At 67.1% G+C, this 57,671-nt stretch carries 38 protein-coding genes (2 of these 38 cut by a window edge); 31 read left to right on the top strand and 7 right to left on the bottom strand.

Features of this window, described 5'->3' with window-relative positions; genetic code table 11:
* From AC5RWA_RS12835 to AC5RWA_RS12845, 3 genes are all read right to left on the bottom strand, one after another.
* Positions 1-1,411: the 5' portion of a DUF885 domain-containing protein gene (locus tag AC5RWA_RS12835; RefSeq protein WP_494057910.1), read on the bottom strand. The gene continues 275 nt to the left of window position 1, outside the view; only the first 1,411 of its 1,686 coding nucleotides appear in the window; it begins with the start codon at positions 1,409-1,411; the stop codon falls past the left edge of the window.
* Positions 1,412-1,480: 69 nt separating this feature from the next.
* Positions 1,481-1,729 (bottom strand): acyl-CoA carboxylase subunit epsilon, encoded by a 249-nt coding sequence (locus AC5RWA_RS12840; RefSeq protein WP_494057911.1) that lies wholly within the window; start codon positions 1,727-1,729, stop codon positions 1,481-1,483.
* Positions 1,726-3,309 (bottom strand): acyl-CoA carboxylase subunit beta, encoded by a 1,584-nt coding sequence (locus AC5RWA_RS12845; protein WP_079595614.1) that lies wholly within the window; start codon positions 3,307-3,309, stop codon positions 1,726-1,728. The genes AC5RWA_RS12840 and AC5RWA_RS12845 overlap by 4 nt, the downstream gene beginning before the upstream one ends.
* 226 nt (positions 3,310-3,535) lie before the next feature.
* Here AC5RWA_RS12845 and AC5RWA_RS12850 point away from each other — a divergent pair, with 226 nt between their 5' ends.
* From AC5RWA_RS12850 to AC5RWA_RS12945, 20 genes are all read left to right on the top strand, one after another.
* Positions 3,536-4,423: an SDR family oxidoreductase gene (locus AC5RWA_RS12850; protein WP_494057912.1), complete on the top strand. Its 888-nt coding sequence runs from the start codon at positions 3,536-3,538 to the stop codon at positions 4,421-4,423.
* Positions 4,424-4,504: 81 nt separating this feature from the next.
* Positions 4,505-5,413: a biotin--[acetyl-CoA-carboxylase] ligase gene (locus AC5RWA_RS12855; protein ID WP_494057913.1), complete on the top strand. Its 909-nt coding sequence runs from the start codon at positions 4,505-4,507 to the stop codon at positions 5,411-5,413.
* Positions 5,406-6,005 (top strand): PH domain-containing protein, encoded by a 600-nt coding sequence (locus AC5RWA_RS12860; protein WP_494057914.1) that lies wholly within the window; start codon positions 5,406-5,408, stop codon positions 6,003-6,005. The genes AC5RWA_RS12855 and AC5RWA_RS12860 overlap by 8 nt, the downstream gene beginning before the upstream one ends.
* Positions 5,995-7,119: an adenylate/guanylate cyclase domain-containing protein gene (locus tag AC5RWA_RS12865; protein ID WP_494057915.1), complete on the top strand. Its 1,125-nt coding sequence runs from the start codon at positions 5,995-5,997 to the stop codon at positions 7,117-7,119. The genes AC5RWA_RS12860 and AC5RWA_RS12865 overlap by 11 nt, the downstream gene beginning before the upstream one ends.
* A gap of 114 nt (positions 7,120-7,233) precedes the next feature.
* The gene (locus tag AC5RWA_RS12870; RefSeq protein ID WP_494057916.1) at positions 7,234-13,404 is read left to right on the top strand and encodes an Ig-like domain-containing protein; all 6,171 of its coding nucleotides are present in this window, start codon (positions 7,234-7,236) and stop codon (positions 13,402-13,404) included.
* A gap of 163 nt (positions 13,405-13,567) precedes the next feature.
* Positions 13,568-19,672 carry an Ig-like domain-containing protein gene (locus AC5RWA_RS12875; protein WP_494057917.1) on the top strand — a complete coding sequence of 2,035 codons (6,105 nt, stop codon included), beginning with the start codon at positions 13,568-13,570 and terminating at the stop codon, positions 19,670-19,672.
* 55 nt (positions 19,673-19,727) lie between these two features.
* Positions 19,728-20,699: an AAA family ATPase gene (locus AC5RWA_RS12880; RefSeq protein ID WP_494057918.1), complete on the top strand. Its 972-nt coding sequence runs from the start codon at positions 19,728-19,730 to the stop codon at positions 20,697-20,699.
* Between the two features lie 53 nt (positions 20,700-20,752).
* On the top strand, positions 20,753-22,084 hold the full coding sequence (locus tag AC5RWA_RS12885) for a DUF58 domain-containing protein (RefSeq protein ID WP_494057919.1): 1,332 nt from the start codon (positions 20,753-20,755) through the stop codon (positions 22,082-22,084).
* Entirely contained in the window at positions 22,081-24,735 is a 2,655-nt protein-coding gene (locus AC5RWA_RS12890) for a transglutaminase-like domain-containing protein (RefSeq protein ID WP_494057920.1), read from the top strand. The genes AC5RWA_RS12885 and AC5RWA_RS12890 overlap by 4 nt, the downstream gene beginning before the upstream one ends.
* Positions 24,732-26,297: an RDD family protein gene (locus AC5RWA_RS12895; protein ID WP_494057921.1), complete on the top strand. Its 1,566-nt coding sequence runs from the start codon at positions 24,732-24,734 to the stop codon at positions 26,295-26,297. The genes AC5RWA_RS12890 and AC5RWA_RS12895 overlap by 4 nt, the downstream gene beginning before the upstream one ends.
* A complete protein-coding gene (locus tag AC5RWA_RS12900) occupies positions 26,294-27,319 on the top strand; it encodes a PP2C family protein-serine/threonine phosphatase (RefSeq protein WP_494057922.1) in 1,026 nt (341 codons plus the stop codon). The genes AC5RWA_RS12895 and AC5RWA_RS12900 overlap by 4 nt, the downstream gene beginning before the upstream one ends.
* Positions 27,306-29,282 carry an FHA domain-containing protein gene (locus AC5RWA_RS12905; protein ID WP_494057923.1) on the top strand — a complete coding sequence of 659 codons (1,977 nt, stop codon included), beginning with the start codon at positions 27,306-27,308 and terminating at the stop codon, positions 29,280-29,282. The genes AC5RWA_RS12900 and AC5RWA_RS12905 overlap by 14 nt, the downstream gene beginning before the upstream one ends.
* Positions 29,279-31,042 carry a serine/threonine-protein kinase gene (locus tag AC5RWA_RS12910; RefSeq protein ID WP_494057924.1) on the top strand — a complete coding sequence of 588 codons (1,764 nt, stop codon included), beginning with the start codon at positions 29,279-29,281 and terminating at the stop codon, positions 31,040-31,042. Before AC5RWA_RS12905 ends, AC5RWA_RS12910 begins: the two co-directional genes overlap by 4 nt.
* Positions 31,043-31,087: 45 nt before the next feature.
* Positions 31,088-31,792 carry a hypothetical protein gene (locus AC5RWA_RS12915; RefSeq protein ID WP_494057925.1) on the top strand — a complete coding sequence of 235 codons (705 nt, stop codon included), beginning with the start codon at positions 31,088-31,090 and terminating at the stop codon, positions 31,790-31,792.
* Positions 31,789-36,234 (top strand): type VII secretion EssC family protein, encoded by a 4,446-nt coding sequence (locus tag AC5RWA_RS12920; RefSeq protein WP_494057926.1) that lies wholly within the window; start codon positions 31,789-31,791, stop codon positions 36,232-36,234. Before AC5RWA_RS12915 ends, AC5RWA_RS12920 begins: the two co-directional genes overlap by 4 nt.
* Positions 36,235-36,355: 121 nt before the next feature.
* On the top strand, positions 36,356-36,967 hold the full coding sequence (locus AC5RWA_RS12925) for a hypothetical protein (RefSeq protein WP_494057927.1): 612 nt from the start codon (positions 36,356-36,358) through the stop codon (positions 36,965-36,967).
* A 36-nt stretch (positions 36,968-37,003) separates the two neighbouring features.
* The gene (gene ligA / locus AC5RWA_RS12930; RefSeq protein ID WP_494057928.1) at positions 37,004-39,280 is read left to right on the top strand and encodes an NAD-dependent DNA ligase LigA; all 2,277 of its coding nucleotides are present in this window, start codon (positions 37,004-37,006) and stop codon (positions 39,278-39,280) included.
* Positions 39,277-40,116, top strand: a complete 840-nt coding sequence (locus AC5RWA_RS12935) for an inositol monophosphatase family protein (RefSeq protein ID WP_494057929.1) — start codon at positions 39,277-39,279, stop codon at positions 40,114-40,116. Before ligA ends, AC5RWA_RS12935 begins: the two co-directional genes overlap by 4 nt.
* 81 nt (positions 40,117-40,197) lie before the next feature.
* Positions 40,198-40,701, top strand: coding sequence for a GNAT family N-acetyltransferase (locus tag AC5RWA_RS12940; protein ID WP_079595595.1), 504 nt, complete (start codon positions 40,198-40,200; stop codon positions 40,699-40,701).
* Positions 40,702-40,748: 47 nt separating this feature from the next.
* The gene (locus AC5RWA_RS12945) at positions 40,749-41,132 is read left to right on the top strand and encodes a RidA family protein (protein WP_079595594.1); all 384 of its coding nucleotides are present in this window, start codon (positions 40,749-40,751) and stop codon (positions 41,130-41,132) included.
* 12 nt (positions 41,133-41,144) lie between these two features.
* Here the strand turns inward: AC5RWA_RS12945 and AC5RWA_RS12950 are convergent, their stop codons facing one another.
* Both AC5RWA_RS12950 and AC5RWA_RS12955 read right to left on the bottom strand, forming a co-directional pair.
* Complete coding sequence (locus AC5RWA_RS12950; protein WP_079595593.1) at positions 41,145-41,810, bottom strand: response regulator; 666 nt, start codon at positions 41,808-41,810, stop codon at positions 41,145-41,147.
* Entirely contained in the window at positions 41,803-43,536 is a 1,734-nt protein-coding gene (locus AC5RWA_RS12955; RefSeq protein WP_494057930.1) for a sensor histidine kinase, read from the bottom strand. Before AC5RWA_RS12955 ends, AC5RWA_RS12950 begins: the two co-directional genes overlap by 8 nt.
* A 202-nt stretch (positions 43,537-43,738) precedes the next feature.
* Between AC5RWA_RS12955 and AC5RWA_RS12960 the strand changes: the two genes are divergently transcribed.
* From AC5RWA_RS12960 to AC5RWA_RS12980, 5 genes are all read left to right on the top strand, one after another.
* The gene (locus AC5RWA_RS12960; RefSeq protein WP_115525514.1) at positions 43,739-45,199 is read left to right on the top strand and encodes a CitMHS family transporter; all 1,461 of its coding nucleotides are present in this window, start codon (positions 43,739-43,741) and stop codon (positions 45,197-45,199) included.
* A gap of 146 nt (positions 45,200-45,345) precedes the next feature.
* On the top strand, positions 45,346-45,642 hold the full coding sequence (gatC, locus tag AC5RWA_RS12965) for an Asp-tRNA(Asn)/Glu-tRNA(Gln) amidotransferase subunit GatC (RefSeq protein WP_079595590.1): 297 nt from the start codon (positions 45,346-45,348) through the stop codon (positions 45,640-45,642).
* 2 nt (positions 45,643-45,644) lie between these two features.
* Positions 45,645-47,201, top strand: a complete 1,557-nt coding sequence (gene gatA / locus AC5RWA_RS12970; protein WP_494057931.1) for an Asp-tRNA(Asn)/Glu-tRNA(Gln) amidotransferase subunit GatA — start codon at positions 45,645-45,647, stop codon at positions 47,199-47,201.
* Positions 47,201-48,709 carry an Asp-tRNA(Asn)/Glu-tRNA(Gln) amidotransferase subunit GatB gene (gene gatB, locus AC5RWA_RS12975; RefSeq protein ID WP_115525516.1) on the top strand — a complete coding sequence of 503 codons (1,509 nt, stop codon included), beginning with the start codon at positions 47,201-47,203 and terminating at the stop codon, positions 48,707-48,709. Before gatA ends, gatB begins: the two co-directional genes overlap by 1 nt.
* A 185-nt stretch (positions 48,710-48,894) precedes the next feature.
* The gene (locus AC5RWA_RS12980; RefSeq protein WP_494057932.1) at positions 48,895-49,587 is read left to right on the top strand and encodes a hypothetical protein; all 693 of its coding nucleotides are present in this window, start codon (positions 48,895-48,897) and stop codon (positions 49,585-49,587) included.
* A gap of 57 nt (positions 49,588-49,644) precedes the next feature.
* On the opposite strand, the gene AC5RWA_RS12985 is transcribed toward AC5RWA_RS12980, so the two are convergent.
* Positions 49,645-50,556 carry a LysR family transcriptional regulator gene (locus AC5RWA_RS12985; protein WP_494057933.1) on the bottom strand — a complete coding sequence of 304 codons (912 nt, stop codon included), beginning with the start codon at positions 50,554-50,556 and terminating at the stop codon, positions 49,645-49,647.
* A gap of 134 nt (positions 50,557-50,690) precedes the next feature.
* On the opposite strand from AC5RWA_RS12985, the gene tdh reads away from it, so the two are divergent.
* The 6 genes from tdh (at position 50,691) to AC5RWA_RS13015 (ending at position 57,213) form a co-directional block, all read left to right on the top strand.
* Positions 50,691-51,737: an L-threonine 3-dehydrogenase gene (tdh, locus tag AC5RWA_RS12990; RefSeq protein WP_079595586.1), complete on the top strand. Its 1,047-nt coding sequence runs from the start codon at positions 50,691-50,693 to the stop codon at positions 51,735-51,737.
* 8 nt (positions 51,738-51,745) lie between these two features.
* Positions 51,746-52,945, top strand: a complete 1,200-nt coding sequence (locus AC5RWA_RS12995; RefSeq protein WP_494057934.1) for a glycine C-acetyltransferase — start codon at positions 51,746-51,748, stop codon at positions 52,943-52,945.
* Positions 52,946-53,056: 111 nt separating this feature from the next.
* A complete protein-coding gene (locus tag AC5RWA_RS13000; protein ID WP_494057935.1) occupies positions 53,057-54,172 on the top strand; it encodes an NAD(P)/FAD-dependent oxidoreductase in 1,116 nt (371 codons plus the stop codon).
* Between the two features lie 11 nt (positions 54,173-54,183).
* Positions 54,184-55,395, top strand: a complete 1,212-nt coding sequence (hutI, locus tag AC5RWA_RS13005; protein WP_494057936.1) for an imidazolonepropionase — start codon at positions 54,184-54,186, stop codon at positions 55,393-55,395.
* A 95-nt stretch (positions 55,396-55,490) separates the two neighbouring features.
* On the top strand, positions 55,491-56,279 hold the full coding sequence (locus AC5RWA_RS13010) for a DeoR/GlpR family DNA-binding transcription regulator (protein WP_494057937.1): 789 nt from the start codon (positions 55,491-55,493) through the stop codon (positions 56,277-56,279).
* A 154-nt stretch (positions 56,280-56,433) separates the two neighbouring features.
* On the top strand, positions 56,434-57,213 hold the full coding sequence (locus tag AC5RWA_RS13015) for a CPBP family intramembrane glutamic endopeptidase (protein ID WP_494057938.1): 780 nt from the start codon (positions 56,434-56,436) through the stop codon (positions 57,211-57,213).
* Positions 57,214-57,292: 79 nt separating this feature from the next.
* Here the strand turns inward: AC5RWA_RS13015 and AC5RWA_RS13020 are convergent, their stop codons facing one another.
* A protein-coding gene (locus tag AC5RWA_RS13020) for an HNH endonuclease signature motif containing protein (protein ID WP_494057939.1) crosses the window boundary here: on the bottom strand, positions 57,293-57,671 show its end. It continues 1,130 nt past the right edge of the window; only the last 379 of its 1,509 coding nucleotides appear in the window; its start codon lies beyond the right edge, outside the window; its stop codon occupies positions 57,293-57,295.

Here is a 57,671-nt window from a genome sequence, read left to right on the forward strand (position 1 = left end):
CCGGAACCGTGAGTTCCAGGTGGACGCCGATATCGAACACCACGCGTGCTGCCCGCATCCGCTGCATGTCCAGCATGCCCATGTGGTCTCCGGGGTCGTTCAGGTAGCCCAGTTCCTGCATCAGTTTCTCGGCGTAGAGTGCCCAGCCTTCGCCGTGGCCGGAGGTCCAGCACACGTTCCGCCGCCACTTGTTGAGCAGTTCCCGACGGTAGGTGGCGGTGGCTACCTGGAGGTGGTGGCCCGGGACCCCCTCGTGGTAGACGGTGGTGGTTTCGGCCCAGGTGGTGAAGGTGTCCTCGCCTGCGGGAACGGACCACCACATGCGGCCCGGCCGGCTGAAGTCATCCGACGGTCCCGTGTAATAGATGCCGCCCTCGTCGGTGGGGGCGATCAGGCACTCCAGCTTCTTCATGACGTCCGGGATGTCGAAATGCACGCCCGCGAGTTCGGACACAGCTTTGTCGGAAAGTTCCTGCATCCATTCCCGCAGCGCCCCGGTCCCCTTCAGCTGCCGGGCCGGATCGTTGTTGAGGATGTCCTTTGCCTCGGCGATGCTGGCGCCGGCTTTGATGGTGGAGGCCACCTTTTCCTGTTCGGCGATGAGGCGGTCCAGCTCTTCCACGCCCCAGGCGTAGGTCTCCTCCAGGTCCACCGTGGCCCCGAGGAAGGCGCGGGAGGCGAGTGCGTAGCGGGCGCGTCCGACGGCGTCCTTTTCGGGGGCGGCGGGGAGGAGTTCTGTCCGGAGGAACTCAGCAAGGTCGGTGTAGGCACGGCGGGCGGCGACAGCGCCGGCGTCGAGCTTTTGCCGGACGCCTCCGGACAACGGACCCTCCGGGGTGGCGGCTCCGGCGGCCAGCTTCGCGAAAAAGCCGTCTCCGGCTGCGTACTTTGTGGCCTGCTCGATGACGATGTTGACCTGGCGTGCGGCTGCCACCCGGCCGGAATCACGGGCCTGCCGGAGGGACTCGATGTAGCCGGCCACGGCACCGGGCACGTTGTGGGCTCGGCCCGCTATGTGTTCCCAGTCCTGTTCGGTGGCCGTGGGCATGAGGTCGAAGATTGCCCTGATGTCCTGGGCGGGGGAGGCAATGTTGTTCAGGTCGGCATATTCCCAGCCGGAGGCATGGATCAGCAGCTGCAGGCCCAGCCGTTCCTGCATCGCGTCCAGGGTGACGGCATCCACGTCGTCCTCGGGCGCCAGGCCCTCAAGGTCGGTGAGTGCCTTCCGGGCCACTTCGGCGAACTCTGCGATGCCTGCCGGCGAGAAATCCTGGTACTCGGTTTCGTGTCCCGGTACGCCCAGGGTGGTGGCGAATGACGGGTTCAGCCGGATGAGGGTATCGGTGTACTCGTCAGCGACGGCGTCAATGCGGGTCTTCGGGCGGGCGGCAGGAGCGGTGTCGGTAGTCACCTCCCGAGACTAGCCGCGCTCTGCAGGTTCCGAAAGGAGGCGCGGGCTACGTCTCGGAGGGGGTGGGGATCAGCCCTGGCTGCGCTTCCAGGCGCCGGGGCCGGGTGTGGGAGCGAGCCGCAGCTGCTGCCGGCGCACCCAGTGGCGGACCGTCGGGGTGCTGGCCGGGGCAGGTGCCGAGCCGCCCAGGGACAGTACGACGGCGGTCAGGGCCGCCAGTTCCTCGGCGCTCGGCTGTCCTTTGACAACAGAGAGCAGCGGAGCGGCAGGCGGTTCAGGGGTTTCGACAGGCTCAACCACCGGGTTCTCCCTATTCACAGCGGGATGTTTCCGTGCTTCTTGGTGGGGAGGCTGGCCCGCTTGTCGCGGAGTGCGCGCAGCCCCTTGATGATCTGGATCCTCGTGTCCGAGGGTGCGATGACGGCGTCAACGTAGCCCAGCTCGGCCGCCTGGTAGGGGTTGAGGAGTTCCTCTTCGTACTGGCGGATAACCTCGGCGCGCCGGGCCTCGACGTCACCCCCCGCTTCCGCCACGGCCGCGAGGTCCCGGCGGTACAGGATATTGACGGCGCCCTGGGCGCCCATGACGCCGATCTGGGCCGTTGGCCAGGCCAGGTTCAGGTCGGCACCCAGCTTCTTGGAACCCATCACGATGTAGGCGCCGCCGTAGGCCTTGCGGGTGATCACCGTCAGCTTGGGAACGGTGGCCTCGGCATAGGCGTAGAGGAGTTTCGCTCCGCGGCGGATAATGCCCTGGAACTCCTGGTCCTTGCCGGGCAGGAAGCCCGGGACGTCCACCAGGGTGATGATGGGGATGTTGAAGGCGTCGCAGTGGCGGACAAAACGGGCAGCCTTCTCCGAGGCCGCGATGTCCAGCGTGCCGGCGAACTGCAACGGCTGGTTTGCCACGATGCCCACCGTGTGGCCTTCCACCCGGCCGTAGCCGATCATGACGTTGGGCGCGTACAGCGCCTGCATCTCCAGGAAGTGCCCGTCATCCACGATCTGCTCAACAACGCTGCGCATGTCGTAGGGCTGGTTGGCGGAATCGGGGACCAGCGTGTCCAGGGCGAGGTCGTCGTCGTCGATCTCCAGCTCCTGCTGGTGCTCCTGCACGGGGGCTTCAGAGAGGTTGTTGGAGGGCAGGAAGTCCAGCAGCTCACGCACGAATTCGATGGCGTCCGCTTCGTCCTGTGCAAGATAGGTGGATGTGCCGGTGGTGGCATTGTGCTGGCGCGCTCCGCCCAGGGTCTCCATGTCCACGTCCTCGCCTGTGACGGTCTTGATTACGTCGGGGCCGGTAATGAACATGTGCGAGGTCTTGTCCACCATCACCACGTAGTCGGTGAGTGCGGGGGAGTAGGCCGCGCCGCCCGCGGAAGGCCCCATGATCAGGGAAATCTGGGGGACCACGCCGGAAGCGTGGACGTTGTTGCGGAAGATGTCCGCGAACATTGCCAGCGATGCGACGCCTTCCTGGATGCGGGCGCCGCCGCCGTCCAGGATTCCCACCACCGGGCAGCCGTTGCGCAGTGCGAATTCCTGGACCTTGACGATCTTTTCCCCGTTGACCTGGCTGAGGGAGCCGCCGTAGACCGAAAAGTCCTGGCTGTAGACAGCCACCAGCCGGCCGTCCACCGTTCCGTAGCCGGATACCAGGCCGTCACCGAGGGGCTTCTTCTTGTCCATGCCGAACGCGGTGGAGCGGTGTACCGCGAGGGCGTCGAATTCCACAAACGAGTCTTCATCCAGCAGGAGGCCAATGCGTTCCCGTGCGGTGTTCTTGCCGCGCGCGTGCTGCTTTTCGATCGCTTCGGGGCCGGAGGGCTGCTCGGCACGGGCCTGGCGGTCACGGAAATCGGCAATCTTTCCCGCGGTCGTGGTCAGATCGTGGCTCATCAAGTGTCTCCGGCTCTGTTGCAGATTGGTTCTGTGGCGCTCTGGTTGCTGGCGGGCTGAGTCATGCCGGAGCTTAAGTAGCTTCCACACAAAGGACGAACCCTGTTGGCAAGTCTAGTGACGGTTTGGGCGCCCGCAGCTGTAGGGAACCTACAATTTTCTGCCGTGCCGCCACCCGCACCTGCTATGTTACTCATGAGTAACTTACTTGGGTTAGAGTGATTGCATGACTTCAAGCAATGACGCTTTGCACGCCCCCGGGAGCCCGTACCGGGCCGCAGGTTCGCTGCACGGGAAGACCATCCTTATCTCCGGTGGAAGCCGCGGCATCGGACTGGCCATTGCCCGGCGCGCCGCCCGGGACGGCGCAAACATCGTCCTGATGGCCAAGACGGGGGAGCCGCACCCCAAGCTCGCCGGAACTGTCCATACGGCTGCCCGGGAGCTTGTGGATGCCGGCGGCCAGGCCCTGCCCCTGGTGGGTGACGTGCGCCGGGACGAGGACGTGGCCCGCGCTGTGGCGGCCGCGGTGGAACACTTTGGCGGCATCGACGCCGTCATCAACAATGCGTCCGCCATTGACCTGTCCCGGACCGACGACGTGGACATGAAAAAGTACGACCTCATGCAGGACATCAACGTGCGCGGCACGTTCCTGCTGTCCAAGCTTGCGCTGCCCGCACTCCGCGCCTCCGGGCGGGGGCACATCCTCACCCTCTCACCGCCCTTGAACCTCGATCCATACTGGGCCGGCAAGCACCTTGCCTACACCATGGCCAAGTACGGCATGAGCCTGACCACCCTTGGGCTCGCCGAGGAACTGAAGGCGGACGGGATCAGCGTCAACTCGCTGTGGCCGTGCACCCTGATCGACACGGCGGCCATCCGCAATATGCCTCATGGCGAGGTAATGGTCCAGGCGGCCCGCGGACCGCAGATCATGGCCGATGCCGCCCACGCCATCCTCACCGGCAGCAACTTTGTGCCCGGCGGGGCAGTGACCGGGAATTTCTACACCGATGAGCAGGTCCTGGCGGCAGCAGGAGTGACGGATTTCCGTCCTTACAGCCTGGGCGCGCCCGAGGACGGGCTGGTTCCGGACATCTTCCTGTAGGGCGGCGGGCGGCACGCCGCGCCGGGCAATCGGGGGCAGGTCAACTCCGCCGGGGAAGGATTAGCTCGCTAGGATTTAGGCATGGATGACGCACGCACCCCCGGCACCCCTCTGGACCGAGGGGACCTGGACGACCAGCGTTTCCTGGCCTCGGCAGGCATTTCCCGGCTCGAGGTGGTGGATTCCACCGGATCCACCAACGCGGACCTCCTCCGCGCCGTCACGGTGGAGCCGCAGGCCTGGCCGGACCTGTCGGTCCTTACCGCCGAGTACCAGACGGCCGCGCGCGGCCGCCTGGACAGGCACTGGGAAGCGCCGCCGCTGAGCTCGGTTTCCGTCTCGGTGGTCCTGCGGCCCGTGAATGCCGAAGGCAGGCCGCTGCCCACCCAGAGCTACTCCTGGCTTTCACTGATTGCTGCCCTGGCGCTGCGCGAAACCCTCCTGGAGACTGCCGGCCTTCCGGCCGAACTCAAATGGCCCAATGACGTCCTGGTGCGCGGCAGGAAGATCGCCGGCATCCTGGCGCAGCTTGGGCCCATGGTGGACGGCACCGTGCCCCCGGTCATCCTGGGCACCGGCCTGAACGTCACGCTGCGCGAAGGCGAACTGACGGTCCCCACGGCCACCTCCGTGGTGCTGGAGGGTGCGCGTACGGCAGACCGTACCCTGCTGCTGAAAAGCTACCTTTCACGCTTCGCTGTGCTCTACCGCAGCTTCTGCAACGCCGACGGCGATCCGGCAGCGGGAATGGCCGGCGGACCCTCCCTGCACAAACGGGTGGAAGCGGTCATGGTGACACTCGGCAAGCAGGTCCGCGCCCAGCTTCCCGGCGACCATGAAATCATCGGCCACGCCTCCAGGCTTGACGAGTACGGGTCGCTGCTGGTGATGGACCGGGACTCCCGGGAGCACGTGGTGACCGCCGGGGACGTCGTGCACCTGCGCCCCTGGACGTCCCCCGAGGACCCCGGCCAAGGCGGTTATGCGTAAAGACCTCGTTCCGGGCGAACAGGTGATTGTCACCACACGCCCGCAGCCGAGGAAGCTGGCAGGAGCCGCGCTCGCCTTCATCGTGTCGCCCGCGCTGGCGGCGTACGCTTCGGCCTGGATCCTTCGGGGAGAGGCGCGCCGCCATGTACCTTTCCTCACAGCACAATGGACGCCGTGGCTGGTGGCTGCCTGCATTGCCGCGGCTGCCTGGGTCTGGCTCGGCTTCTGCCTGCCCAAGCTGCTGCGCTGGCACGGCACGCGGTACACCCTCACCAGCCGAAGGATGGTGGCCAGATACGGCAGGTTGAAACGGCGGGACCAGCAGGTCAACCTGGCGTCGGTGCGCAACCTGACCGTCCACGAGTCGGTACTGCAACGCCTCCTGCGCTCCGGGAATATATCCTTGGAAACCGGGCACCAGGGCGTGGTGACATTCCAGGACGTGCCCGAGGTTGCCACATTCCGGGATTTCATCCTCGATGCCATCGAGGAATTGCCGGAGGAACGTGATGCCCAGCCGGGCGGCACAACGCACTACCCCGCCGAAGCTTTGCCGTGGGAAATGAGAGAAGGTGGACGGGATGAACGATGAGGACCAGCAGGAACGCGTCGAATCCATCGCGCCCGCACCCGCGGCGGACCCCCACCCTGCCACCGGCACCATGTCCGCGGAGCGGCTGGCGATGAAGGCGCTGGAAAGCCGGCTGCTCGGCGGGGAACGCAAGCTCCGCCGTCGTGAGGTGGCCGCCGGCGCCGGGCTGTCGCTCCTGTCCGCACGCAAGCTGTGGCGTGCCCTGGGCTTCCCCAACTTTGGCGATGAGGATGTCGCCTTTACCGAACGCGACCAGGCGGCCCTTTCCACCGTGGTGGACCTGGTCCGGTCCGGCAAGCTCACGGAGGAAGCGGCGATCTCCGTCACGCGCTCCATCGGCCAGATGACGGACCGCATGGTGGTCTGGCAGATCGAGGCCCTCGTGGAGGACATGGTCCACGAGCAGGGCGTCACGGACGCCGTGGCGCGCAAGCGCCTGGTCAACGAACTGCCCGCCCTGGTTGATGCCCTAGAAGAGGTTCTTGTCTACTCCTGGCGGCGGCAACTCAACGCCGGAGTCCAGCGGCTCGCCGTCCGTGCCGAAGCGGGCCTGCAGGCCAGCGAAGAGGGCCGTGAGGGCGATGAGGATGACGCGCCGCTGCCGCTGGCGCGCGCCGTGGGCTTCGCCGACCTGGTGTCCTACACCAGCCTGTCCCGCCGCATGAACGAAAAGACGCTGGCGCGCCTGGTCCAGCGCTTCGAAAACAAGTGCGCCGAAATCATTTCCGTCGGCGGCGGGCGCCTGGTCAAGACGGTCGGTGACGAAGTCCTTTACATTGCCGAAACTCCGGCTGCCGGTGCCGAAATCTCCCTCGCCCTGGCCCAGGCTTTCACGGAGGATGAAATCCTGCCGGAAGCCCGGGTGGCAATGGTGTGGGGCAGGATCCTGTCCCGACTGGGGGACATCTACGGCCCCACCGTGAACCTCGCGGCCCGGCTTACCACCCTTGCTGATCCCGGAACGGTGCTGGTGGACTCAATGACCGCCTCCGCCCTTGAGCAGGATGAGCGCTTTGTTCTGATGCCCCAGCCGCCGGAAAACGTCCGGGGCTTCGGCGAAATCCGGCCCGTCAGGCTCGCCCGCGGCCTTGGCAAAGGGCTCGTCCTGGATTAGGGCCGCGTTTCCGCACAGTTTATCCATTTGTTGGTCTTACGGGCTATATTAGGTGTGCCCGGCCGCCGCACGGCCGGAAGCCGGCGCCGGAAAATACTTGGGGGAAGCTTTTCCATGAAACTTCGCGGACATAGTCGCGCGCAAAACGCCGCGCCAGCCGCACCGTTCCGCACCTCGTTCCTGCGGTCCCGGCTCCTTACCTCAGCAATTTTCGGCCTCGCGCTCACTGTCCTGGTGGTTGGCGCCATCGTCTATCCGGGGTTCAAGACCACTGAGGTGGAGTTGAACGATGGTGGTGTGTGGGTGGTCTCGAAGTCCAAGAATGCGGTGGGGCGGCTGAATTATCCGTCGCGTGTCCTGGATGGTGCGGTGACGCCGGCGTCCACGACGTTCGACATTTTGCAGGACGCGGGGGAGGTGTTTGTGGATGATGAGTCTGGTTCGACGTTGAACCAGGTGTCGCCGGCGAACATGCGCCTGGGTGGGGATAAGCAGTTGCCGGGGGCGGCTGATGTGAGTTTCGGCTCAGAGGTGATCTCGGTGACGGATGCGGCCTCGGGCAAGGTGTGGGCGGTGTCGCCGTCGACGGTGAATGGTTTTGATGAGGAGGCTACCGAGCCGGTGCTGGTGGGCTCCGAGGGCACCGTGTCGGCTGTGGGGGAGGATGACCGGATTTACTCGGCGGATCCGGAGTCGGGTGTGGTGACGGTGACCGGTGTTGATGCCAACGGTGAGGTCACGTCCTCGGAGTCCGAGACGTGGGGCGAGTTGAAGGGCGCGGGCGACCTGCAGATCACGGTGGTGGGGGACCAGCCGGTGGTTCTTGATGCGGCTGCGGGAGAGTTGTTCCTGCCCGGCGGGAAGCGACTGCAGCTGGACAACGCCCGCGAGGCGAAGCTGCAGCAGGGCGGTCCGGCCAGCGACTTTGTGGCAGTTTCCACGCAGAAGGCGCTGCTGAAGCAGCCGCTGGATGGCGGCACGGCCAAAACGGTGACGTTCGACGGCGAGGGTGTCCCGGCTGCGCCGGTGCAGTTGGGCGGGTGTGTGCACGCGGCGTGGTCAGGGGCGAACAAGTACGTCCGGGACTGTGTGGATGATGCTGCTGACAAGAACGTGGATGTGCCCAAGGCCAGTGCGTCGCCGTCGTATGTTTTCCGGGTGAACCGGGACCTGGTGGTCCTGAACGATGTGAACTCGGGCAACGTGTGGCTGGTCAACCAGAACATGCAGCTCGTCAACAACTGGGACGACGTCATTCCACCCAAGGAAACGTCGGACGACGCGGACAAGGACTCCGCCGACGAAGTCCAGCAGACCGTCCTGCCCGACCGCACCAAACCCAACAGCCCGCCCTCGGCAAAACCGGATGCCTTTGGTGTCCGGGCCGGCAAGACCACCATCCTGCCCGTGCTGGACAATGATACGGATCCGGACGGCGACATCCTCACCCTGCGACCGCCCGCCGAGGTTAAGTCCGGAACCCTTTCCACCATCTACGGCGACACCGGCTTCCAGGTCGCGGTGCCCGCCGACAAGACCGGAACAGACTCCTTCCAGTACACAGTGGACGACGGGCGCGGACTGTCAGGAACTGCCGACGTGGCACTGCGCATTGTTCCTGCCGGCGAAAATTCAGCGCCGCAGCAGAAACCCAACCGCGAAACCACGCTGGTGCTCCAGCAGGGCAAGGCGCTCACCCAGAACATCCTCCCCAACTGGATTGACCCCGACGGCGACGACCTCTTCGCGGAATCCGTGACCAGCCCGGACCCACTGGACCAGGTCCGGATCAGGCCCGACGGCCAGCTCACCTTCCAGGACTCGGGAACAGCCCCCGGCCGCAAAGTCCTCACCGTCCGCATTTCCGACGGAAAAGCCACGGCCGAGGGACGGATTGCCGTTGACGTCCGCGCGCCGGGCGCACTGCCGCCCCTGGCCAACGCCGACCACGTCATCGCCGTGGCCGGCGCCGACACCGTGATCGCCCCGCTCAAGAACGACGTTGATCCGCAGGGCGGATCCCTGCGCCTGGCGCAGGCTACAACGGATGAGCAGTCAACAGCCACCATCGGGGCCGACCAGCAGACCTTCACCTTCAACTCCGAGGTGCTGGGGGCACACTACGTCTCCTACCTGGTGACCAACGGGCCGGCCAGCGCCCAGCAGTTGGTCCGCGTCGACGTCGTTACAGGCAACGATGAGGGCGCACCGGTGGCGGTGCGCGACATCGCCCTGCTTCCCACCGGCGGCAGCGTGCTGGTGGATGTGCTGGGGAACGACTCCGACCCGTCGGGCGGCGTGCTGGTAGTCCAGTCCGTCACCGCGGACTCCGGCCTGCCGGTCAGCGTCTCCGTCCTGGACCATTCGGTGGTCCGCATGACGGATATCCGTGCCGAAGGCCAGCTGACCATGAAGTACACCATTTCCAATGGCCGCGCGTCCGCAGTGGGCGAGATCGCGGTGCTGCTGGTCCCGGCCCCCGCCAAACTCCAGCCGCCGCAGGCCAAGCCGGACGAGGCCACCGTACGCGCCGGGGACGTGGTGACCATCCCGGTCCTGGGTAATGACACTGACCCCAACGGCGGGAAACTGGCACTGGTTCCCGAACTTGCCCAGCAGCCCGATGCCGCGGACGGGCGGATGTTCGTATCCGGGGACACGCTGCGGTTCATTGCCGGCGAGACCCCCAAAACCGTCTACGCCATCTACAAGGTGCGGAATGACACCGGCCAGGTGGACTCGCAGCAGGTCACCATCCGGATCCAGGCCCGCGACGACGAACGCAACTCCCGCCCCGAGCCGCGGAACCTGACGGCCCGGGTTGTCTCCGGGATGACCGTGAAGATCCCGGTACCGCTGGACGGGATAGACGCGAACGGCGACTCCGTTCAGCTGATCGGCATCGACAAGGCCGCCGCGATGGGTACGGCCACCGTCAAGGACGGCTACCTCGAATTCACCGCCGCCGGCGACGCCGCAGGCACCGATACCTTCACCTACCGGGTCCGCGACCGCATCGGAGCCGAAAACACGGGAACCGTGATTGTGGGCATCGCCCCGCCGGAAGCCAACAACCAGAACCCCATCGCCGTGGAAGACTCCATCGATGTCCGGCCCGGGCGCAAAGTTGCGGTGGACGCGCTGGCCAACGACTCCGACCCCGACGGCGACCCCATCGCCCTGCTGGCCGGCTCGTTCGAGGCACTGCCCGAGCTCCAGGCGGAAGCCACCGAGGACTCCAAGGTACTCTTCACAGCCCCGTCGACTGCCGGGAACGCCGGCATCGGCTACCAAATCCAGGATGACAAGAAGGCAGGGGCCGGGGCTGCCATCCGGATCCGGATCAGTCCCGACGCCGAGCTCAAGCGTCCGGCCGCGAAGGATGACAGGGTTACGCCCTCGGAAACCCTCGGCAAGGCCGCTGTCGACGTCCCGGTCCTCAAGAACGACTCCGATGCCGACGGCGTCGCCGCGGACCTGAAGATCAGCCTCCCGGACGGTAACCCGAACGCGCGGGACGGGGGCTCCGGCAACGTGGTGGTGACCCTCACGCCGGAGGACCAGCTGATTCCCTATACCGTCACGGATGTTGACGGCCTGAGTTCGACCGCCGTTATATGGATCCCCGGACAGGGAGCCCAATACCCCAGCCTGTCGAGGACCGACGTCGTCGAAGTGATGGCCGGCAAGGACGTCACCCTCGAACTCAGCGACTACGTCCGGGTGCGCGACGGGAAGCGGCCGCGCATCACCGTGGCAGACGCCGTCAAGGTCCAGGGTGCTTCGCCCGAAAACGTCATTGCCGGAGACGGGACCGCGCTCCGCTACGCCGCCAAGGCCGACTACGTGGGTCCGGGGTCCCTGACCTTCGAAGTCACGGACGGCAACGGTCCGGACGATCCCCAGGGCCTGAAGTCCACCCTTGTCATCATGACCAGGGTGATACCGGATCCCAACGCCAACCACCCGCCCACCTTCAGCGGTGCTGCACTGGATGTACCCAAGGCCGAAACAGCCCGGCTCGACCTCGGGCCGCTCGCTGCGGATGTTGATGAACAGGACAAGGGCAACCTGAAGTTTGAGCTGGACGGCGGTCTGCCCGCCGGATTCTCGGCCTCCGTGAACGGCTCCATCCTCGAAGTCCGGGCCGAAACGTCGGTAGCGGCCGGGTTTACCGGAAACATCCCCGTCCGGGTCACCGACGGCAGGTCTCCGGCGGTGAAAGCAAACATCTCCGCACGGCACGTAGCCTCCAACAGGCCCATGCCCGTGGCCAACGACGACGTCGTCGAAAAAGCGAACGCGGGCAAGACGGAAACCGTCAACGTCCTGGGCAACGACGGAAACCCGTTCGACGATGCACCGCTGAAAATAGTTGCCGCGGGAGTGGAAACGGGATCTGCGGCGGGACAACCAACATTCGACGGTGACTCCGTCACGGTGACCCCGGCACCGGGCTTCAAAGGCGTGATGGTGGTCCGCTACACGGTGGTGGACAAGACCGGCGACGTTTCACGGCAGGCAACCGGCCGCCTGCGGCTGACCGTCCGTGACGTGCCGGACGCGCCCTCTGCCCCCTCCGCCACGGACGTCCGCAGCCGGACAGCCGTCCTCAAGTGGGCGCCGCCGTCGGACAATGGCGCCGCCATCACCGGCTACCGCGTGGAATCCAACAACGGCTTCACCCAGGCCTGCCCCACCACCACGTGTACCCTCTCGGGGCTGACCAACGACGTCAAATACGTCTTCACCGTCATCGCCGAGAACGAGGTGGGCAAATCCAGTCCGTCGGCGGCCTCGAACGAGATCCGGCCGGATGAAAAGCCCTCCCCGCCGGACGCGCCGTCGGTCAAAGCCGGCGACAGGAACATGGTCATCAACTGGCCTGCCGCCAAGACGGAGGGCTCCGCGGTCAAGCACTATAACTTGGAGATCTCGCCGCCGCCTTCCAACGGCATCGCCGTCAAAAATGAGGTGGCCGGCCTGAACTACACGTGGACCGGCCTCACGAACGGCGTCAAATACCGGGTCCGCGCGCAGGCAGTCAACGAACTTGGCCCCTCCGAATGGAGCATCTACTCCGTAGAGGACAACCCTGCCGGTGTTCCGGCCGCCCCCGCTGCACCCACCACGGCTGTGGCCTCCGCGGTGGGCAGCGAAAACCAGATCAGGGTGGATTGGGCCGAACCTGACACCAACGGCGATCCCATCCGGAACTACTACGTCACCATGAATGGCGGGGGCGCAGCCCCACAGACCCAGGTGGTGGCCGGGACAGTCCGCACTGCCGTGTTCCGGGCACAGAACTCCGAGACGGCCTACACCTTTACCGTCCAGGCCGAAAACAAGGCCGGCAAGGGCGCCGCCAGCCCACCCTCGGCCCCCCGGCGCGCCACCGGAAAACTCGCCCAGGTTTCCGGCGTCAGCGCGACGCCCGCCAATACAAACGGCGCCGGCCGGCAGGTCACCATCCAGTTCAACAGGCTCACGGACGCGCAGCGCAATGGGTCCCGGGCGGAGGAAGTCAGCTACCGCTACTCGGCGGGAGGACAAAGCGGGCCCATCAGCCCCGGCGAAACCGTGGGTGGATTCACCAACGGCCAGGCCATCGCCGTTACCGTCACCGCGGTCTCCACCGTGGCGCCGAGCTCTGACGCCAGTGCACCCGCCAGGGTCACGCCGTACGGCTCACCGGGCACGCCCTCCGCCAGCGGCACCAACGGACAGCTCAATGACCAGACCGTAACCCTGAGCTGGTCATCGCCCTCCACGTCCACCAATGACGTCGCGGAAACCCGGATCCTCATCAGTGGAGGCGGCTGGGAGAGTGTTGCCCCCTCCGGCAGCAGGACGATCAACACCGGTGGCTGGGAACAGCAGCGCACCATCACCGTGCAGACGTTCAACTCCCTGGGCACCGGCAGCGCCCAGGTCAGCGCCACCGCCACCTCCGGCAAGCGCGGCGAATGGACCACCCGGCTGAGTTCCGCAGACCCGGCTTTTGTACGGTCCTGCACCTACACCCTGGGCGGGGCGAACTACCGGCCGGCACCCTACTATGACTGCGACGGCATCAACGCGCACCGGCCGCCGTGGCTGTACGTTGCCGACAACCACACTCTGGTGGTCCGCTGCTACATCATCCAGAGCGACCACTGGACCCCCAACCCGATTCGCGCCTGGTACCGGATCGAGGCAGGCTCTGCCAGCAACGTGGGCCGCTACGTTGTGGCTGGTTCCACCACCCTGGGCGAGCCGGGAAATGCCGGGGTGCCGCCGTGCTGACAGCCTGGCAGAGAGATGCAGCAGGCCGGACCCGGGGGGAGACCTCCCCATCGCGGGCTTACTGCCCCTTGGGTAGGCTTGCCCGGGGAACGGAGAGTCCAATACCGGGTACTCCGATGTGCCGGCCTGGGGGCCACCGCCAAACCTTGAGGGAAAAATCGCTGTGACAAGTCTGCTGGGGAAACTTGAATTGAAACGGCGCCACAACAAGATCGTCACCGGCACTGCCTTTGGTGCCGCAGTGGCTGTTGTGGTGACCGGGGCAGTGCTCTATCCGGGGTTCAAGACCACTGAGGTGGAGTTGAACGATGGTGGTGTGTGGGTGGTCTCGAAGTCCAAGAATGCGGTGGGGCGGCTGAATTATCCGTCGCGTGTCCTGGATGGTGCGGTGACGCCGGCGTCCACGACGTTCGACATTTTGCAGGACGCGGGGGAGGTGTTTGTGGATGATGAGTCTGGTTCGACGTTGAACCAGGTGTCGCCGGCGAACATGCGCCTGGGTGGGGATAAGCAGTTGCCGGGGGCGGCTGATGTGAGTTTCGGCTCAGAGGTGATCTCGGTGACGGATGCGGCCTCGGGCAAGGTGTGGGCGGTGTCGCCGTCGACGGTGAATGGTTTTGATGAGGAGGCTACCGAGCCGGTGCTGGTGGGCTCCGAGGGCACCGTGTCGGCTGTGGGGGAGGATGACCGGATTTACTCGGCGGATCCGGAGTCGGGTGTGGTGACGGTGACCGGTGTTGATGCCAACGGTGAGGTCACGTCCTCGGAGTCCGAGACGTGGGGCGAGTTGAAGGGCGCGGGCGACCTGCAGATCACGGTGGTGGGGGACCAGCCGGTGGTTCTTGATGCGGCTGCGGGAGAGTTGTTCCTGCCCGGCGGGAAGCGACTGCAGCTGGACAACGCCCGCGAGGCGAAGCTGCAGCAGGGCGGTCCGGCCAGCGACTTTGTGGCAGTTTCCACGCAGAAGGCGCTGCTGAAGCAGCCGCTGGATGGCGGCACGGCCAAAACGGTGACGTTCGACGGCGAGGGTGTCCCGGCTGCGCCGGTGCAGTTGGGCGGGTGTGTGCACGCGGCGTGGTCAGGGGCGAACAAGTACGTCCGGGACTGTGTGGATGATGCTGCTGACAAGAACGTGGATGTGCCCAAGGCCAGTGCGTCGCCGTCGTATGTTTTCCGGGTGAACCGGGACCTGGTGGTCCTGAACGATGTGAACTCGGGCAACGTGTGGCTGGTCAACCAGAACATGCAGCTCGTGAACAACTGGGACGACGTCATTCCACCCAAAAACGAATCCGACGAGCAGGACCAGGAATCGGCGGACAACAACACCGTCAACGTCCTGCCGGACCGCACCAAACCCAACCGTCCGCCGGAAACCAAGCCCGACGCCGTCGGCGTCCGCCCCGGACGGACCACCGTCCTCAGCATCCTGGACAACGATTCCGATCCCGACGGCGACGTCCTCACCGCCGCCCTGGCGGATACGGGCCCGAAATCCGGCACCCTTGAGAACATCTACGGCGGCACGGCCTTCCAGGTCTCCGTCCCGGCAGATGCGCAACCGGGCACCGAGACGTTCAACTACAACGCGTCGGACGGCCGCGGCCTCTCGGCCGGCGGCCAGGTCACGCTCAGCGTGGTGGGCCCTGACGAGAACAAGCCGCCACAGTTCAAGCGCGGCGATGACACCACCATGCTGGTGGAGCAGGGCAAGACCGTCAGCCAGAACATCCTCACGGACTGGATCGACCCCGACGGCGACGACCTGGTCCTCCTTGACGCCAAGGCAGACAACGACCAGGACCAGGTGAAAGTCCGCCGCGACGGTCTCCTGACGTTCCAGGACTCGGGCGCCACGGCCGGCAAGAAGAACGTCGAGGTGACCATCTGGGACGGCCGCGCCACCGTGACCGGAAAAGTCGTGGTCAACGTCCAGCCGCCGGGGGCCTTAGCGCCGGTGGTCAGTGCGGACCACGTCACGGCCGTGGTGGGCCAGGACCTGGTCATTTCCCCGCTGAAGAACGACGTGGACCCCAACGGCGGCGCCCTCCGGCTCGCCCAGGTGGAAGCAAACGGCCCGGCCGAACTCGGCCCGGTCACCGACGGCGGCACGTTCACCTTCCGCAGCACCACCCCCGGCCCCGTGTACCTGACCTATATCGCCAGCAACGGCCCGCAGAGCAGCCAGGGCCTGATCCGCGTTGACGTCGAATCCGGGGATGAGACCGGCAACCCCGTCGCCGTCCACGACGTTGCGCTGATGCCCACCGGCGGAAGCGTGCTGCTGGACCCCCTCGCCAATGACTCCGATCCGTCAGGCGGGGTCCTGGTACTCCAGTCCGTCAGGCTGCCCGAAAACTCCACGGCATCCGTCAGCGTGATCAACCACAGCGTCCTGCGCATCACGGACATCCTGGGGACGAAGGACCCCATCCTGTTCGAATACACCATGTCCAACGGCAGGAAATCGGCCACGGGGAGCGTCTCGGTTGTGCCGGTCCCCGCCCCCGCCGTGGTGGAGGCTCCACAGCCGAAACCGGACGAGGTCAACGTCCGCGTGAACGACGTCGTAACCATCCCGGTGCTGGACAACGACACCCACCCGCAGGGCCAGGAACTCACCGTGGATCCGGTCCTGCCGCAGGGCGTGAACCCGGTGGACGGCAAGAGCTTCGTCTCGGAAAACACGCTGCGGTTCATTGCCGGCAGCCAGCCCAAAACGGTGCGTGCCATCTATAACGCCGTGGATCCGCAGGGCCAGAAGAGCGCTGCCGCGGTGACCATCCATGTCCTTCCGCTCGAAGGTGCCGAAAACTCGCGTCCGCAGCCGCGCAACCTCACCGCACGCGTGGTGGCCGGCGGCACGGTCCGGATCCCCGTTCCCCTGGACGGCATCGATCCGGACGGCGACTCCGTCCAGCTCACCGGCATCGACAGCACCCCGGCGATGGGAACGGCCGCCGTCGGCAGCAACTTCATCGACTTCACGGCAGCCGGGGACGGCGCCGGAACAGACACCTTCCGCTACAAGGTGGTTGACCGCCAGGGGGCTGTCAACACCGGAACGGTGACTGTGGGCATCGCGCCGCGCGGCGAGACCAACCAGAAACCCACCCCCGTGGATGACGAGGTGCGGGTCCGCCCGGGCCGGCAGATCGCCGTCGACGCCACCGGCAACGACACGGACCCGGACGGCGACCTCATCCGCATCCTGACGAACGGCATCGAAGCAGACCCGGCACTGCAGGCCACCGTCAGCAAGGCCAGCGGCAGGATCATCCTGCTGGCACCGGGCGAAGCCGGAACCGTCAACGTCCGGTACACCATCGCCGACGACAGGGATGCTTCCGCCCAGGCTGCCATCGGTGTGGTGGTGGACAACGAGGTTCCCCTCAAGGCGCCGATCGCCCGTGACGACAGGGTCACGTCCGCGCAAACCATGGGGAAATCCGCGGTGGACGTCCCCGTCCTGAAGAACGACGAGGATCCCGACGGCGTGGGGGAGAACCTGCAGATCAGCACGGAGGCCACCACCGCCCGGCCAGGGACCGACGGCACCATGATCGTGGACCTTACCGAGCAGCCGCAGCTCATCCCTTACACCGTCGAGGACGTGGACGGCCAGCAGTCGACGGCGGTCATTTGGGTTCCGGGGCTCGGCCAGCAGGTGCCCACCCTGGCCAAGGACGAGGTCATCGAGGTCATCGCCGGCCAGTCCGCCGACGTCGACCTGGACGAGTGGGTGAAGGTCCGGGAGGGCCGTTCACCGCGGCTGACGCAGACTGACCGGATCAAGCTGATCGGTTCTGACGGCAGCGATCCCGTCACGGGCGACGGCACCGGACTGAAGTACACAGCAGGTACCGACTATGTAGGGCCGGGGTCACTGACCTTCGAGGTGACGGACGGGACCGGGCCGGACGACCCGGCTGGCCTGAAGTCCACGCTCAGCATCCGCACCAAGGTGCTGCCCGATCCCAACCGGAACAACCCGCCGGAGCTCCTGGGCTCAAGCGTGGAGGTGCCGAAGGGTGACGCCGCCAGCACCGATCTGGGCAAGCTGACCTCAGATCCTGACCGGGACGACGTCGAAAAGATGAAGTATGAGCTGCTGGGAGGATCACCCGCCGGCTTCAACGCAAGCGTCGACGGCAAGACCCTCAAAGTATCGGCAGCCGATTCGAGCGGCACCGGAACCACCGCGGCCGTCCAGGTCAAGGCCAGGGACCCGCGCGGGCTCGAAGCAGTGGCCACGTACCAGCTGTCAGTTACCGCGTCCAACCGGCCCAAACCGGTGGCCAATGACGATGTCCAGGACAACGCTGCCGCCGGCAAGCCCGTGACGGTCAATGTCCTGGCCAACGACGCCAACCCCTTCCCGGAAACGCCGCTGAAGATCATCGCGGCCGGGGCGGAAACCGGCAGCGGCAACGTTGACGTGAACGGTGACGCCGTGACGGTCACCCCGGCGCCGGGCTTCACCGGAACCATGGTGGTGTCCTATACAGTGGCCGACAAGACAGGGGATTCCTCCCGGCAGGCGACGGCCCGCGTCCGGCTCACCGTCAAGGACAAGCCGCAGGCGCCCGCCACCCCGCAGGCGCAAAGCGTGGGGGACCGGACGGCCCTCCTGAACTGGACGGCGCCGGCGGACCGCGGCTCCCCGATCACCAAGTACACGGTGTACGGCGAGGGCGGGTTCCAGCAGGACTGCCCCGCCAACACCTGCACCCTCAACGGACTGGTAAACAACACCAAGTACCACTTCCAGGTCACCGCCACCAACGAGTTCGGCGAGTCCGACCGGTCCCCGGCCTCGGCTGAGGTCCGTCCCGACGTCAAGCCCGACACCCCGCTGGCGCCCTCGCTGAAGTTCGGCGACAAGGAGCTGTCCATCAACTGGACCGCCCCGGCCAGCAAGGGTTCCCCGGTGAAGTCCTACGACCTGGAGATCTCGCCGCCGCCGGCAGGGCAGAACGCCCAGATCCAGAACCTGACGGCTGTCAGCTACGTCTGGAAGGGCCTGCAGAACGGCGTCTCCTACAAGGTCCGGGTCCTGGCCCGCAACGATGCCAAGGAACCGTCCGAGTGGAGCCCGTACTCGGCTGCCGAAGTGCCGGCCGGCGTCCCCGCAACCCCGGCGGCGCCGACCGCTGCCCAGGCATCCTCGGTTGGCAGCCAAAGCCAGATGAAGGTGACCTGGACGGCGCCGAACAACAACGGCGACGCCGTGTCCGCGTACACCCTGACCACGCTTCGCGGCGGTGCTGTGGTCAACACCCAGCAGGTGACGGGTACGTCCCAGAACGTGACGGTGGACAACTCGGAAACCAACTACACATTCACGGTTTCCGCCACCAACAAGGCGGGAACCAGTGCAACCAGTACCCAATCGGCGGCAATCCGCGCCGTGGGCAAGCCAGGAACCGTGGCTGCTCCCACGGCAGCCCTGGTGGACACCGACGGCAACGGCGGCAAGATCGACGTCCGCTTCACCGTGTTGACGGAAGCGCAGAGGAACGGGTCCGCCCCGGCCGAAATTACCTACCAGTACAGGCTCACGTCGGGAGGCGGCTCCGGAACCATCCCGGCCGGAGGAGGCGTGGTGGCAGCCCCCAACGGCACTAACACTGCAGTTGTGGTGTGGGCCGTGTCGTCCCGCAGTACCGTTGCCGGCGATGCCAGCGCCCCGTCCAACTCCGTCAACCCGTACGGCCTGGCGGATGCTCCCGTGGTGACGGGGGCCAGCAAGCCCCAGGGGGAACGGTCGGTTTCCTGGACCTGGACCCAGCCCAGCGGCAATGGCCGGCCCGTGACCGGCTACCAGTACAGCCTCGACGGCGGTGCCTGGACGAATACCGATGCGCGATCCTTCTCCGCGGGTGCCGGCTACAGCGAAACCCATACCCTCCGGGTGCGGGCAATCAGCGCCGGTCAGCCGGGCCGGATCGGCAGCGACACCTCACGCAGCGGATCGGCGCCACCGCCTCCGGGACCGCGAACTTGGGCTGCCGTAGTGAACGTCAACAGCTGTCTTGAGGAAGCCCGCGGAGCCGGTAAGTGGGATGGAGACTGTGATGCGTCAACCTGGATGCCTCAAGGCTCGAACCTGCAGCTTGAGTGTTTCCGGGATGGCTGGGGATCGCATCGGTGGTACTACATCTACAGCAAGGACGGAAAGCGCTGGACAGACACGAATCGATTCATTCGTGCAGACACCGTCAACGGTGCCTTTGGCGGCATGGGGTCGTGCCCAAGCAGCTATTAGCAGCAATTTCACGAATGAAACTGACAAAGCCTCACACTCAAGAAGGAACACTTTTATGACCATGACCACCGAGCAGGCCGCCTGGTTTGCCGACACGTTCGAGAAACTTGTTGCCAATGTGGGCCAGGCCGTCCTGGGCAAGGAACACGTCATCCGGCTGACGTTCACGGCCATGCTTGCCGAGGGCCACGTGCTGTTCGAAGACGCGCCGGGAACAGGCAAGACGTCCCTGGCCCGGGCCCTCGCCGCCACGGTGCAGGGCTCGAACAACCGCATCCAGTTCACCCCGGACCTGCTGCCCTCGGACGTCACTGGCGTCACCATCTACGACCAGAAAACGCAGAAGTTCGAGTTCCACAAGGGCCCGATCTTCAACAACATCGTCCTCGCCGACGAAATCAACCGCGCCTCGCCCAAGACCCAGTCCGCACTGCTCGAGGTGATGGAGGAATCCCGCGTCACGGTGGACGGCGTCACCTACGAGGCAGGGCGGCCGTTTATGGTGATGGCAACCCAAAACCCCATTGAACAGGCCGGCACCTACCGGCTTCCTGAAGCGCAGCTGGACCGCTTCCTGATCAAGACCTCCATCGGCTACCCGGACCACGCCTCCACCGTGCGCCTCCTGGGCGGGTCCAACCTCAAGGACCGTTCCAAGGAACTGTCGGCCGTCATCACCACCCAGGCCGTCGCTGACATGGCCGACCTCGCCGCCACGGTGCATGTGGACACGGCCGTCCTTGAATACATTTCCCGGTTGTGCGAAGAAACCCGCAACGCCCCCGAGACCCGCCTCGGCGTCTCGGTCCGCGGCGCGCTGGCGATGGTGCGTGCCGCCAAGGTCTGGGCCGCCTCGCAGGGACGGAACTTCGTCCTCCCGGACGACATCAAGGAACTGGCTGCCGTGGTGTGGACGCACCGTTTTGTGATGGACCCGGAAGCGGAATTCTCCGGAGCCACAGCCGAGGCTGTGCTGACCCGTATCCTCGCGGACGTCGCCGCCCCGCAGCAGCGCACCAACGCCTGACCGCCGCCACCCCCGCGAAAAATAATCCAGCGCAACATAACGAAGGCACACATATGTCCAGCGGCACCCCGTTGATCCGTCTCACGGAGCGTCTCAAGCAACCCTTCGCCAGGAACGGCCAGCCCACCCGGCTGCACCCGGCCGCCGTCTGGGCCGAAGCGAGCAGCACGGCCGGACTGGCACTGGCACCAGCGTGGCGGGCGGTCCGCGGCGCCTGGCTGAAGTACGCCTGGCCGGTCCTGTCAGTGGTCAGCGTCCTGGGCTGGTCCGTGCTTGCCGCTTCCATCCTGCTTTGGGCAACAGGCCAGGCCTTCGGGTGGCAGGAGGCCAAGGCAGCTGCCATTGCAGCCTTCGTCATGCTCCTGGTTGCGGTGGGCTTCATCCTGGGCCGATCCTCCTACGGAGTGGTGCTGGACCTCGCCCGCACACGGGTGGCCGTTGGGGACAGCGCCGTGGGCAGCATCGCCGTGTCCAACACGTCGGCCCGTCCTTTGCTGCCGGCAGCACTGGAACTGCCGGTGGGCAATGCCACCGCGGTGTTCCACCTTCCCCGGATGAAACCCCAGCAGGTCCACGAGGACCTGTTCACCATCCCAACGGCCCGCCGCGCCGTGATCGTGGTGGGACCCGTGCGCTCCGTCCGCGCGGACCCGCTGCACCTCCTGCGCCGGCAGGTCCTGTGGACCGAACCGGAAGACCTCTTCGTCCACCCCCGCACGGTTGCCCTCGCCGGTTCCGCAGCCGGATTCATCCGCGACCTGGAAGGCATGCCCACCACGGACCTGTCCAGCGCCGACGTGTCCTTCCACGCCCTGCGCGACTACGTCCCGGGCGATGACCGGCGGCACATCCACTGGAAGACCACCGCGCGGACCAACAAGCTGATGGTGCGCCAGTTCGAGGAAACCCGCCGCGCCCACCTTGCCATCTCCTTGTCCATCAACACTGATGAGTATGCCTCCGAGACCGAATTCGAGATGGCCATCTCAGCGGCAGCGTCGATCGGCCGCCAGGCCATCCGCGAACAGCGGGAACTGGATATCCTCACCCAAAAAGGCCCGCTGCGCTGCGAAACCGGCCGTAACATGCTGGATGACATGACCAGGATTGTTGGCACCCCCATGCGCCGCACCGCCGTCGACCTCGCCAGGACCCTGGCAGACACTGTCCCCAACGCCTCCGTCATTTTCTTCGTGGTGGGCAGCAACGTGACCGCCACGCAGCTCCGTTCCGCGGCGGTGTCTGTTCCGCCCGGCGTCCGCAGCCTCGCCGTGAGGATCGAGGCGGGGGCCGCCCCCACCAGGGCCAACATCGCAGACCTGACGGTGCTGACGCTTGGCGACCTGGCCGACCTTGCCATCGTGCTGAGAAAGGCGGCAGCATGAGCTCCGCACCGGGCCAGGGCCCGCGCATGACCTCCCGCCGCGCTGCGTCAAGGAACCAGCAGGGCTCGCCGTTCGACGACGGCCAGCCGCGATGGCATTTCATGCTCGACGCCGGCGCCCTGACAGTCCTGCTGGGACTGGGCCTGCTCGGCTTCGGGCTGAGCTTCGGCGGCGATCCCTACTACCTCTTGTCCGGCTTTGGCGGGATTATCCTCGGCCTGGCCATCGGCGTCGTCAATGCCCACCTCCGCCTGGGCCTGCTGATCACCACAGCCCTCGCCCTGGGCGCCTACCTGGTGTTCGGCACGCTGCTGGCGGTCCCTAACTCGGCCATCGCGGGGTTTGTTCCCACCCTGGACTCGCTGCGGATCCTGCTGCTGGGCATCGTCTTCGCGTGGAAGGACATGCTCACGGTCGGCGTGCCGGTTGGAACGGCCGGCGGCGTGCTCATCGTCCCCTTCCTCAGCTCGATGATCACCGCGCTGATCGCTGCGATCCTGACCTGGCGCGCCAGGAGCCCCTACTTTCCGCTCCTTCCCGTGCTGGTCCTGTTCGTCACGGGCATCGCGTTCAGCACCAACGCAGCGTTCCTCACGCTCGAACGCGGCATCGGCCTCACGGTCCTGGGAATCGCCTGGGCAACGTTCCGCCGGGACGCCCTGCGGCGGAACAGCACCCGCAAGGTCTCGGTGAACAACCCGCAGACGGATTCCTCCACCGCCCGCCGTGCCAAGGTCCGGCGGCTGGGAATGGCCGCGGGCGTCATCGCCGTCAGCGTGGCCGTCACCGCACTGTCCGCCCCGCTGGTCACCGCCGGCAACGACCGGAAAGTCCTGCGGAATGTGGTGGTCCCGCCGTTCGACCCCAAGGACTACATCACTCCGCTGGCCAGCTTCCGGACCTTCGTCAAGGACAAGAAGGACGACACCCTGTTCGTCGTCAAGGGCCTCCCTCGCGATGCCCGGGTGCGCCTGGGGGCGCTGGACGCCTTCAACGGCACCAACTACAACATGGACCCCAACGGATCGGGCAACTTCAGCAAGGTGGGCGATACCGAATCCATCAACACGCTGGCCGACACCTCCGGGACCGTGCCCACCAACGACTACGCCATCAACATCACCATCGAGGACTACCAGGGCTTCTTTGTTCCGGGCGGGCGCAAAACCACAGGCCTCAGCTTTGACCAGGGTGCCTCCACCGCAGCCTCCGGCCTTTACTTCAACTCGGGCACGGACACCGCCGTCACCACCAACGGGCTGTCCCGCGGCGATTCGTACAGTGTGCAGGTGTCCGACCCCGTCAAGCTGGAACACGGGCAGCTCACCCAGTACGACTTCGCCAAAATCACCCTGCCGGATGCCCTGGAGGTGCCGCCTGTCGTAGCGTCGCAGGCCAACGACCTGTCTGCAGATGCGCCCACCGCGATTGACCGGGTCCGCCAGATCGAAGCGCACTTCCAGAAGACCGGCGCCTTCAGCAACGGCCTGGTCAGTGAAGGCCAGCTGCCCAGCGTCTCCGGGCACGGTGCCGCCCGGATCCGAAACCTGCTGACGGCGAAACAGATGCTCGGTGACGACGAGCAATACGCCGTCGCCATGTCCCTGATGCTCCGCCACCTGGGCATTCCGTCCCGCGTGGTGATGGGCTTCTACCCTGATCCCACCAGCCCCGAAAACGGTGCGGGCGAGGTCAAGATCACCGGCAAGAACGTCCATGCCTGGGTGGAAGTGGCCTTCGAACGCGTGGGCTGGGTCAGCTTCGACCCCACCCCGCCGAAGGACAACGTTCCCATTCCGCCGGACCCGGAAAACAAGTCCAAGCCCAAGCCCCAGGTGCTGCAGCCGCCGCCCCCGCCGCAGGAGCCCGCGGACCTTCCGCCGGACTCCTCGCCCGATGCGCTGGACGCCGACCAGAAGAAGAACAACCCCTGGCTGTTCTGGGGTGCTTTGCTGGGCGCGCTGGGCGTCGCCCTGATCCCGCTGTCCATCCTTGCGTTGCCGCTGCTGCTGATTGCCCTGCTGAAATCACGACGCCGGAAGTCGCGTTTCAGCGACGGCCACCCTGCGCAGCGGGTCGGCGGAGGCTGGAGCGAGGTGGTGAGCCTTGCCACGGACCTGGGCGCCGCCGTTGATACCCGTGCCACGCGCCGGGAAAGCGCCGCGGTCCTGGCCGAGGCGTTCCCCGCCAGCAGGGAAACAACCACCCTGCTGGCACGACGGGCCGACGCATCGATCTTTGGTGCCGGCCAGCCCACCGAGGACGAGGTCCGGGAGTACTGGACCATTGTGGACAGCTCCCTGACCGAGATGACCGCAACGATGGGATTCTGGCGCCGGCAACAGGCGAGGTTCTCCCCGCGTTCCCTGCTTGCCGATGCCCGCACGGTCCTCAACCTGCGGGGTTCACGCCTGGCGTTGCCGGCCCTGCCGTCCATCACGTTGCCCGGGCGGCGCCGTGCCGCGGCAGGACCGGGGCCGGGGCAGGAGCCGGCTGACGGTCCTGCATCGCAGGCCCCGCCGGCCGGACAGCCAGGCACAGGACAGCCAGGCACAGGACAGCCGGGCACAGGACAGCCGGGCACAGGACAGCCAGGCACAGGACAACCGCCCACAACAGCACCTCCCACGCAAGGATCCATGACGCAGTGACCTCCGACGCCGAACGTTGCCCGCGATGCCAGCAACTGATCCGCACGGGGGCGGCTTTCTGTACGGCCTGTGGTGCGCCCCTGCCCAACCGGTCGGCGCGGAGCACCAGCAACCTGGACCGCAGGCCGAACCACGGCGTGGACTCCCGTACCGGCCTGCGCGCCGCGCACAGGCCGGCGATTCCCGGTACTATCCCGGTAGTACAAACGCCCCCGGCCCATCACGCCGCGGGCATCGCGGGCACGGGGCAGGGGAGTTCCGGCGGTTCCACTGCCCAGGTGGGTGCCGCTCCAGGGGGAGGAACGGGAATGGCAACAAACCTTCAGCTTGTTCCGGCCACGGCGGGCAAGCGGCTCGGTGCCGCCGTCATTGACTGGCTGCCGCCGCTGGCAGTGCTGGTGGTGACGTTCGCCATTGGTTTTGCGGGGATCACCCGTACCCGAAGCGGCGGGTTTATCACCTACGACACAGCGTCCCTGGTGCTGTTCGGCAGCATCGGACTGGGGCTTACCCTCGTCTACACCTTCGTGGTGATGGGAATCGAAGCCCGGACCGGCAAGACTCCGGGAAACCTGTTGATGGGCATCCGCAGCGCCGATAACGACGGCTACGCCCCCGGTGCAGGTGCCGTCTTCCTGCGTGGCCTGGTCACGGGTGCCGGCATCCTGCTGGCGCTGCTCGCGGCGATCCTGGTGGTGGTCTTCCAATGGTTCGGTCCCGCCCTGTTCATCCTCACGCCGCTGATGCTGGTGGGCGCGGCCTGGGCCGTGCTGGTGGTGGTATCCAACAGCTGGGACAAGAACGGCCGGCTTCGGGGGTGGCACGATGCCGCTGCCAAGACGCTTGTCTTTGACGTGAAGGCCGGCCGCGACCCCATCACCACCGGCGGCATCCAGGGGCCCTACAGTTTCGCGCCGCTGGACCTGCCGCCCGTGCAGCAGGTGCTGTCGCCGGTGGCCGGTGCCAAAGCTCCCACGGTCATCAATGCCCAGGGCCCGGCAAGTCCGGGCCAGGCGCCGGTGGCCACTACGCAGGCGCCGGGCGTTACGCTGCCCTCCCAGACGATGCCGTACACCGCCCCGGCGTCCTTTGCGCCGCCCTCCGGCGCGGGGTTGGAAGCGGCTCCGGCTGCTCCACAGTCACCGGCCCCGCAGCAGGTCCGGTCGTACCACCCGGACGACGATGTCGAGCGCACGCAGGTGCGGCCGGGAACCGGTGGCCCTGCTCCCGTTGCCGTCCTGAGGATCCGGCTCGACGACGGCCGCGACTTCCAGCTGGACCGCAGCGTGCTGGTGGGCCGCAACCCTGTGGGCCAGGCCGGTGAACAGCATGCGCAGTTGCTGGCCGTTGACGATCCCGGCCGCTCCATCTCGAAGACCCACCTGCACCTGCTCACGGACGGCGCAGGAATCTGGGTGACCGACCGGAATTCGACCAACGGCAGCGCCGTGACCACCCCAGACGGACTCCGCACAACACTTGTGCCGGGTGTCCCCACCTTTGTTACCCCGGGATCCAGTGTTCATTTTGGAGACCGAACCTTTTACCTAGGACAGGCATGAACCAACAGCCCGCCAGCGTTCCCTCCACCATGCAGCCGGGGCCGGGCCTCAGCCTTACCTGCGGTTACGGAACCGACCGGGGCCTCCGCCGGGAGCTGAACGAGGATTCCTACATTGCTTCCGATCCCGTTTTCGCAGTGGCGGACGGCATGGGCGGCCACGAGGCCGGCGAGGTGGCCAGCGGACTGTGCGTCCGCGCCCTGGCCGCCATGCCCCAGCTCACCACCGGCGAGCGGACCGCCACGGCCGCGGTCCTCCAGCAATACCTGGTCCGGGCGGACAACTCCATCCGGAAAGCCACCGGCGCCCGCGCCGGCACCACCCTGAGCGGTGCCGTAATCGTGGAGCAGATGGGCGTGCCCTACTGGCTGGTCATGAACATCGGCGACTCCCGCACCTACCGCCTCAGCCAGGGACGGTTCGAACAGATCAGTGTTGACCACTCCGAAGTCCAGGAACTCGTGGACGCCGGCGAGATCACCCCCCAGCAGGCCACTGTGCACCCCCGGCGCCACGTGGTCACGCGGGCCCTGGGCACGGGAGACGAGACGGAGGCCGACTACTGGCTTCTTCCCGTTGAGGAAGGGGACCGCATCCTGGTGTGTTCCGACGGGCTCACCTCAGAACTGAGCGATGAACATATCTTCCGGATCCTCAGCACCGTGGGCCAGCCGCAGGACGCCGTGGATGCCCTCATCCAGGCCGCACTGCGCAATGGCGGAAGGGACAACGTCACGGTGATCGTAGTGGACGCCCGCAACGTCCTGAACGACGCCGGCGCGGCCACCACCACGCCGCGGCCCGACTCCTCCGCGGAAGACGAAGTGACGCTGCCCCGCTCGCAGGCCGTGCAGTCGGCCACCCAGCCGTTGCCTCAGCAGGACGCAGGGGAGGACGACGCAGGGCAGCACACGGGGCAGACGCCGGACCAGGGTGCTGAAACGAACAACGGCCAGGGCCCGGAAGCGAAGAATGAACAGGGCAGCGACGACAACGGGGAGCCCGACCATGGCCGGCATTAGTTATGTACCGGGCACCTGGCTGGGCATCGTCCGTTCCCGGACCGCCGTCCTCCTCGGCCCGGACACACCGCCCGCCCTTGCCGATGCGCTCTGGACCCTGCTGGCGGACACACCCGAGGTCCACGAAGTACTGCATGCCGTCACCAGCAGCTCCGGCGGCTCCCTGGCGAGCATCCCGTCTTTCGGTATCCTCGACTTCACCGGGCCCCTGCGGGTGTTCCTGCGGGGGGAACTGGAGCTCACCGTCGCGTTGCCGAACGGCACAGTGGAGCTCAACGGCCGGGACGTGACTACCTGGAACGAACGCCGCTTCGATATGCCGGGACAGTGCACACTCACCATTCCGGACGCTGCTTCCGAGGGGCACCGGGAACTTCGGCTGGGTGAGGGGGCGGTCCTGCTGCAGTCCCTGACCCTTGCGCTGGCTACGGGACAGGCAGGAGCCGGCTCAGTACAGACGACAGTCGGCGCCGCTGCACTTCAGGGAGAGGTTGACGCCGAAACCCCCATCGAAGGGCACCTGGAAGTTGAAGCCGAAACGGATGCGCTGGAGATGACGGTGTCGCCGGAGCACGGGGTGTCAGCGGAAACAGTGCTCGAGGTTATCGACGACGATCCGGACCACGACGATCCGGACCACAACGAAACGGACCACGACGATGCGGGCTTCGGCGGGCAGCCGGAGATGGAAGGCCAGGGGCACGCCCCGGAATCCTCGAGTTCTCAGTTATCCGGCACGCCGCACGACGCTTCTCAACCAGGGACCGCGGAGGCAGGCAGCACACCTGGCGGGGCGGGGTCTGCACAGGCTGAAACTGTGACGGCCAGCGACCTCACGGGTTCCTATGACCATTTGTGGGAGCGCACGGTGATACGGAACATCGAAGATGCGGCCGTGCGGGAAGACGCGGAGGCGGACGCGGCTGCGCAGGCCTCTTCCCGGGCCCCGGCCGAGGTCGCCGCCCAAGCCCCGGCCCTGGAGCCGGCGACCCAGCGGGCGGCGCTTGAACCCGCCGACGAGGGGGAGGTGCCGGGCGTGCCCGCCACCAGCGGGGACTCCGCAAGCGCGCCGGGCTCCGGTCCGCTTGATGGCCCCGGGCACCGGACCGGATCCGGCAACGGGTCCGAGTCAGCAGCACGCCCGGCCCAGGCCGGGACCCTTATTGATTCCGTACCCTGGCGGACCGGAAACCCAGTCTCCGGCCAGGCGCAGGCGCAGGCGGAGGCGCACATCACCGCCCCCCGAGCCGCGGCGGCGCACATCGCCGCGCCTCCAACCCCGTCAATCCCGCCAACCCCGCCAACCCCGGGAACACCGCCGTCGGCCTTGCCGGCACCCGTGGCGGGAACAACGCCGCCGGAACGGTCCGGCTGGCAGGGCGGGGCGCATCCACAGGCCGCAGTGGACTTTGACGGTGATCACGACGGCCAGACCGTGATGAAGGGCAGCCTCGCCGGTATGGTGTCCCATCCCGCCCCGGCCGCCTCCCCGGATCCCGCCGCAGGGCCCACTGTGCTGGCCCGGGTCTGTGCCCAGGGCCACGCGAACCCTCCCACCCGTGCCCAATGCGCAGCATGTGGAGCGGCGCTGTTGCCTGACGCCGTCCAGGTGGCCCGTCCCAGGCTGGGCCGGATGCGCCTGTCCACCGGCGAGCTGCTGGATCTGGACCAGTCCCTGGTCATCGGCCGGCAGCCGTCCGTATCCCGCGTGCAGGGCGGCGTTATGCCGCGCCTGGTCCAGGTGGCGAGTCCGGGCGGCGACATCTCCCGTTCCCATGTTGAAGTCCGGCTGGAAGGCTGGCATGTCATGCTCTGCGACCTGAAAGCCACCAACGGCACCGTCCTGGTGCGGGACGGCCAGCCGCCGCGCCGGCTGGCCCAGAACGAGATGGCCATCCTGCTGGACGGCGACATCGCCGAACTGGGAGACAACATCTCGCTGCGTTTTGAGGAGATTCTTTGAGTTCCAAACGGCCTGTAGCGCCGCCGCCCCACATCCCGGGGTTCACGTACATCAGCCTGCTCGGCTCCGGCGGGTTCTCCGACGTCTACCTGTATGAGCAGGACCGGCCCCGGCGGAAAGTCGCCGTCAAGGTGCTGCTCTCGGACCTGAAGACTGAGGGTGCCCGCCGCCGCTTCGAGTCCGAGGCCAACCTGATGGCCCAGCTGTCCTCGCACCCCTACATCGTCACGATCTATGAAGCGGAAGTGACCGACGCCGGGCACTCCTACCTGGCCATGGAATACTGCTCCCGGCCAAGCCTTGACGTCCGGTACCGCCGTCAGCGTTTCAGCGTGGATGAGGTCCTGGCCGTCGGCATCCAGGTGGCGTCCGCCGTCGAAACAGCCCACCGCGCAGGCATTGCCCACCGCGACATCAAGCCCGCCAACATCCTGGTGACCGACTACAACCGCCCGGCGCTCACCGACTTCGGAATCTCCGGCACGCTGGCCGGCGACTCCGACGACGACTCCGGCATGTCCATCCCGTGGTCGCCGCCCGAGCAGTTCAGGGACGGCAGCGTGGACGGGGTGATGGTGGACGTCTGGGCCCTCGGCGCGACGCTCTACACGCTCCTCGCCGGCCGGTCGCCCTTCGTGATGCCCGGCGCGGACAATTCGCAGCGTGAGCTGATCAACCGGATCAGCACCATGGCCCTGCCCCGGCTGGGCCGCGCCGACGTGCCCGAGTCCCTGGAACTGGCGTTGTCCACGGCGATGGCAAAGTCCGCGCAGTCCCGCTACTCGTCCGCGCACGCCTTCGCCCTTGCCCTGCAGCGGATCCAGGCCGAGCTCAACCTCTCCGTCACGCCGTTCGAGGTGCTGGAGGAACCGCACCAGGAGGACAGCCACCCGGACGACGGCTTCGAGGAGACCCGTGTCCGGAGCATCGCCGCCATCGATCCGGAGCGGACAGGCAGCGCGCCCACCTTTCCGGCACGCACGTGGCCCCAGGACACAAGCAAGGGAGGCAACAACCGGGGAACCGGCGGCCCAGGAAGCGCCGCACCGCCGTCGCGCCTTCCCGCAGCAGGGGCGTTGCCCGCGTCCCCGGCGGCGCCCGCCCCGCAGGTCCCCGCCGGCCTCCTGGACCAGGACGTTAGGCACGACGGCGGCCCGCAGGAATGGGCCCAGGCTACGGTCCTGCGCGGCACCGCGGGGAGCGCGCATCCCAATGACGGCGGGCCCGTGCACGCCGCCGATGCTTCCTATACCGGCGCCGCTGACACCACTGTCCACCGGCCGGCAAGGGTGGACGAACCAGCCGTGGCGCCCGTCAGGGACCACGGCAAGCGCAACCTCTGGCTCGCCCTGTCCGGGGGCACACTGCTGGCGCTCGCCGCCGTCGTGGGCCTGGTGGTGGCAAACGCCGCCCCGCACACGCCCGAAGCAGTCGAGACGCAGCAGGTGAACAATCAGCCCGCCGATGCCCTCGACAAGGGCACCGTTCCCGACGTCGAAGGCCTTGCCGCAGCGCGGACGTCCCACGACCGGAACATCATTGAATTCTCCTGGACAAACCCGCAGCCTCAGGGGGATGACACGTACAAGTGGCGCACCAAGTCGGCGAAAGCGGACGGCGACTATGAAACGACAGCCACGCAGAGGACTTTCGTCTCCGGTTTTCTCGAGCCGCCCATCTGCGTTCAGGTGATCCTGGTACGGGCCGACGGCAGCGCTTCTCCGGGAGGCCCGGACTCCATCGCCTGCCTGGAGGATTAGCCGGCGTATGACACAAGCACATTGCCCACCGAGGAGGCACAGAACATGGGGGATCTAGCAATAGATTTCTGTGGTGAATGGTACGAGCCATCGGACGAGGACGTCTTCAACATCGGCCGCGAAGGTGACCTGGAGGTAGACGACAACCCGTACCTGCACCGGCAGTTCCTGCAGGTGGCCCGCTACGACGGCATCTGGTGGCTGAGCAACGTGGGCAGCATGCTGTCCGCCACAGTGGCTGACGCCTCGGGCGGCATGCAGGCCTGGCTCTCGCCCGGCGCCCGGATCCCGCTGGTGTTCAGCCACACCAACATCATTTTCACGGCCGGTCCCACAACGTACGAGTTTGCGGTGCACCTGAAGACCCCTTCCTTCCGCCAGGAGGCGCGCGACGGCGACAGCAACGGCGACACCACCATCGGCCCGGTGGTGTTCACCGATTCGCAGAAGGCCCTCATTGTGGCGCTTGCCGAGCCGATGCTCCGCCGTGAAGGGACGGGGTTCAGCGCCATTCCCTCCTCAGCCGCGGCGGCCAAGACCCTTGGCTGGGCCCTGACCCGCTTCAACCGGAAACTGGACAACGTCTGCGACAAACTGGACCGCGTGGGCGTGGTGGGGCTGCGCGGCGGCGGCGGCAAGCTCGCCACCAACCGCCGGGCACGGCTCGTGGAACACGCCGTCACCTCACACCTGGTGACACCGGAAGACCTCCACCTCCTCGAGAAGATGAGGGGCGTGGACGAAGGATGAGGATCCGGCTGACACTCCGCAGGGAACCTGCCGAAGCCAAGGACCTGGCCGTGACCGTGGACGGCCTGGCCACGGTGGCTGACATCGCCGCAGTGCTCTGGGCTGCGGACCCGGACCGCAAGGGCACCCCTGCGCCGGAGAACCTTTCCCTGCGCATTGATGAGGCCTTCGTGGGCGCCGGCATCAGCGGAAACGTCCTGACCCGCACCGACAACCTCCTCGAGTCCGGCCTCCGTCCCGGCTCGGTGGTATCGCTGGCCCAGGTGAGCGAACAGTTCCATGTTCCCGGCGCCAGCCGCGGGCCGGCCGCCGCCACGCTCCGCGTGCTGTCCGGGCCCGACGTCGGACGGGAATTTTCCCTGCCCACCGGCACCAGCTACATCGGCCGGGACCGGGACGTCGACATCCGGCTCACTGACCCCCTGACCTCCAAGCGCCATGCCCGCATCACCGTGGGCGAAAGCGTGGAGATCGTGGACACGAACTCGGCCAACGGGCTCCTGATGGACGGCCTTCCCGTCACCCGCGCCACCTTGAACTCCTCGGACACGGTCACCCTGGGCGACACCACCGTGACGGTGGTCCCGCTGGGGCACAACCACGCGGCAGCCCCGACGTCGCCCCTTGTGGACTTCAACCGGTCACCCCGCGTGGTGCCCCGGTTCGAGGAACCCAAGCGGGTGGTTCCGGCCGGGCCCAAACGGCCCGATGACCAGCCTTTCCCCTACATCATGCTGATCACCCCGCTGATGATGGGTGCCGTCATTTTCGCCGTCACGCGCAACGCGCTGTCGATGGTGTTCATGCTGATGATGCCGCTGTTCGTGGTGGGCCATTATGTGGACCAGAAGATGCGGAGCAGGCGCCAGCAGAAGGAAGCACTCAAGCAGTTCCGGGCCTCCATGGCGGCTTTCCGGCAGGACCTCACCGAAGCCCAGCAGGTGGAGCGTGCTGTCCGCCTGCAGGAAGCACCGTCGGTCAGTGACACCGTTGATGCCATCTACAAGCTCGGACCGCTGCTCTGGACCCACCGCCCGGAGCACGAGTTCTTCCTGGGCCTGCGGTTCGGGCTGGGGACGGCGCCGTCGCGCATCCAGCTGGAAGAACCGTCCAGCAACGACACCGAAGTCCAGTACACCCGCGAAATCCAGGACTGCCTGAAGCAGTTCCGGGACATCGAGGGCGTGCCCGTGGTCTCGCAGTTCCGTACCTCCGGTTCCCTCGGCCTTGCCGGGGCGCGCGGCCTGGTGGACGACGTTGCCCGCGGCATGGTGCTCCAGCTTGTGGGGCTGCATTCGCCCGCGGAGGTGGTCCTCACCGCCATCACTTCGGCGCAATCGCGGGAGCGCTGGAACTGGCTGCAGTGGCTGCCGCACGTCGGCTCCGGCCACAGCCCCCTCTCCGGCGACCACCTCGCCGCCGGATCAGCCGGCGGCTCCTCACTCGTGGCCCGCCTCGAGGACCTGCTCGACGCGCGGGAGGCGGCCGCCAGACGGTCCGCCCCGGACCTGCGTCCCGCTGTGGATCCCGCCAAGCATGAGATTGAAGCGCCGGTGCTGCCCTCTGTGCTGGTCATCGTGGAGGACGACGCGCCCGTGGACCGCGGACGGCTCACCAGGCTTGCCGAACGCGGACCCGACTCCGGCGTCCACGTCATGTGGGTGGCCACTGACGTTCAGGCCCTGCCGGCAGCCTGCCGGGACTTTATGGTGGTGGACGGCGATCACGGCACCACCACCGGCCAGGTACGCCTGGGCCGCCACACCTACCCGGTCAGCTGCGAGAGCGTGGACGCCGAACTCGCCGGCCAGCTGGCACGGATGCTCGCCCCCGTGGTTGATGTGGGCAAGCCGGTGAACGACGACTCGGACCTGCCCCGCGCGGTCTCCTATGCAACGCTGATCGGCAAGGACTTCCTGGACAATCCCCAGGCAGTGGCCGAACGCTGGACGGAAAACAACTCCGTCCACGCCACCGCTGTGCCTAACCGGAAGGACAACGGCACCCTCCGCGCCCTGGTGGGGTCCAAGGGCATCGAGCCGCTGTACCTGGACCTGAAGAACGAGGGCCCGCACGCCCTGGTGGGCGGCACCACCGGCGCCGGCAAGTCCGAGTTCCTGCAGTCCTGGGTGATGGGGATGGCGGCCGCCTACAGCCCGGACCGCGTCAGCTTCCTGTTCGTGGACTACAAGGGCGGCGCCGCCTTCGCCGACTGCATCAACCTTCCGCACACGGTAGGCCTGGTCACCGACCTCTCGCCGCACCTGGTGCGCCGCGCCCTGACGTCGCTCCGGGCTGAGCTCCACTACCGCGAGCACCTGCTGAACCGCAAGAAGGCGAAGGACCTGCTGGCGCTGCAGCGCGAGGCCGACCCCGAGGCGCCGCCCTACCTCATCATCATCGTGGACGAATTCGCGGCCCTCGCCAGCGAGGTCCCCGAGTTCGTGGACGGCGTGGTGGACGTCGCTGCCCGCGGCCGGTCCCTGGGCCTGCACCTCATCCTGGCCACCCAGCGGCCCGCCGGCGTGATCAAGGACAACCTCCGCGCCAACACCAACCTCCGGGTGGCCCTGCGCATGGCGGACGAGGAAGACGCCACCGACATCCTGGGCGTGCCCGACGCCGCCTACTTCGACCCGGGCATTCCCGGGCGCGGCGCCGCGAAGACCGGCCCGGGCCGCATCCAGGGGTTCCAGACCGGTTACGCCGGCGGATGGACCACCGACAAACCGCAGCGTCCGCAGATCGACATCGTGGAAATGGCTTTCGGGTCAGGGCCAAGCTGGGAAGCGCCCGCCCCGAAAAAACCGGCAGTGGCCGAACCTGCCGGGCCCAACGATATCGCCAGGATGACGGCAAACATCGCGCGGGCCGCCGATGCGCTCGCCATCCGGCCGCCCCGCAAGCCATGGCTGGACGAACTGGCCAAAACCTACGACTTCTCCAGGTTGCCCAATCCCCGTACCGACGAGCAGCTCCTGCTCGGCGTGGCCGACGACCCCGTCCGGCAGGACCAGCCCACGGTGTTCTACGAGCCGGACAAGGACGGCAACATGGCCATTTACGGCACGGGCGGGTCCGGAAAATCCGCCGCCCTGCGCGGGATAGCCATCGCCGCCGCCGTCACGCCCCGCGGCGGGCCCGTCCACGTCTACGGCATCGACTGCGGCTCGGCCGGCCTGCGGATGCTGGAAGAACTACCGCACGTGGGTGAAATCATCGACGGCGACGACGTCGAACGGGTGGGCCGCCTGCTGCGCCTCCTGCGCGACATCGCCGACCAGCGCTCCGCCCGCTTCGCCGAAGTCCGGGCATCCACCATCGTGGAGTACAGGAAGCTCGCCAACAGGCCCGACGAGAAGCGCATCTTTGTCCTGGTGGACGGCATGTCAGCGTTCCGCGAGGCCTATGAGCACAGCCGGCTGTCCGGACTCTGGGACATCTTCCTCCAACTGGCAACCGACGGCCGTGCCCTGGGTATCCACCTGGTGGTGACGGGGGACCGGCCCAACGCCGTGCCTGCGTCGCTGCTCGCTTCCATCCAGCGCCGGCTGGTGCTTCGCCTGTCCTCCGAGGACGACTACCTCTCCCTGGACGTGCCCCGCGACGTCCTGGGCGCCACCTCCCCGCCCGGCCGGGGACTGCTGGACGGGCTGGAAGTCCAGTTGGCCGTGCTCGGCGGAAACTCCAACCTGGCCCTGCAGGCACGCGAGGTGCACAAGCTCAGCGAAGCGATGCTGCGCCAGGGCCTGGACGCAGCGCCTGCCATCGAGCGGCTTCCGGACCAGGTGGAACTGGACGTGCTGCCGGCCGGCGGTCCGGACGTGCCGGTTATCGGCGTCGATGATGAAACCCTGCAGCCCGCGGGAATCATGGCCCGCGGTCCGCTGCTGCTGGCAGGACCTCCCGGCGCCGGCCGCACCGTGGCCCTGGTGACGCTCGCCTACGCCCTGCGCCGGTCCAACCCCGAAACCGAGCTAATCTACCTCGGCGCCCGGCGCTCAGCGGTGGCCTCGCTGCCGTTGTGGAACCGCTCCGTGGTGGGACCCGATGACCTGGCGGAGGTGGTGCAGGACCTGGTGGCGCATTCCTCCGGAAACCCGGGCCGGCTGGCCATCTTCATCGAAGGCCTGACGGAATACACGGATACCTTGGCAGAATCCGGCGTGGCACAACTCGTCACCGCGTCCATCAAAGCTGACCAATGGGTGGTGGGGGAGTCGGAAACCTCCACCTGGTCCTCGGCATGGCAGCTCGCCCAGCCCTTCAAGTCCGGCCGCCGGGGCCTGCTGCTGAACCCCGGCGACATCGAGGGCGACAGCCTTTTGAACACGTCGCTGGGCCGGGTCAGCCCGGACTTCATCCCGGGCCGCGGATACGTGGTGGGCCGCGGAAAGGCGCGCAAAATCCAGGTGGCGCTGCCGCCCGAAAACCGGGACTGAAAGGGCTGTTCAGGGCGGGGCCGCGGATCCGGCGGATTTGCGGCCCCGTTCTTCGTGTAGAAGACTACCGGGGGACACCAGAAAGCCGCAGACGGGGGACTGCGCGCGTCGAAAGGCAGCAATGACCCCGTCTTCCCCGGTTCTTCGCGTTGCGTCGACGACGGCATCAGCGGCGGTCCTGTCCATCACCCTGTGTTTCCTGCCGTACGGCCCCGCGGGAGCGGATTCGACGGAACCCACCTCCGCCTCCACACCATCTCCCGACCAGTGCTTCCTGCTGTTCTGTGAGCCGGAAACTGCAGGTGATCCGAAACCTGCGGAGCCCACACGGACTCAGAAAGCAAAGGGACCGGAGAGCCCGCCCGCGCCGCCCGCCGATCCCGCGCCGGCTCCTCCGCAGCAGACCGCTCCTTCGGTGGCGCCTCCTGCCGGGACGGGTCCGGCACCGGCCGCCCCGCCCGCGGAGCCGGAAGAACCAACCACGGATCCCACCGTTTCCGCCGCCACTGGAACCGCCGTTTCACCGCCGCCAACCGACGCATCCAGCGGACAGGGCTGGAATACTCCGGTCACCAGGTCCGCCAAGGCCACCCGGGCCGCGGCCGTCGCGCCCGCCAACGGTCCCGGCGACGGCGGCCCGGCACTCTTGCCCATCATCGCCGGCACCCTGTTGCTGGGCGCCGCCGGGGTTGCCTTCACCTGGTGGGGCAGGAACCGCCTCCGCGCGCACTGACCCCGGACTCCGGCACGGGTAGGGCAAGATAGGTCTGTGAGCACAGGAGCAGGCCCCGCAGAAAAGACAGCCACCCGGACCACCGCACCCGATGGTCAGGATGCCATCCCTTCCGAGTCCGTCCGGGAGGAGTACGAGAACCTGGCGGACCTCGTCCGGAAGTACCGGTTCGCGTACTACCAGGAAGACGCGCCCCTGGTATCGGATGCCGAATTCGATACACTCTTCCGCCGCCTCGAGGAGATCGAGGCCCTGCACCCCGAACTGGTCTCCAACGACTCACCCACCCAGGAAGTGGGCGGCGAAGTCTCGGCAGCCTTCGCAGCCGTGGAGCACCTGCAGCGCATGTACAGCCTCGAGGACGTCTTCTCCCTCGGGGAACTCGAAGCATGGCTCAACAGGGCCGAGGCAAGCATCGAAAAACTCGGCGACGGCGCTGCCAAAGCCGCCTGGCTCACCGAGCTCAAGATCGACGGGTTGGCCGTCAACCTGCTGTACCGGGACGGCAAGCTGGTGCGTGCCGCCACCCGCGGAGACGGAACCACGGGCGAGGACATTACCCACAACGTGCTCACCATCAAGGAAATCCCTCAGCAACTGAACGGCGACAGTTTCCCCGCCGAAATGGAAGTCCGCGGCGAGGTGTTCATTCCCTCGCAGGCCTTCGCCGAATTCAACGAAGCACTCATCGAAGCGGGCAAGGCTCCGTTAGCGAACCCTCGCAACGCCGCCGCAGGCTCCCTGCGGCAGAAGGACCCGGCGGAGACCGCCAAGCGGCCGCTCAAGATGTTCGTCCACGGCATTGGCGCCCGCGAAGGCCTCGAAGCCCGCAGCCAGTCGGAAACCTACGCCCTGCTCAAGGACTGGGGCCTTCCCGTGAGCCCGTACTTTGAAGTGCTGGAACGCCGGGAGGACGTCCTGGCCTTCATTAAGAAGTACGGTGACCAGCGCCATAAGCTGCTCCACGAAATCGACGGCATCGTGATCAAGGTGGACGGCTTCGCCACCCAGCGCGCCCTCGGCTACACCACCCGGGTACCGCGCTGGGCCGTCGCCTACAAGTACCCGCCGGAGGAAGTGCACACGAAGCTTCTGGACATCCTGGTCAACGTTGGCCGCACCGGACGGGTTACGCCCTTCGGGATGATGGAACCGGTCAAGGTGGCCGGCTCCACCGTGGAGATGGCCACCCTCCACAACCAGGACGTGGTCAAGGCCAAGGGTGTGAAGATCGGCGACATCGTGGTCCTGCGGAAGGCCGGCGACGTCATCCCCGAAATCGTGGGCCCGGTCCTGAACCTGCGCGACCAGCAGGATCCTCCGGTCCGGGACTTCGTCATGCCCACCGAATGCCCGTCCTGCGGCACCCCGCTGGCCCCGGCCAAGGAGGGGGACGTGGACATCCGCTGCCCCAACGCCAAGTCCTGCCCCTCACAGCTCCGGGAGCGGGTGTTCCACCTCGCCGGCCGCGGCGCCTTCGACATTGAGGCGCTGGGCTGGGAAGCGGCCATCGCGCTGACCCAGCCGGCCGAACCGGAGGTTCCGCCGCTCACCTCGGAGGCCGCCCTCTTCGACCTCACCACCGAAGATTTGGCCCCCGTAAAGATCCGGCGCGAGAAGCGGTCCAAGGGCGTTGGAACAGGTGAGTACGAGCTGGTGCCCTACTTCTACAGCAAGGGCACGGCGAAGTCGCCGTCGAAGCCCACCGCCACCACCGAAAAGCTGTTCAAGGAGCTGGAAAAGGCCAAGGCGCAGCCGCTGTGGCGCGTCCTGGTGGCACTGTCCATCCGGCACGTCGGCCCGCGGGCCTCCCGCGCGCTGGCCCAGGCCTTCGGCACCATGGACGCCATCCGGGCAGCGTCGGAGGAAGACCTCGCCCACGTTGACGGCGTGGGTCCCACCATCGCCGCCGCACTCAAGGAATGGTTCGCGGAGGACTGGCACCGGGAGATCGTGGACCGCTGGGCAGCCGCCGGCGTGCGGATGGAGGATGAGCGTGACGAGTCCATGCCGCGCACCCTTGAGGGACTCACGGTGGTGGTGACCGGCTCGCTGCCCAACTTCAGCCGGGACGAAGCCAAGGAAGCCATCCTGCTCAGGGGAGGCAAGGCCGCAGGCTCGGTCTCCAAGAACACCAGCTACCTGGTGGCCGGCGAAAGCGCCGGCACCAAACTGGACAAAGCCGAGCAGCTCGGCATTCCCGTCCTGGACGAAGACGGCTTCCGGCAGCTGCTGGAGGCCGGGCCGGCAGCATTCGCGGAAGCAGCGCCGGCAGCGGCGGATACGGCCGAAGCCGTGGAGGAGGACGCATGAGCGCCGGCGAAGGACAGTTGGATACCGAAGCCACAACAGCCGGGCTCCTTGCCATCGCAAAGGACGCGGCAGCGGCAGGAGCGCAGGTCCTCGCCACAAGGAACAGCGACGCACTCAACGCCAGCAACAAGGGTGCGGCCGGGGACTGGGTCACGGCCTTCGATGTGGCCGCCGAGAACGCGGTGCGCGCTGTCATTGCCGCGGCCCGCCCGCATGACAGCATCACCGGCGAGGAACACGGAACCACCCGGCCGGAGGCGTCCTCCGGGTACCGCTGGTCCATCGACCCCCTGGACGGCACCACCAACTTCATCCGGAACATCGTCTACTACGCCACGTCCGTGGCGGTGGCGGATGCCGACGGCGCGTGGCTGGCCGGCGTGGTCAACGCCCCCGCGCTGGACCGCGTCTACTACGCCTCCCGAGGCCACGGAGCATGGCTGGAGGAGGGCGGCACGGTGACCCGGCTGGAAGGTCCGGTTCCCGGCCGGAAGGGGCAGATCCTCGCCACCGGCTTCAGTTATGATCCCGGCGTCCGTTCCGAGCAGGCAGCCGTCTTTGGCCAGCTGATGGCGGGCTTCGCGGACGTCCGGCGCCTTGGCTCCGCCGCCCTGGACCTGTGCCTGGTGGCAGACGGAACCCATGATGCCTTCGGGGAACGCGGACTCAACGAGCACGATTTTTCGGCCGGTGCCCTCATCGCGGAGGAGGCCGGGTGCTGGGTGCGGCGGCCCCGGCTGTCCAGCCCGCTGGAGGGCGGACCCACCGACCAGGAGCGGCTGGACGCCTGGACCTGTGCCGCGGGCCTGGAGCTCTCCGGCAGGTTCCCGCTCTGAAAGCTGCCAAAAGGTGATAGTTCGATCACGGAAAACGCCCTTTGGGGCCAGGGGAGCGCTGGCCGCCACTACCATTGATGGGTGCATCCGCAGATAACCGTCCGTCCCGCCGTCGAATCCGATTTCGACGCCGTTGCCCGCATCACGCGTGATTCCTACCTCGCCGCGGGCTACTTCGACGACGCCGAGCACCCCTATATGCGCAAGGTCCAGGACGTCGCACAGCGCGCCGGCCAGGCCACCGTCTGGGTGGCAGAGCGGGCCGGAGCCGTGGTGGGGTCGGTGACCCTGGCCCTGGCGGGTGAGCCGTACGCGGACATCGCACTGGGCGACGAGCTGGAATTCCGCATGCTGGTGGTGGACCCGGCCGTGCAGCGCAGCGGCGCCGGCAAGGCCATGATGGCGGCCATCGTGGACCACGCCAAAGCATTGGACGGCATCAACGCCGTTTCGCTGACCACCGGAAGCACCTGGGAAAGCGCCCGCGGACTGTACAACAAAACCGGCTTCGCCAGGGTGCCGGACCGGGACTGGTTCGTCCCCGGAACTGACATAAAGCTGCTGGTTTACCGGCTGGACCTGTAGCAGCCCTACAGTGGTGGCGACCTCATTCCAGCTCTGAAAGGCCCACCATGCGCAAAACCTTCGGCACCGGCTCCGTCTGGGAACAGACCCTCGGCTACTCCCGCGCCGTCCAGGTAGACAACACGCTCTACATTTCCGCCACCGCAGCAAGCGGCGAGGACGGCATCGTGGGCGAGGACTTCTACACCCAGACCCAGTACATCCTGCAGAAGCTGGGCAAGGTCCTGGCTGACGCCGGATTCGGGCTGGAGGACGTGGTGCAGTCCAAGCTGTACCTGACGGACATCAGCAAATGGGAAGAAGCCGGCCGGGCCCACGGGGAAGTCTTCGGTGACATCCGCCCCACCCTGTCGCTGGTACACGTGCTGCCGTTCCTGGACCCGAAGATGCTCGTCGAAATCGAGCTCGTGGCCCAGAAGAGCGCCAACTAACCAAGGCGCGGCTCAGGACGTTGCGGGCAGGCCGTAGCGGTGCTCCGGCCTGCCCGTTGTCCCGTAGCGCAGCTGGATGTCCACGGCGCCGTCGTCCGCGAGCGAGGACAGGTACCGCTGCGCAGTCGCCCTGGATACGCCCACCCGGCCCGCGACCTCGGCCGCGGAGTACTGCTCGCCGGGAACCAGCGATTCGAGCACCGCGGCTTCGGTCGCGGAGCGCGGCCTGGCCGACGGCGTGACGTCCCCCGGGATCAGCGAACGTTTGGCCCGCTCCACGGAGTCCTGGTCCAGTGCACCGGGCTGCGCCAGGAGGCGGCGGTAGCGGGCGTAGGACCGCAGCTGCTGCGACAGGGCGTCAGCCGTGAACGGCTTCAGCAGGTAGCCCAGGGCGCCGCGGCGGAAGGCCAGCCGGACGGACGCCGCGTCCGACGCTGCGCTGAGGATGATGGTGTCCACGTCCAGCTGCTGCAGCAGGTCCAGGCCCGAAGCGTCCGGCAGGTACACGTCCAGCAGCACCAGGTCCGGCCGCAGGCTGTGGATCGCCTGCAAGGCCAGGGAGGCGGTGCCCACCGGCGACAGCGCCAGGAAACCCGCCACCGAGTCAACGTAGGCGGCGTGCAGCTTGGCCACATGGAAGTCGTCGTCCACGATCAGGACGCGAAAATCCTCAGCCATCGTTATCCTTTCCACTTACCCCCGGGATCTTTGCGGTATGGCTTCCTGCCGTGGTGTGCGGCAATGTGGCCATAAAAACTGCGCCCGGCCCGCCCCTGCTGCCCGGATCCAGCACCGTGACGTCGCCGCCGCGCCGCCGGGCCAGCTGGCGGGCCAGCGCAAGCCCGAACCCCTGGCCGCCGCCGGCCCGCACGTTCCGGGAAAGCGGTCCCGTGGCGGTGGTGAAGCCTTCGGCGAAGACCGCCTCGGCGTCCGTCCCCTCAGCCAGCCCGTCGCCCGAGTCGGCGACCACCACGTGGAGGGTGCCGCCGTCGTCGCCCGGCTCATCCAGCACCTCAAGCTCAACCCAGCGGTCCTCCGCCGAGCCGGCCACGGCGGCGTTGACCGCGTTGTCGATCAGGTTGCCCAGCACGGTGGTGACGTCCTGGGCCTCGGTGACCTGCCCGCGGACCAGGGTCTCGGGCCCGATCCGCAGGGCGACGCCCCGCTCGTCGGCTTCCACGCCCTTGGCCCCCACGAAGGCCTGCAGGTAAGGGTCCTGGAGCAGTTCCGCCTGCTCGACAGGAAACTTCAGCGGCCCTGTGGCAGCCAGCCGACTAAGGTACTCGCGGGCCTGCTGGTGCTGTCCGATGCTCATGAACCCCGCCAGCGTGTGCAGCTGGTTGGCGAACTCGTGCCGCTGGGCCCGCAGGGCCGTCGACATCGTACCCACGGCGTCCAGCTGCCGGGTGAGTTCCTGCAGTTCGGTGCGGTCCCGCAGCATCACCACCCAGCCCAGGTCCTCCCGCCGGTGCAGTGCCTTGCGGGCGTTCGCCACCAGCACCCGGCCGCCGGCCACGATCTCGAGGGCGTCGGTACCGGCGGGACCTGGCCTGGTGAGGGACTTCAGCTGGTCCGGGACCGGGGCGTCCTCCCAGCGACTGCCCGCCAGGTCAGGCAAACCCAGCAGGCGCTGCGCCGCTGCGTTGAAGACACTGATCCGGCCGTCGGCCGAAATGCCGATAACGCCGTCGTCCACGCCCTGCAGCACCGCCACCTGGTCGTGGACCAGCATGCTGATCTCCTCAGGCTCCAGCCCCAGCGTGAGACGCTGCAGCCGGCGGCGCAGCAGGAAGGAACCCAGGACGCCGGCCAGCAGGGCGCCGGCGGCCGTCACCGCCACCGGCCCGATGTCGCGCGCCACGCTCTGGCCCACGGTCTCCATCGAATAGCCCACGCTCACCTCGCCCACCACGGCGGTGCTGTCCGGCGCGTACACCGGCACCTTCGCTCCCGCGGACGGGCCCAGGGTTCCCGTGTTCCGGGTGGTGACCTCCCGGCCCGCCAGGGCTTCGGAGGGATCCGTGCTGACCTCTTCCCCCAGCCGCTCCGGGTCCGGGTGCGCCAGCCGCAAACCTGTCTCGTCGGTAATCACCACGAACAGGGCGCCCGTCCGCACCCTCGCAGCCTCGGCTTCCCGCATCAGGGGCCCGGCCGCCAGCTCGGCCGGCGGGGGAGTCCCCGGCTGCCTGCTGATGGCCAGCACGTCCGCGCGCACGGAAGGGTCCGAAGCGACGGTACGGGCAAGGGTCAGCGCCTGGTTCTCGGCCTCGCTGCCCACCCGGTCATAGGTGAGCCAGGCATGGACGGCGGCGCTGAGCAGGACCACCAGGAGCACCACGGCCACCTGCAGCAGGAGCGTCTGGGTGGAGAACCGCAACGGCGGGCGGGGTGCGGAACGCTGCATGATCCTCCTTGATGGGTGTCCGGCGGGCGGCGGGGCGTTCGGCAGTGGCGCGGGCAGAACGCGTGAGCACAATGCGCAAAATGCTCCCAATAAGCAGTATGCCAATCAATTGAGCCAAAGGCACTGCCGTGACGGCGGCCACCCTACAGTCTGTAGCACGCGTCACAACGCTGTGCCGCTGTTCACAAAGAAGGAGCCGGCCGTGCTGGTATTACTTGGATTCGCAATGATCGCGGTATTCATGGTGCTGATCATGACGAAAAAGTTGACGCCAGTGCTGGCGTTGATCATCGTCCCCACCGTTTTCGGACTTTTCGCTGGTGCCGGCCTTGGCATCGGCGACATGGTGATGGACTCCATGAAGTCCATGACCTCCACCGCAGCCCTGCTGATGTTCGCCATCATCTACTTCGGACTGATGATCGACGTCGGGCTGTTCGACCCGCTGGTGAGGTTCATCCTCCGCAAGCTGGGCAACGACCCCGCCAAGGTGGTCCTGGGCACCGCCCTGCTGGCTGCCGCAGTGTCCCTGGACGGTGACGGCTCCACCACCTTCATCCTCACCACCGCGGCCATGCTGCCCATCTACCTCCGCCTGAAGATGAGCCCCGTGGTCCTCACCTGTGTGGCCGGCCTGGCCAACGGCACCATGAACATCGTTCCGTGGGGCGGCCCCACGGCCCGCGCCGCCACCGCCCTGAAGATCGATGTCAACGACGTCTTCGTTCCCATGCTCCCGTCACTGATCGGCGGCATCGCCGTTGTGCTCGCCTTCGCCTGGCTCCTTGGTCTGCAGGAGCGCAACCGCCTCCGCGCCACGGCGCCGGAGATCTGGGGCGTGCCGGACACCGCTGAAGGGTTCGACGGCGGCACCCCCGCGGGCGGTTCAGGAACCGGCCGCGGACGCAAGGGAACCAACCCCGGCGGAGCAGCCCCCGCCGTCGGCGGTTCCTCCGTCGCCGTCCTGGAACGCACCGAAGACCTCGTGGATGACAGCGACACCGCCATGGCGGACACCGCCCTGGACCCCAACCGCAGCACCCTGCGCCCCAAGCTGTTCTGGTTCAACCTGGTCCTCACGGTCGCCGTGATGGGCATGCTCATCGCCGACCTCGTGCCCCTGCCGTACGTGTTCATGGTGGGCTCCGCCATCGCCCTGCTGGTGAACTTCCCCCACGTCAAGGACCAGGCCGCGCAGATCGTGGCCCACGCCCCGTCAGTGGTTGCCGTGGTCAGCATGGTCATGGCTGCCGCAGTCCTGACCGGCGTGCTCACCGGCACCGGCATGGTGGAGGCCATGTCCGCGTGGCTGGTGCAGATCATCCCGTCCAGCATGGGCCCGCTCATGGCCGTCATTACCGGCGTCCTCAGCATCCCCATGACCTTCTTCATGAGCAACGACGCCTTCTACTTCGGCGTGCTCCCCGTCCTGAGCGAGACCGCCGGCCATTACGGGATCAGCGCAGCCGAGATGGCCCGCGCCTCCATCACCGGCCAGCCGTTCCACATGCAGAGCCCGTTGGTTCCCGCCATCCTGCTCCTCGTATCACTGGCCAAGGTGGACCTCGGCGACCACCACAAGAAAGTGCTGTGGCGCAGCGCGGTAGTGTCCCTGGTCATGCTGGGAATCGGCGTGCTGACCGGAGCCATTGGAATCGGTTAGTCTGTAGCTGCCGCGGTGCTGCCCTGAGGGGCAGGGACCCGGTAGGAAGGTGCCCGTCTGACGCCCGCTGGGGGTCGTCAGACGGGCATCATCGTTTCCCCACTAGAATGGATCGGAAATCAATTCAAACTTTGCAGGGGAGATCCATGGCTGCGATCAACCGTGACGACGTTGCGCATCTCGCGCGGCTCGCTCACATTGAGATGAGTGCTCAAGAGCTGGACAGGATGGCCGGGGAACTCGCCGTCATCGTTGATTCGGTCAAGTCCGTCAGTCAGGCCGCCGGTGACGACGTCCCGGCCACGTCCCACCCCATCCCGCTGAACAATGTGTTCCGCGAGGACGTTGTTGGGCACACCTTCACCGCGGAACAGGCACTCTCCGGTGCGCCGGATTCCGATGACAACCGTTTCAAGGTCCCGGCAATCCTGGATGAGGCATAACCATGACTGACAACAACGAACTCATCCGCCTCTCCGCCGCGGAGCTGGCTGCCAGGCTGGCCGCCGGCGAGGTGACCTCCGTGGAGGTCACGCAGGCATACCTGGACCGGATCGTCGCGGTGGACGCCGGCGAACGGGGCGTCAACGCGTTCCTGCACGTCAACGCCGAAGAGGCCCTCGCCGTCGCAGCCGAGGTGGATGCCATCCGCGCCGCCGGCGGTGCCGAAGCCGATGCGCTGCACGTCCTGGCCGGCGTTCCCATCGCCGTCAAGGACCTCATCGTCACTGTCGGCCAGCCCACGACGGCCGGCTCGAAGATCCTCGAGGGCTGGCACAGCCCGTACGACGCCACCGTGGTGGAGCGCCTGCGCGCGGCGAAGATGCCCATCCTGGGCAAGACCAACCTGGACGAGTTCGCCATGGGCTCCTCCACCGAGCACTCGGCCTACGGCCCCACCCGCAACCCCTGGGACCTGGACCGGATCCCGGGCGGCTCCGGCGGCGGGTCCGCTGCAGCCGTCGCCGCTTTCGAGGCCCCGCTTGCCCTCGGCACGGATACCGGCGGGTCCATCCGCCAGCCCGGCGCCGTCACCGGAACCGTCGGCGTGAAGCCCACCTACGGCAGCGTGTCCCGCTACGGCGCCATCGCCATGGCCTCCTCGCTTGACCAGATCGGCCCGGTGTCCCGGACTGTCCTGGACTCGGCACTCCTGCACCAGGTCATCGGCGGGCACGATCCGCGCGACTCCACCTCCCTTCCGGACCCGCTGGCGGACCTCGTGGCCGCCGCAAAGACCGGCAGCGTCGAGGGCATGCGGATCGGCATCATCAAGGAACTGCACGGTGAGGGCTACCAGGCCGGCGTCGAGAACCGCTTCAATGATTCCCTGGAACTGCTGCGGGAAGCGGGCGCGGAAATCGTTGAGGTGTCCTGCCCCAACTTCCAGTACGCCCTGGGAGCCTACTACCTGATCATGCCGTCAGAGGCGTCCTCCAACCTCGCCAAGTTCGACGGCGTCCGCTACGGCCTGCGCGTCCTGCCCGAGGACGGTCCCATGACCATTGAGCGCGTAATGGGTGCCACCCGCGCCGCCGGCTTCGGCGATGAAGTGAAGCGGCGCATCATCCTGGGCACCTACGCCCTGAGCGCGGGCTACTACGACGCCTACTACGGTTCGGCCCAGAAGGTCCGCACCCTGGTGCAGCGCGACTTCGATGCCGCCTTCACCGTGGCCGACGTCCTGATTTCCCCCACGGCGCCCACCACCGCCTTCCGCCTCGGCGAAAAGCTGGACGACCCGCTGGCGATGTACCTCAACGACGTCGCCACCATCCCGGCCAACCTGGCCGGTGTACCCGGGCTGTCCCTGCCCGGCGGACTTGCGGACGAGGACGGACTGCCCGTGGGCATCCAGCTGCTCGCCCCCGCCCGGGAGGACGCCCGCCTGTACCGGGTTGGCGCCGTCCTGGAGTCGCTGCTTGAGGCCAAGTGGGGCGGTCCGCTGCTGGCGCAGGCGCCCGCGCTGGGTGAGCTCGTTGAAGCCAAGGAGGCAAAATAATGAACACTGACGCAATCCTGAGCTTCGAAGAGGCCATGGAGAAGTACGATCCCGTCCTGGGGTTCGAGGTCCACGTGGAGCTCAACACCAAGACCAAGATGTTCTCCTCCGCGCCCAACGTCTTCGGTGACGACCCCAACACCAACGTCAACGAGGTTGACCTCGGCATGCCGGGCGTCCTGCCGGTGGTGAACAAGGCCGCGATCGAGTCCTCCATCAAGATCGGCCTGGCACTCAACTGCAAGATCGCCGAGTCCTGCCGCTTCGCCCGGAAGAACTATTTCTACCCCGACACCCCCAAGAACTTCCAGACCTCGCAGTACGACGAACCCATTGCGTATGACGGCTACCTGGACATTGAGCTGTCCGACGGCACCGTGTTCCGCGTTGAGATCGAACGCGCGCACATGGAGGAGGACGCCGGAAAGCTGACCCACATGGGCGGAGCCACGGGCCGCATCCAGGGTGCGGACTTTTCGCTGGTGGACTACAACCGCGCCGGTGTGCCCCTGGTGGAAATCGTCACCAAGCCCATCGAGGGAGCGGGTTCCCGTGCTCCGGAGCTGGCCAAGGCCTACGTGGCTGCGGTCCGCGAAATCGTGAAGAACCTTGGTGTGTCCGACGCCCGGATGGAACGCGGCAACGTGCGCTGCGACGCCAACGTCTCGCTCCGCCCGCATGGCCGCGAACGGTTCGGCATCCGGTCCGAGACCAAGAACGTGAACTCGCTGCGCGCCGTCGAGCACGCCGTCCGCTACGAGATCCAGCGGCACGCCGCCGTACTGGACTCCGGCGAGCCCGTGGTCCAGGAGACCCGCCACTGGCACGAGGACACCCGCACCACCACGTCCGGCCGGGCCAAGTCCGACGCTGACGACTACCGCTACTTCCCGGAGCCTGACCTGGTTCCCGTGGTTCCGTCCCGGGAATGGGTTGAGGAACTGCGGGCCACGCTGCCCGAGCCGCCGGCTGCCCGCCGCAAGCGCCTGCAGGCCGACTGGGGCTACTCGGACCTGGAATTCCGCGACGTGGTGAACGCCGGCGTTATGGACGAGATCGAGGAAACCATTGCCGCCGGTGCGTCGGCTTCGGTTGCCCGCAAGTGGTGGATGGGCGAGATCGTGGGCCGCGCCAAGAACGCCGACGTGGATCCCGGCCAGCTGGGTGTCCGTCCCGCCACCATCGTGGAACTCGCCCGCATGGTGGAAGAGGGCAAGATCAACAACAAGATGGCCTCCGAGGTGCTGGACGGCGTGCTCGCCGGCGAAGGCACTCCGGCGGAGATCGTCGACAAGCGCGGCCTCGCCGTCGTGTCCGACGACGGCCCCCTGCTCGAAGCCATCGACGCCGCCCTGGCGGCGCAGCCCGACGTCGCGGACAAGATCCGCGGCGGCAAGGTGCAGGCCATCGGCGCCATCGTGGGCGGGGTCATGAAGGCCACGCGCGGCCAGGCCGACGCCGGCCGCGTCCGCGAGCTGATCCTGGAGAAGCTGGGCGTCACCGTCTAGGTCCGTCCTAACCGGGCAGCAGTTTTTGCCGTTCATCACGGCATCTACTGCTGCCCGGTTGTGCTTTAAGTACTCAGGTGGCCGCGTGGAAAAGTACGCGTATTCATGCGCCCGCCACGGTCCTACACTGGAGCGCACGGGGCCGGCCCACGGCGGCCCCGGCCAGCGATGCGAAGGGGGCCGCGATGCCACAGCAGGACAAGCCGGGGATCCGGAAGGCACTCCTGGCCGGGGCTGTGGCCCTTGCCCTGACCGGAACGGGCGCGGCCCTGGCTTGGTCTGCCGATTCACCCACGCCTTCGCCGTCGCAGTCGGCGCCCGGGCAGGACAACCGCCAGGACAAGCCGGCCAAACCGGACAAGCCGGCCAAGCCGGACAAGGCCCAGCGGCCCCAGCTGCAGCACAGCGAAAGCGTGGTTAAGAGGGCGGACGGCACCTTCCAGACGGTTCTTGAGCAGCGCGGAACGGTGGAATCGGTGAGCGCCGCCTCCATCACGGTCAGGAGCGAGGACGGCTACACCCGGACGTACGCCGTTACGGCTGATACGAAAATCACCAAGGTCCCGGCTCCTGCGGCTGACGGCGGATCTACGGGCAGCCCAGGGTCTACAGGCAGTCCTGGGTCTACAGGCAGTCCGGGGGCAACGGGCGACGGCGGCAAGCGGCATAAGCAGTCAGCCGGAACCATCGCGGACATCACCGCGGGGGAAGTGGTCAGGATTTCCGGAGTGAAGAACGGGGACCAGGCCACGGCGGACCGGATCGCCGAGGGCGCCGGGGACGTGCTGGGCCGCGGCCACGGCCTGGGGCATGGAAAGGACCACGGCCACGGCAACGGGCTGGGCAGGGGCCACGGGCACGGAAACCAGCCCAAGTAGGTAGCGCCAACTGTCGTTATGGGTGCCCAGAACGACAGTTACTGCTACCCGGTTGGGTCAGCCCCGGTCCACGAGTCCCGCCATGATGTCCTGCAGCGCCTCGCACACGATCGTGACGGAACGGCGCTTCAGGTTTTCCGGCCGGGCCAGCAGGTCGATCCGCCGGCGGGTGCTGATGCCCTCAAGGGGACGGAGCACAATGTCCGGGTTGAGCACCGGGCCCGCGGTGTACCTTGGCAGCAGTCCGATCACACCCCCGGCAGCCACAAGTGCCGCCACCGTGGAGTAGTCATTGATGCGGTGCACGATGTTCAGTTCCCTGCTGGACACGGCGGCGACGGCGGACAGCACATCGGCGGGGGAGTAGCCGGCGTGGCTGGTCACCCAGGCCTCGCTGCCGACGTCGTCCGCTGTTACGGCGGCCTGGCGGGCCAGCCGGTGCCCTGCGGGCAGCGCCACGTCCAGCGGCTCATGGGCGAGCGGAATCACTGTCACCCGTTCGGCGGGCCAGCGGGGGCTGTGGTCCATGCGGTGCGCGAGGACCAGGTCGTAGCGCGCCGTCAGCGCGGGAAAGTCCTGCTGTGCCACGTCCTCGTCGGAGAGTTCCACCCGCGGCTGCCCGGGGGCGTCGAGGATCCTGGCCAGCGGCGCGAACACGGCCTGGCCGGCGCTGTGGAAACCGCTGAGGGTTACCCGGCCGGACGCCGACCCGTGGTAGGTCCCGATCGCACCCCTGGCGTCGGCCATGGCACTGACGACGGCGGCACCGGCGTCAGCAAGCACCTGCCCCGCCTCCGTCAGCACCAGGTTCCGTCCCTCCTTCCGCGTCAGGGGCACGTCCACAGTTCGCTGCAGCAGGGCCAGTTGCTGGGAGACGGCCGACGGGGTGACCATGAGGGTGTCCGCAACGGCCTTGACGCTGCCCAGGGCGCCAAGTTCGCGCAGGATTTCGAGCTGGTGGATCTCCATCGCACCAGTCTATGCATTAGGAAAAGCTACATCGTCGATTGAGAATATCCCTGTTGTGCTAAAGCTTCTTCGCCGTTGTAATGAGGAGGGCAGCAACCTGCCGAAGAAGTGACTGACAAAGAGTAAGGAAGCCAATGAAGGCTCTGTACAAGGCCGGCCCACAGGCCGGCTTCGAGCTGGTGGACCGGCCGGAGCCGGAGGCCGGCCCTGCCGACGTGAAGATCCGCGTTATGACCACGGGCATCTGCGGCACCGACCTCCACATCCAGTCCTGGGATTCCTGGGCGCAGGGGATCATCGAGGCGCCCCTGATCGCCGGCCACGAGTTCTACGGCGAAGTGGTGGAAACAGGCGAAGACGTCCGCGACGTCAAGGTGGGGGACCGGGTATCCGGCGAAGGGCACGTGGTGTGCGGAATCTGCCGCAACTGCCGTGCGGGCCGCCGCCAGATGTGCATCCACACGGTCAGCGTGGGCGTGCAGCGTGATGGTGCCTTTGCCGAATACGTCGTCATTCCGGAAACCAACGTCTGGGTCCACCACGATCCGTCGGTCACCCCTGAGCTGGGGGCCATCTTCGATCCTTTCGGCAACGCCGTGCACACGGCACTGAGCTTCCCGCTGGTGGGTGAGGACGTGCTGATCACCGGCGCCGGGCCCATCGGACTGATGGCCATCGCCGTCGCCCGCCATGCCGGTGCACGCAAGATTGCCATCACCGATGTCTCCCGGCCACGGCTGGACCTGGCCCGGCAGCTGGGCGCAGACCTCGCCATCGACGTCTCCACCACACGGGTCCGGGATGCCCAGCGCGAACTGGGCATGCGGGAGGGCTTCGACATCGGCATGGAAATGTCCGGCCACCCCACAGCCCTGCCCGAGATGATTGACAACATGAACCACGGCGGCCGGATTGCCATGCTGGGCCTGCCCAGCCAGGACATCACCATCGACTGGGGCAAGGTGGTCACCCACATGCTCACGCTTAAGGGCATCTACGGCCGGGAGATGTTCGAAACCTGGTACGCGATGAGCGCCATGCTCTCCTCCAACCCCGTGCTCCACGCGGGCATCTCCGCCGTGGTCACCGATACGCTCCCCGCTGCTGAATGGGAGAAAGGCTTCGACATTGCCCGCAGCGGCGCGGGCGGCAAAGTTGTCCTCGACTGGACCCGACTCTAAGGAACACCATGTACACCTCGATCAAGGACCAGCTGCGCACCGAGCTGGAGGACATCCGCACCGCAGGACTCTACAAGACCGAACGCAGCATCAACTCCCCGCAATCCAGCCACATCACGGCAGGAAGGATTGGCGCGGACGGAGCAGCCGTCCTGAACTTCTGCGCCAACAACTACCTTGGCCTGGCGGATCACCCGGACATCATCGCCACCGCCAAGGCGGCGATGGATGAGCGGGGCTTCGGCATGGCCAGCGTCCGTTTCATCTGCGGCACGCAGGACCTGCACCTGGAGCTTGAGGCGCGCGTCTCCCGCTTCCTGGGCACTGAGGACACCATCCTCTTCTCCAGCTGCTTCGATGCCAATGGGGGAGTCTTCGAGTCACTGTTCGGTCCTGAGGACGCCATCATCTCCGACGCCCTCAACCATGCTTCGATCATCGACGGCATCCGGCTGTGCAAGGCCCAGCGGTTCCGCTACGCCAACCAGGACATGGCGGACCTTGAAGCGAAGCTCGTGGAAGCGAAAGATGCCCGGCGCAGGATCATCGTGACCGACGGCGTTTTCTCCATGGACGGTTACCTGGCTCCGCTGGAAGCCATCTGCGATCTCGCCGAAAAGCATGACGCGCTGGTGATGGTTGATGACTCGCACGCGGTCGGTTTTATGGGCGCCACCGGCGCAGGAACTCCCGAACATGCCGGTGTTTCGCACCGGGTGGACATCTACACCGGCACCTTTGGCAAGGCCCTTGGCGGAGCATCCGGCGGTTATGTGTCCGGTCGTGCCGAGGTGGTCGCCATGCTGCGGCAAAAGGCCAGGCCGTACCTCTTCTCCAACTCTCTTGCCCCGGCCATTGTTGCCGCCACCATCAAGGCGCTGGACCTGGTCCAGAACTCAGCGGACCTGCGGCGGCAGCTCTTCGACAATGCCGCGCTGTTCCGTCAGCGGATGACGGAGGAAGGCTTCGACCTGCTGCCCGGCGAACACGCCATTGTCCCGGTGATGTTCGGCGACGCCGTCCTGGCGGCCAAGGTTGCTGACCGGATGCTGCAGCACGGCGTCTTTGTCACTGCCTTCAGCTTCCCCGTGGTTCCGCGCGGCGCGGCGCGGATCCGGGTGCAGCTTTCGGCCGCGCATTCAGCGGACGACGTCGAAGCCTGCGTGGCTGCCTTCGTCGCCAGCCGGGCTGAGGTAGCAGCAGACTGACCCCGCCGCCGCACCCCTGCAACACCCTGGTTCGCTCCCTATCCTCCGGTGGTTGAGCCTGTCGAAACCAGAAGGAGCTCAGTAACTCTGCATCTCTGCAAGGATGGACGCATGGCAGCACATTACGATGTCCTGATCGTCGGCGGCGGCATCGCCGGATTGTCTCTGGCGTCCGCGCTGGCGGGCAGATGCAGCGTGGCGCTGGTGGAAGCGGAGCAGGAACTCGCGTACCACACGTCCTCCCGCTCCGCCCGCCAGCTCATCCCGAGCTACGGACCGCCCGTGGTCCGGGAACTGACGGTCCGGACCCTGGAGCTCATTGCCGCCAGGGACGTGGAACTGCCTGAACCGGTGCTCGCGCCCCGCAGCTTCATGCTGATCGGCGGCGAGGAGGATGTGGCGGCGGAAGCCAGCGGCTCCATGCAGCCCATCACGCACGCCGAGGCGCTGGAGCTCTGTCCGGCGCTGGTCCCGGACGCGTTCAGTGCGGCGGGCCTGGACACCCACTCCTTCGGATGCAATGCTCCACTGCTGCTGGCGGACCACCGGCAGCGGGCGGAGGCGGCCGGGGTGGATATCATCACGGGCGCACGGGTCCATTCCGCGCAGCGCCTGGGTTCCGGCTGGCAGGTGGGGGCGGGCACCGAAGCCTTCCAGGCCGGCGTCCTGGTCAACGCCGCCGGCGCCTGGGCAGATGAACTGGCCGTCATCAGCGGTGTGGAAAAGCTGGGCCTTCAGCCGTACCGGCGCACTGCGGCGATTGCCGCCGTCGGGCACCCCCTGCCGGAGCACAGCCCGATGGTTGCAGCGGCGGACAACACCTTCTACTTCCGGCGGGAAGGCAACGACGTGCTCATCTCGCCGTCGGAGACCGTGCCCAGCGGGCCGGAGGACGCCCGGCCCCGCGCGGGCGACGTGGAGCACCTGGTGGAACGGCTGAACGCTGTCACCACGCTCGGGATCACGGCGGTGCGCAGGGCCTGGACGGGACTCAGGACCGAGGCTGCCGACGGCGTCCCGGTGGCGGGATTCGACGCCGAAGCGCCCGGCTTCTACTGGCTCGCGGGACAGGGCGGCTATGGGTTCCAGACCTCATCCGCCATGGCGGAACTGGCTGCTGAGCAGATTCTGGCCGGGCAGCAGGGCCGGGGTGAGGCTGGCGGCGAGCGTCCGGAATCCCGGACAGCGGAGGCGTTGGCAGCCACCCGCTGGTCCATCCGGCGCTGAAGAATGGTTCAATGAGCACCCTGATCACCAACATTGCCGAGCTGATGACCCAGGACCTGGAGCACCGGGTCCTGAAAGACGCGGCGGTGGTGGTTGAGGGGGAGCGCATCGCCTGGATCGGCGCTGCTGCCGATGCCCCTGCCGCGGACGAGGCCATGGATGCCGGCGGCCGGGCGGTCCTCCCGGGGTGGGTGGACTCCCATACCCATCTGCTGTTCGCTGGCGACCGGACGGCCGAGTTCGAGGCACGCATGGCGGGGGAGCAGTACGCCGCAGGCGGCATCGCCGTCACCATGAACGCCACCCGCGCCACCTCGGACTTCGACCTCACGCGCCTTGCGCTCGGCCGGGTGGCGGAAGCCGTCTCACAAGGAACCACCTACCTGGAAACGAAAACCGGTTACGGCCTTGACACGGACCATGAGGCCCGCAGTGCCCGTATCGCGTCCACCGTCGCAGACCAGGTGACGTATCTGGGCGCCCACCTGGTTCCGGCGGGCCAGGATCCGGAGGCCTACACCGACCTGGTGTGCGGTCCCATGCTGGCTGCGGTCCGTCCCTACGTTCAGTGGGCTGATGTTTTCTGCGAGAAAGGGGCCTTCACACCCGAGCAGTCACGCCGGGTCCTGCTGGCCTGCCGCGACGCCGGCCTCGGACTCCGCGTGCATGGCAACCAGCTCGGCGAGGGCCCCGGCGTGCAGCTGGCCGTGGAACTCGGCGCAGCCAGCGTGGACCATGTGAATTACCTGGCCGGTGGGGATGTCGAAGCGCTCGCCGGAACTTGGTCGGGCTGGGACGCAGCCGGCGGCGAGGGTTTGCGGGGGACCGTGGCCACGTGCCTGCCGGCGTGCGACCTTTCCACCCGGCAGCCGTTGGCACCCGCCCGCGCGCTCCTGGACGCCGGCGTGCAGGTGGCGCTCGCCTCCAACTGCAATCCCGGCACCTCCTACACCAGCTCGATGGCGTTCTGCGTCGCTACTGCCGTGCTCCAGATGCGCCTCAGTGTGCACGAGGCAGTCCGGGCCGCCACCTACGGCGGCGCCCTGGCGTTGCACAAGGACACCGGAAACGACGCCGACGGCGAACGCGCCGTCGGTTCCATCGCCGTCGGGCACCGGGCGGACCTTCACATGCTTAACGCGCCTTCGGCCACGCACCTCGCTTACCGGCCGGGCATGCCGTTGACGTACGCTGTGTGGCGGGCCGGAGACCGGGCACGGTAAATCCCTGCCACTTTGTGACGTAAGGTGATCGTTTCGCTTCTGTTATGATCAGAAAGCGTCATCGAAGCGATGGCCGGAGTACCGAGAGGCCCTGCATGACCCGCACTGACCGGCTGACCGCCATCCTTGACCTGCTGGCCAAATCGGGCCAGGTGGAAGTCGATGAAATCGTCAGCACCCTGGGCGTATCACCGGCCACCGCACGGCGGGACCTGGACAGCCTGGCCAAGCGCCGGCTCCTCACCAGGACCCGGGGCGGAGCCACCACCGGTGCCCTGGCGTACGACCTTCCCGGCCGCTACAACCGGGACGACCACGCCGAAGCCAAGGAACAGATTGCACAGGCGGCGTCCGCGCTGATCAGGCCCGGCACCGTGATCGGTCTCTGCGGCGGCACCACCAGCACCGCGCTGGCACAGATCCTCGCCACCCGCGAAGACCTCAACGCCCCCTCCAACCAGCCCACGCTGACGGTGGTCACGAACGCCATTAACATCGCCGGGCAGCTGGCGGTGCGGCCCAATATCAAGGTCATGGTGACCGGCGGCATCCTCAACCCCCGGTCCTACGAGCTGGTGGGCCCCTACACGGACATCATCATGCAGAAGGTAGTGCTGGACATCGCCTTCATCGGGGTCAACGGCATCGACCCGGAAGTGGGGCCCACGAACACCGGCGAGGGGGAGGCATCGGTCAACGCGCTGCTCGCGAGCCGGGCACGGGTGTCTTATGTCCTGGCTGATTCTTCCAAGGTAGGCGTCCGGGCCTTTGCCACCATGGACGGGTACAACTTCACCCGGCTGATTACGGATGCCGGGATCTCGCCGCGGGACAAGGCGGCCTTCGAGGCCAACGGCACCGAAGTTATCGTCGCGCCCAGCTGAACTCCCGGCTCAATACGGCAGGCCTGAATAGCCCCAGCCTCAATACCTCCGGCCTTGATACTGCAGGCCTGCACACCGCCCTCCGAATACCGCCGGCGCCACGCGTGGATTGCTGGGTCAGGCTTGACCCAGCAACTGCAGGCAAGATGGGTACATGTTGGTTCCCTCCCGCCGCCGCCTGAAGTTCGAAGTCTGGATTGTGCTGGGCCTCTCCCTCGGCCAGTCCGCCGTGTACTCCGTGGTGCAGCTCCTGGACAAGATGACCCGAGCGCCGCTGGCCGAGGGCACCTCAACGCTGAACCGCTCCCAGAGTGCGCGCGAGTATTTCGACCTGACCTACCAGTTGCTGGACATCATTTTCGCGCTGGTTCCGGTGCTGCTGGTGATCTATTTCCTTACTGACCAGCGGCAGGCGGCGTCCGGAGATGTTGGCAATCAGGGCTCAGCCTTCCGGAAGCTGGGCTTCAATTTTGCGCGGCCGGGAATGGACATGATGCAGGGGGTGGGGTTGGCGGCCCTGATCGGCATCCCGTCGCTCGGCCTCTACGCCGCGGGCCGGGCGCTGGGGATAACCACCGCGATCATTCCCAGTGCGCTGGACGCCTACTGGTGGACAGTGCCGGTCCTGATCCTGTCCGCCATCCGGCATGCCGTGGTGGAGGAAGTCATCGTGGTGGGCTACCTGCTGAACCGCTTCGGAAAGTTTGGCTGGAGCGTGCCGCTGTCCATTGCCGCCAGCGCCCTCCTGCGTGGAAGCTACCACCTGTACCAGGGCTTCGGGCCGTTCATCGGCAATGTGGTCATGGGTATTGTCTTCGCGTGGCTCTACACCCGGACCAAGCGCGTCATGCCCTTGGTCATTGCGCATGCGTTGCTGGACATCGTCGCTTTTGTCGGCTTCAGCCTCTTCGGAAGGTCCATGGGCCTGGGCTAGGCGGGCACGACGACGGGCGGGGCACAAGCGGGCCGTTGCTCAGTTTCCGGTCCCGTGCAGGACACGCAACAGGCCTTCCTCACCCCGGGGACAGCCCTTTGTAGCAAAGGTCCGGGTAGCCGTAGGGAGCACGCTTGGTCAGTGACAGCGGCCGGTGCACGTTTCGCTTCCGCTGCGAAAGTTGTCTCCGTTTCCGCTTCCGATGCAGCTCGCGCCTGAGTTGTTCCGGCCAGTATGGTGGTTCCCAGTCCTGGTGTTCGCTCTTATAGCGACGGCCGGATGGTGAGATCCACCCGGGTGGTCCGTTTTTGGTGGCCGAAGTGGGTGTCCAGCCGCTGGTGTGCCTGAGGCGGTGGTGTTTGCGGCAGGGCTGGCCCAGATTGCTGATCCCGGTCGTTCCGCCGTGATGCCACGCCAGCAAATGGTCTGCCTCATTGTCCAGGGAGTTGTTGGAACAG

This window comes from Arthrobacter sp. 210 2 (assembly GCF_059093025.1).

Bases quoted from the DNA above. Each gene is read 5' to 3' on its own strand.
- tdh (WP_079595586.1), top strand. From the start codon at position 50,691: ATGAAGGCTCTGTACAAGGCCGGCCCACAGGCCGGCTTCGAGCTGGTG.
- AC5RWA_RS12935 (WP_494057929.1), top strand. From the start codon at position 39,277: ATGAGCGCCGGCGAAGGACAGTTGGATACCGAAGCCACAACAGCCGGG.
- AC5RWA_RS12865 (WP_494057915.1), top strand. From the start codon at position 5,995: ATGAACGATGAGGACCAGCAGGAACGCGTCGAATCCATCGCGCCCGCA.
- gatB (WP_115525516.1), top strand. From the start codon at position 47,201: ATGAACACTGACGCAATCCTGAGCTTCGAAGAGGCCATGGAGAAGTAC.
- AC5RWA_RS12850 (WP_494057912.1), top strand. From the start codon at position 3,536: ATGACTTCAAGCAATGACGCTTTGCACGCCCCCGGGAGCCCGTACCGG.
- AC5RWA_RS12945 (WP_079595594.1), top strand. From the start codon at position 40,749: ATGCGCAAAACCTTCGGCACCGGCTCCGTCTGGGAACAGACCCTCGGC.
- AC5RWA_RS12980 (WP_494057932.1), top strand. From the start codon at position 48,895: ATGCCACAGCAGGACAAGCCGGGGATCCGGAAGGCACTCCTGGCCGGG.
- AC5RWA_RS12860 (WP_494057914.1), top strand. From the start codon at position 5,406: ATGCGTAAAGACCTCGTTCCGGGCGAACAGGTGATTGTCACCACACGC.
- gatC (WP_079595590.1), top strand. From the start codon at position 45,346: ATGGCTGCGATCAACCGTGACGACGTTGCGCATCTCGCGCGGCTCGCT.
- AC5RWA_RS12995 (WP_494057934.1), top strand. From the start codon at position 51,746: ATGTACACCTCGATCAAGGACCAGCTGCGCACCGAGCTGGAGGACATC.
- AC5RWA_RS12925 (WP_494057927.1), top strand. From the start codon at position 36,356: ATGACCCCGTCTTCCCCGGTTCTTCGCGTTGCGTCGACGACGGCATCA.
- AC5RWA_RS12845 (WP_079595614.1), bottom strand. From the start codon at position 3,309: ATGAGCCACGATCTGACCACGACCGCGGGAAAGATTGCCGATTTCCGT.
- AC5RWA_RS12885 (WP_494057919.1), top strand. From the start codon at position 20,753: ATGTCCAGCGGCACCCCGTTGATCCGTCTCACGGAGCGTCTCAAGCAA.
- AC5RWA_RS12900 (WP_494057922.1), top strand. From the start codon at position 26,294: ATGAACCAACAGCCCGCCAGCGTTCCCTCCACCATGCAGCCGGGGCCG.
- AC5RWA_RS13000 (WP_494057935.1), top strand. From the start codon at position 53,057: ATGGCAGCACATTACGATGTCCTGATCGTCGGCGGCGGCATCGCCGGA.
- AC5RWA_RS12985 (WP_494057933.1), bottom strand. From the start codon at position 50,556: ATGGAGATCCACCAGCTCGAAATCCTGCGCGAACTTGGCGCCCTGGGC.
- AC5RWA_RS12920 (WP_494057926.1), top strand. From the start codon at position 31,789: ATGAGGATCCGGCTGACACTCCGCAGGGAACCTGCCGAAGCCAAGGAC.
- AC5RWA_RS12890 (WP_494057920.1), top strand. From the start codon at position 22,081: ATGAGCTCCGCACCGGGCCAGGGCCCGCGCATGACCTCCCGCCGCGCT.
- AC5RWA_RS12915 (WP_494057925.1), top strand. From the start codon at position 31,088: ATGGGGGATCTAGCAATAGATTTCTGTGGTGAATGGTACGAGCCATCG.
- AC5RWA_RS12880 (WP_494057918.1), top strand. From the start codon at position 19,728: ATGACCATGACCACCGAGCAGGCCGCCTGGTTTGCCGACACGTTCGAG.
- AC5RWA_RS12905 (WP_494057923.1), top strand. From the start codon at position 27,306: ATGGCCGGCATTAGTTATGTACCGGGCACCTGGCTGGGCATCGTCCGT.
- gatA (WP_494057931.1), top strand. From the start codon at position 45,645: ATGACTGACAACAACGAACTCATCCGCCTCTCCGCCGCGGAGCTGGCT.
- AC5RWA_RS12855 (WP_494057913.1), top strand. From the start codon at position 4,505: ATGGATGACGCACGCACCCCCGGCACCCCTCTGGACCGAGGGGACCTG.
- AC5RWA_RS12870 (WP_494057916.1), top strand. From the start codon at position 7,234: ATGAAACTTCGCGGACATAGTCGCGCGCAAAACGCCGCGCCAGCCGCA.
- AC5RWA_RS13015 (WP_494057938.1), top strand. From the start codon at position 56,434: ATGTTGGTTCCCTCCCGCCGCCGCCTGAAGTTCGAAGTCTGGATTGTG.
- hutI (WP_494057936.1), top strand. From the start codon at position 54,184: ATGAGCACCCTGATCACCAACATTGCCGAGCTGATGACCCAGGACCTG.
- AC5RWA_RS13010 (WP_494057937.1), top strand. From the start codon at position 55,491: ATGACCCGCACTGACCGGCTGACCGCCATCCTTGACCTGCTGGCCAAA.
- AC5RWA_RS12955 (WP_494057930.1), bottom strand. From the start codon at position 43,536: ATGCAGCGTTCCGCACCCCGCCCGCCGTTGCGGTTCTCCACCCAGACG.
- AC5RWA_RS12950 (WP_079595593.1), bottom strand. From the start codon at position 41,810: ATGGCTGAGGATTTTCGCGTCCTGATCGTGGACGACGACTTCCATGTG.